Here is a 57,671-nt window from a genome sequence, read left to right as displayed (position 1 = left end):
TAGTCAATGGCAAGCCAATCTCTGCCCTAACCTGTAAGCAAGCAGAAATCGCATCTTGAATATTCTCTAAAGCCTCTTCTTTTGTTGCTCCCTGACTAATGCAACCAGGAATACTAGGACATTCAATAATCCAGACACCATCTTCATCTCGATCAATCGTGACATTGAATTTCATACTAAGTTGTAGTTAAGTAATACCTGTATTTTAGCTTTGAAAATTTCGATCGATTATTAGTCTTAATGGAAGATTACCGCATTAGGTCAACAATTCAAAATCAGGAATTATAACTATCTAAATTAGAATAGCATTTGCAAGGAGGCAAGATGCTTCGCACCAAGAGGCAAAGGAAGAAATAGAGTGAAAACTGCTGTAATAAGCTGTTACGCAGCTAAATTGATTGTACAATTATAATCTGGCTAAATCTTGTGGTGCGGGCATCTTGCCCGCTATAACTATACAAATTAAATGCAGTACAGCTTAGAGAGACGCAGAATTTCCCATCTCTAATTTGGGAAACTATACTAAAGCCGTGATTTCAGGTGTTCTACTAGCTGTTGTGCTTCCATAACACCTTCAATTCTGCCCACGGGTTGACCTTGTTTAAATAGTACCAAGGTTGGTAAAGCTGAAATTTGATACTGACTTGCTAGATTTCCATACTTTTCTGTGTCAATCTTGACAATCCGTAATCTGTCTTTTAATTGGTTGTTGACCTGTTCTAAAATTGGTACCATCATTTGACAAGGGCCACACCATTCAGCATAAAAGTCTACTAAGACGGGTAAATCTGAACCGGATAGCATTTCTTCAAAGCTATTGAATTGTTTTTTGGTTGTCATAACACACGCTAATTTTTAATTCATAGTTTGTTTTTATGTTAGTTCTTAGAATCTGGAATTTGTATATGTTTATATTTTTTATAGATCCCCGGTGTAGTCACGAAAACCCAGCCCTAGCCCCTCCCCGCAAAGGAAGGGAACTGGATTACCAATAATACCAATAATAAGTATTACATCGTCAAAGATTGGGGATTGGTTTCAATCAACTTCGCTAAGTCTTGCAAGAATCCAGCAGCATCAGCACCGTAAATAATGCGATGATCACAGGTAATAGTAACTTGCATTTGTTGACGCACAGCAAATAACCCGTCGGCTGTGGCTACTACTTGGGGACGTGATGCACCAATGGCTAAAATAGAACCTTGTCCAGGAGGTAAAATCGCATCAAAGGTATCTACACCAAACATTCCCAAGTTAGAAAGGGTGAAAGTACCGCTGTTATATTCTGCTGGTTGTAACTGTTTTGTTCTCGCGCGTTCCACTAAAGATCTCCAATTGCGAGACAAAGAATAGATGTCAATTGCATCTGCATTCTGTAAAACCGGTGTAATTAATCCGCCGTCATCCATGGCGACTGCTACGGAAATATTAATATGAGAGTGATTAACAACGCCCTGGTCTGAATAACTGGCATTAAGAATGGGGTGTTTTTGTAATGTTACGGCTACAGCTTTGGCTAGTAGTGCCGTCATTGTCACACCTTTGGATTTAATTTGCTTGTAAAGTTTATCTAATCCATCGGTGCTGATTGTGTAACTAACACGGAATACAGGTACAGATAGACTGGCTACCATGCCGCGAACTACGGCATTTTGCAAGGTAGTGAATGGTACTACTTGACCAGGAACAGAACTAGTAACCACCTGTGTGGGTACAGGTGTGACTACTGGGGCTGGGGCAGTTACAGGGGCAGGGGTGACAACGGGGGGAGTAACAACAAAGGTGGTAGCGGGCTGCACTTTACCGACAACAACCTCTATATCTTCAGCGACAATGCGACCGTAAGGACCACTACCTTTAAGGGTATTTAAATCAACTTTCAGTTCTTTGGCTAGTTTACGGGCGCGAGGTGAAACTACTACCCGACCTGGTTGATGGTTAGAACCATTTTGAGATGTGGTGACAGGAGTGGCAATTGCAGCAGCGGCTACAGGTGTGGGGGCGGGTGCGGAAGATGCAGCAGCACCGCCTGCGTTAGCTAAGGACTTGGCTGTAGGTATTTCTGCTTCTGTTTCGGCAATATAAGCGATCGCTGCGCCCACTGGGGCGGTTTCACCAGCGGCAACGATGATATGGGCTAGATATCCTTCATAAAAGGTTTCTACGTCCATATCAGCCTTATCTGACTCGACAACCACCACCGTTTCGCCTTTTTCCACTTTATCCCCCGGCGATTTGACCCAGGAGACAATTTTGCCCTCGGTCATGGTGGAACTCAGCGCCGGCATAAATACTTCGTTAATGCTCATAATGGTGGTTTCAGAATCAATAAATAATATATGGACTTTAATTTATGGATTCTAACAGTTTTGTGGTCAAGTTGGTGATTTTTTGCCAAAGATAAAAATCCGTTTTTTACATCAAACTTAACCAACTATGTCATAGTCAGCGATTCTGAAATCCTTAATTTTTTATGATAGTTCTTCCTTGTCTTTTCTACTCTAACATATTTAAAATCAATTGTCAACCCCCTCCCATCTTTTGGTCTAGGTTTTCAACTTAGGGAAATTATCCTGCCAATAGGATAATAAAGCCTGCCAAACAGCCTCCAATTCAGCCCCACTACCATCAGATTTAGCCAAGGAAAGTTGCCCCCAGACACAGCGTCTGTCACGGGGAGTCTGTTTACCGTTGAGGAGATTCAACCATTGAGAGGGATTGAGGTAAGGACGATAAAAATAGGCAGTGAATTGAGATATTGTGACTGTACTTTTTCCCATGGAATTAATGCAGGCTGTTAAATAGTGGTTTTCCCCAGAGGAGAACTGTAAATGATGTCCCTTAGGGTTAACCTTTTCCAGAGGCTTTATTAGCTTAGGTAAATCAGGTAGATAACTAAATTGCTCATAGTAGGATTGGATATCCCCTAAACTAGAAGGTATGTAGTATAAATTGACAGTTAAACTCTGTCCAGAGCTTTGGTAATGATAAATTTGTCCTGATAATATTTCTTGCTTGTTATCAGCTTCAATACCTGTAGTCTGTTGCGGGAGATTATTCTGTTTTTGAGATCCAGAAACAGGTTCACTAGTGGTTAATTGCCAACCGGGGAGAGGAATTTGCTGGGGAAAATGATAGACAGTGGCTTTACTCAAGCCAGCACTGGTATGGAGAGAAAAATTAGATAAAATGATGCTCAAACTAATACCTATGATTAGATTTGAATAAGATAATGGTTGGGATTTATGAGATGTAACTTTTGACAGTGATGATGGAATTTGATGATTAGGTGATAGCAAGAGAATAATAAGCCCAAACAATAGGAACGAGAGTAAAGCAAAGATATCACCACCTTGAGAACCATGCCAATAATTAAATGCAGGTTTATCTGTAACTACAAGGGCGATAATAGCCAACCGGATAACGGAACAAACCCCACTAATAACCACTGAGAGGATAAAGGGCAAATAAATATTTTTCAGGAAAGAGGGAAAAAGAATGATTAACAGAAAAGAAGCTTTTAATAGCAAGATTAGAAGTGGTATTGCTGTACATTCTGACAAAACATCAATTGTCCCATTATTAACAGAAACAAGAGCGCCTTGAGTAGTGGAATCAAAGCCCAAGTACCATAAAAGAAAAGAGGTGAATTTAGCAGAAATGACTGTAATCTTAATTAGCATTCCCAATAATTTTACCAAGATTTCAACCAAGGGAAATATGGCAGTAATTACTAAATATCGGCGAAATTGTTTAATTCCCTGAAATCCCGATGCCAATAAAGCGAAACCTACGGAAGTGATTAACGGCAGAAAATACCAGAAAATAGAGATTTCTTGGACTGAAAAATTTGCATTGAGGTAGGGAATGATGATCAAACAACAACCAATAAAATTAGCTGGAAATACACTAACCAAGGTGAGATCATAGCGTTTCTGGTAAAGATGCCATAGGATACTTCCATATAGTGTTAGTTCCAAGAACCATTGATTGAAATTTTGTTCAACTCGCCAATAAAGTGTGAGGTTAATTGCAGAAATCAATCCAAAGATGAATAGGAGTAGGAAAGTATGATTTGATAAGTTAACTTTCCTGAATCTTTCTATTTTACGTTTGATTGTTAACATCATCTGTAACATTTTAAAAAACCTGTCCTATTTTGAACCAAACAATCACAAAGGTAAAACTAAGAATGAGAAGAGCAATAATTGTTCTAGAACTATTTTTCCATCTGCTCCTAAATTGTTGTCTTTTGGCTTCATTTGCCGCTTCGGTAATTCTTGTTTTACCAATGAGTAAGTTTCGTTTAATTGAATCTTTGATCTGAGGATCTGGTAACTTTAATTCCTCTGGGGTCAGGTTGATATTCCTACCAAGAATTTGGATTTGTGCTTTGGTAAGACCAGAATTGAGACCCTTTTCGATTTGAGCTATTTGTTCAAGATTGCCCTTTTGCTGTTCAATTATTTGCTCATTTACTGATTTTAATAAACGTCCTGTATTTACAAAAACCAGGGGAATTGCTAGGAAAAATGCGACTCCCATTAATAGGATTACCCAGCGAATAATTCTTTGAAAAATAATTTCTGGATAGCGGATATCATATTGATTTTCGCTAAAATAGCGAGTAAAAATCAACCCCAAACCAATCAGAAAAATCCAACTGTGTTCAGTGAACGCGCTAATGGAATTAAGTTCACTTTCAAAGTTTTGCAGTTTAAGCTCCGCAGCAACAGAGATAAAGTCTATGAATGACATAATTACAAGACCATAACCGATGATTGGTAATAGACCAGTTACATCACTGCTATTTAAGGATTTCCCACTCAACTTAACTCGACTGAAAAATTTGATAAAATTTCTGACTAAAGAGAAAAAGAAGAAATTAATACTTTTTCTGATATTATTCATTTAGGTTAATGTTCCTTTTCTAGAATAGGTTAGTTACAGGTGTTGATCTGGTGTAAAAAAGGTGATAACCCATGGGATTGCTGAGAAGGTGTTTGAAAAGTCATGATTGATGTATCAAATATTTTTGACACCTCCCTAACCCCCCTTAACGGGCAGTAAAAATGTGATTAAAATTACAGGATACGACTTTTAAAACATCCTCTTACGCAAGTGTTACACCAAAAATGTATTGTAGGGTGCATCAGACTGCAAAAATCTGGCAAATAAACGGATTGTTGATATCTGATGCACTTTACCAATGTGCCAGTTACATAAGTTCTGGTATTGTTTACTCACTGATAATAACTATATAGTTATGTACCGCTGATGAACATTCCAAAATTACCACTTTTTCGTATCTAAAAAAAAGCCATTATTGGTGGTATAATTAAGTTTCTCTGCTTTATACCCACTCAAACTACATCTCACGTTAAATTACTCAGCATTAATCCCCTAATCTATCATCCTCTTGAACAAAAATACCCTACTTCTTAGGGAGGTGGGGTATTTTTAGTATCATGTTTAGATGTCTCCGCGAATTTCTTCGACAATGCCGTCACGAAGGACAACTTCAACCTGCATTTTACTAATTAAGTTATCACCAATTTCAATGCGGAAAAAGCTTTCCAATTGAAATTGATTGACTTCTTCATCTAATTCCAACAATTGTACTTGCTGGAGGTTTTGCAGCATTTGATTTTTCTGTTCTAGAAGTTCACTTTTCTTTTGATTAACTTGGAGTTGAACGTTGTCAATTTGTTGGAGTGTCTGAGGTCCTGGTGGTTGAAGACTCTGTTTTTGAATAGCGGTAATTGCTCTTTGCCCTTCAATATCTAATTGTTGCAGTTGTTGGTCAATTTGATTAATTTGAACTTGTAATTGCTGGTGTACTTCCTCTTTCCAGAGAGGGGTAACTATCGCTTTCACATTAATCGGGCGTTTTAAAAGCAATTGAGGGTTGGAAACATCCATAAAAATTGTCCGTTCACTCTTCAATAGTTTGTAGTATGGAGATGAGTTCAGTTAGGAGACTGATACTATGTTTTCAGGAATGGAAAAAATATTTTTTTTCTGTTTCCTGTTTCTCCAATGGTTTCTGAAATCTGAAAGTTGGTAAAAACAATTTGCGATTTCGGGAATTATTTGGCAAACATTCCGTTAATAGTATCGCCATATCGTTCCATCACAATGTGACGACGAATTTTCAAGGTTTGTGTCATCATGCCATTTTCAATTGAAAACTGTTCCGAAATTAGTTTAAATGGTCCAATACGATCATCGGTTCGATAACCGGGACGGTTTTGAACTTCACGATTTAATTCTTGACGAAACAGATCCTGAACTATTTTACTCTCTAAGTCAATTTTTTGACTATCATTTATTTGATTTTGGATCTGATTTTGAGTTTCTGCCCATTTTGCTAAGGCTTCTGAGTTAGGGACAATTAAGGCACCAATACTTTTTTGATCTTGTCCTACTAACATAATTTGGTCAATATAGGGCGATCGCAAACAAGCGTCCTCTATGGGCTGAGGTTCGATATTTTCGCCGTTGCTTAAAACAATGGTGTCTTTTGCCCTCCCTGTTAATACTAGGTCATTTTGGGGCGTTACCCAGCCTAAATCACCGCTATCAAACCAACCTTGGGGGTCTATGGCTTTATTGGTGGCTTGAGGATTTTGATAATAGCCTTGCATGATTTGTGGTCCTTTGAGAAGGACTAAACCCCGTTCCCCTGCTGGTAGGGGTTGACGAGTTTCTGGGTTGACAATTTTCACTTCTGTACCAGCAATTGGTTGTCCCGAAGAACCACGTAAATTACGCCAAGGACGACGAGCATTAGTTACTGGTGATGTTTCTGTTAACCCATAACCCTGTAATATCTCAACACCAACAATTTCAAAGAAGTTATCTATATGTTTGGGAAGCGCCCCACCTCCACTAATAACGTGCTTGATTTTACCGCCTGTTGCTTCTCGTACTTTGTGATAAACTAATTTTTCCCCTAGTATATGAATCGCTAATAATGCCAATTCGACTATTTTGGCTTGAAAACGCTCTATCATTCCAGCATTAATGTGATTTAAACTCAATCCCTGGGAAATACGCCGTGATTCAATATATTTCTGGCTGATTTCTAGCAAAAACTTCACCAAGCTTTGTTTTTTGGCTGGTTGTTCTCGGAATTGCTTTTGCACGCCTTCATAAATTGATTCCCATAGTCTTGGGACAGCAATCATATAATTAGGTTTAAATTTCTTTAAATCTCCTTTAACAGAACGCAAATTAGTGTAAATTTGGCTACAACCTTGAGAAAGCAAGAAATATTCACCGCTGCGTTCATAACTATGCCATGTGGGCAAAATACTCAGGACTGTATCCCCTTTTTCTGGTTGCACAATCGTTCCCAAGGTTGTAACTTGATGTAGTAAATTTTTATGGGAGAGCATTACACCTTTGGGTTTTCCCGTAGTACCAGAAGTGTAAATTAATGTTGCTAAGGTTTCTGCACTATACTTATTTGCTACTAATGTATGATTGCTACCAATTTCTAGTAACTGGGAAAAGTTGACTACTGGAAATTTTAGTTCTGCGGGTGGTATTTCGTCAGAAAGTATAACTACCAGTTTAATCGCTAATTCGTTCAGGCGTTCCCCTAATTTATTTAAAGTTTTGAGATCCTCAACTACTAAAGATGTACTGCCACTATGGGAAATAATATAAAGTAACTCTTCTCGTTCCGCTTGAGAACTACGAACTGCATTTACAGCCCCAGCAGTCATGATACCTTGGTCCGCAATAAACCAACGCGGACTATTATCCGCAATCAAGGAAACTCGTTCTCCGTAGGGAAGATTTTCGCTATTATTTGTATTTACGCCTAATGCTTGTAAACCCGCTGCAAATTGGTTAATTTGTTCTGTAAGCTGACTATAAGTAATTTTTACTTCTGGTTGAGAATGGGGGTTATACAAGGCGATAATATCACCAAATCGCTTGGCAGCCAAAGGCCAAATTTCCGGTAATAACTCTACATTTGTGTAATCTACTAAACTCTGTAATGCAAGACGTTCTCGTTCAGAAATGTTGGTTAAGAAAGAAGTTGCAGGTTGATTATTTGTCATAAATGCTATTGTTAAATGCAATTAATCATGGTAGTTCAGATTCAGTTTACATATTAATTGATAAAAGTTTCTGTTGGTTTCTATCTACAAAATTCTATGCTAAACTGATTTTATATAGACTAAATACTATGGTTAAGTCTTCGTGCATTGCCTAATGTTGCCATATATTTTAGTATTTTTAACTAAAACGTTCTGATGTCGTTTCGCCTGGGGGTGATTCCCTATAGATGTGATGGATGTATTATTGCTGACAATCATTAACGCTGGGGCTTGTTTAACTTTGCCTAAGCTATTATCTATGGTTTCGGTTCGTAAACCTAAACAGTCTCAACCATTGTCCGTCGCCTCCACTTGTAAACCCGCCAAAGAAATAACTAGTTTCCCTTATTGTACAACCTACACCTTAACGGGTAGTCAGTTCTGTAAGTTCAGACCGCGTTTTTGTTCTCAGTGTTCTCTTAGCTAAAGGGAATATTGGTGAGTAGTAGCAGTCCTTGTGTTATTTGTGAATATCTTTCTTTTTTCTCTGCGCTCTTCATAATTTTAGATCAAAACATAAACTTTCACAAATTATACAGGATTGCTATTCATAAGCAACAAGGGAATGGGGAACTTGCGGGTAAAAAGTATTTGATTTACTTATGTAATATAAAAGATATTTAAAAACTAGAAGTTGCTCAAAGCTAGTGTTTGTAAGGCAAAATAGAGATGTAGTTATCAAAGATAGTTATAAGGGAAGGTTATCTATGACTTTAATTCAGGGTATATTGCTCACGTTAATGAATGCTGCTATTTGTTTGTTTTTGCCTAAACTGCTATCTCTAGTTTTCTCTACAAGAAATAGCGGAGAAACTAAAAGTCAATATCATCTTGAGTAGATTTATGTTTTTCTCGTCGCCACTTCGCCCTAACTAAACGAATTTCGTCAAAACTGTAGCTTGCTCCTAAATTTTCTCGAAGGGGTGTGAGGGAAATATCACCAACAATTTCTAAAATTTGCCAGATTTTTTTCTGACGTTCTAAAGGTACTAATTGACTGATATCTAAAGATTGTTTTTTCTCAATTAAATTGGAGAGATGATTGATAATTGTACCAGTTTTAACATTGCGTTTTTGGGCGATTTCTTCAATACTAAAACCCTGATTATATAACTCTAATGTAGTTAATTCTGTATCAGATGGTGAGTCAGAATAGAATGAAGAATTAACTCGATTAATGGGATTTTGTTGTAAGCCTTGTTCTTGACGATAGGCCTGAATTTCTGCTAAGAATTTTTCGCCATATTGAGATAGTTTATAACTAACAACACCGGAAATTTTACCAAATTCATCTAATGTTTTAGGTTGAATTTGTGCCATTAATTTGAGGGTAGAATCTTGAAAGATCATGTAGGGTGGGATAGCTTGTTCATCTGCGAGTTGTTTACGAAGCGATCGCAATTTTTGAGTTAAAATTTCCACATCTACAGGTTTATTATTTCCATCTTCCCAAGTCATTTTTTGCGCTATGGGAACAGCAATAGAAACTGGTCGTTGTTTTCGCATCACTTCCCAACTTAAAGCATTGAGTTTTAAAATTGAATAACCGTCGCTAGTTTGTTCTAATAAACCTTGATGTAATAGTGATCTTCCTAGCATTCTCCATTCGTCTAATGTTCTATCTTTACCAATTCCATAGGTAGAAAGTTGATCATGTTTATTAACGACAATTTTCTGATTTTTCGCACCTCTTAATACATCAATGATATGTAACATTCCAAATCTTTCCTTACATCTAGCTACACAAGATAAAAATTTCATGGCTTCAATTGTCCAGTCTTGTACAGGTTTAGGATAACGACAATTATCACAATTACCACAATTTCCCGGAAATCTTTCCCCAAAATAACTTAATTGAATTGTGCGTCTACAGTCTGTCCCCTCTGCATAATCTATAACTTGTCTTAATTGCTGTTTAGCTATTAATTGTTCTTGAGGATCGGTTTTTTGATTAATACTCCATTCTATAGTTTTAATATCACCATAATTAAAAAATAATGTACATTTAGAAGGTTCATTATCTCTACCAGCGCGGCCAGATTCTTGATAGTAACTTTCTAAATTTCGAGGTAAATCCGAATGAATCACAAACCGGACATCAGGCTTATTAATACCCATTCCAAAAGCAATTGTCGCTACCATGACCCGCACATCATCCCGAATAAATCGAGTTTGATTTTTCGTTCTTTCTTCATCACTTAAACCAGCATGATAAGGTAAAACTGAAACTTGATCATTTTGTAATTTTAAAGTTAGTTCATCAACTTTTTTGCGAGTTAAACAATAGATAATTCCTGAACCTTCATTTTCTTTAACAATTTCTAATATTTCAGCGTAAGCACGGTTACTTTTAGAACGGACTTCATAATAAAGATTTTGGCGGTTAAAACTGGCAATATGAATACTTGGTTGTTTTAATCCTAATTGTTCAATAATATCGGCTTTAACCCTATCTGTAGCGGTAGCAGTTAGTGCAACCGTCGGTACATCTGGATAACGTTTTCTCAGTAGTCTTAATTGCCGATATTCTGGACGGAAATCATGCCCCCATTCTGACACACAATGGGCTTCATCTATGGCAAAGGTAGAAATTCCCACTTTTTCCTTAACTACGTCTAAAAGCGGCAAAAATCGCTCGCTAATCAAACGTTCAGGAGCAACATAAAGTAATTTTATTTTACCATTCATGATCGCTTCTTCACGAGAGCGAACCTTATAAGCATTCAGGCTACTATTGAGAAATGTGGCAGAAATGTTATTAGTTCTCAGTGCTTCTACTTGATCTTGCATTAAGGCTATTAATGGTGACACTACCACTGTTAAACCTGGTTTTAAAAGTGCAGGTAGTTGAAAGCACAGAGATTTACCCCCACCGGTGGGCATAATTACCATTAAATCACGATTTTGTAGGGCATCTTCAATAATTTGCCTTTGTCCAGGACGAAATTGATCGTAACCAAAATGATGTTTTAGGGCTTGTTCTAAGTGGGGGTACTGAAGCATGGTAGATGGTTGTCGCGTGTCTGAGTTGTGATGAAGATATTAAAATTTTAACGCACCTTGGGGAATGGGGAACGCTAGAATTTATAGATAGGAAAATGTCAGAATCAGGATATCCAGGATAAAAGGATTAACAGGATGAAAATAGGGATTTGATAACCAATTACTGATTACCCATTAGCAGCCTTAACTAGATATGTACCAATATGGGTTATTATAGAACATCAAAAGTACAAAATCAACTAATAACTGCTACCAAGTAAGGTCAATAAACATGACGCAAGAATTAATGGAATTAAGACAAAGTATCTTAGAAGGGCGTTATGATGATGCCTTGGAAATTATTGATGATTTGGAGGATATGAGCAAACAGGGAACTTTGCGAAAAATAGAAGCTTTTTTAGTGAGGTTGGTTATTCATCTGATTAAAAATCAAATTGAACAGCGTTTAACTAATTCTTGGATTGCTTCAATTTCTGATTCTGTGATTCAAATTGCCAAATTGAATATTAAAGATCATCAAAAATCCTATTATATTAAATCTGATCAATGGGGTGAATATTTAGCAGAAGCTCTAGAAATGGCAATTCGTCCCGCTAGTGCGGAGATTTTTGGTGGGACTTTAAAACCGAGTCAAGTTTCTCAAAGATTACAAGAAAAAGAATTAATTGATTTTGCAGAAAATCTTTTGTTGTTAACTTATGAACATCAACCTAAAGAGTTAGCAAAGATGATTGATAATTATTTAGCACAATTACCAGGAGGTGAAGATTGGTTTGAGTAATTTTGGTAAAACTAAGAAGTTTTTCTATCTCTAGAAAATACTATAGAAAATGTAGAAAATGTTTTTGACAGTGCGGAATAAACGAGTAAAAGAGGAAGGTTGATGCCAAGTCTGATAAAATTCTGGATAAAGCATATTTTGAGCGATTTTCCCAATGAGTTGATAATGTTCATCAGTTAGCTGATAAGCACTCATGGCTTTAATTACCATAGGTTGATCACCAACGCCTATTTTCCCTAAGCCATAAGCCGCCCGCCTACGGGTATATTTACCCTTTGATGTCTTGATTAATTCTACCAAAGCGGCAATCGCATCTGCATTACCAACGCCTATTTTCCCTAAGCTATCAGCCGCCAGCATACGGGTATATTCATCCTGTGATGTCTTGATTAATTCTACCAAAGCGGCGATCGCATCTGCATTACCAACGCCTATTTTCCCTAAGCTATCAGCCGCCAGCATACGGGTATATTCATCCTGTGATGTCTTGATTAATTCTACCAAAGCGGCGATCGCATCTGCATTACCAACGCCTATTTTCCCTAAGCTATCAGCCGCCAGCATACGGGTATATTCATCCTGTGATGTCTTGATTAATTCTACCAAAGCGGCGATCGCATCTGCATTACCAACACCTATTTCCCCTAAGCTATTAGCCGCCCTCCTACGGGTAGATTCATCCTGTGATGTGTTGATTAATTCTATCAAAGCTGCGATCTCATCTGCATTACCAACGCCTATGTTCCCTAAGCTATCAGCCGCCAGCCTACGGGTATATTCATCCTGTGATGTGTTGATTAATTCTACCAAAGCTGCGATCGCAACTGCATTACCAACGCCTATGTTCCCTAAGCTTTCAGCCGCCCACCAACGGGTATATTCATCCTGTGATGTCTTGATTAATTCTACCAAAGCGGCGATCGCATCTGCATTACCAACACCTATTTCCCCTAAGCTATCAACCGCCCAACTACGGGTATATTCATCCTCTGATGTCTTGATTAATTTTACCAAAGCAGCGATCGCATCTGCATTACCAGGGTCTATTTTCCCTAAGCTATCAGCCGCCAGCCTACGGGTATCTTTATCCTGTGATGTGTTGATTAATTTTACCAAAGCAGCGATCGCATCTGCATTACCAGGGTCTATTTTCCCTAAGCTATCAGCCGCCAGCCTACGGGTATCTTTATCCTGTGATGTGTTGATTAATTTTACCAAAGCAGCGATCGCATCTGCATTACCAGGGTCTATTTTCCCTAAGCTATCAGCCGCCAGCCTACGGGTATCTTTATCCTGTGATGTGTTGATTAATTTTACCAAAGCTGCGATCGCTTTTTGCCGGTCTGTTTCTTTTAAGGCTACATCTGCTTGATCATGAATATTACTAACACTATTATCGAATTTCCAATTAATAATCTGCTTGACTATTTGATCTGCTTGAGAACAATGTTTAAATTCGGCTATGCCCCCAGCAGCTAAAAAATAGGCTCGATATCCATAAAAACCTTTACCCTGATATTTTACACAGCCATCTTGAAAATTTATCAAGGCTTGAATAAACGACTCTTTTTCACTTTCATCTACATCTTCACGGCCTAGCCATAACAATATGGTTTGTTTCCACTGAGGTTCAAAAATGCGGTATTTTTCTGCCTCTATGGGTTTATTTTTATGGGTTTTCGGTAAGAAGAAATCCCAATCATTAATTGCTGTTGCTGCCAAATATTCTTGAAATGAGGTATGGAAAAAAGCATAAACAGGTTTTTCTTTTATATCTGTGCCAATCCGATTAAGCCAACCTAATTTTAGGGCTAATGTTAGTTTATCATCACCTAAAAACTTTTTAACGAACCCATCCAGCAAGCGGAAACGAGAGGTTGCTTGATCTATTGCTTCCCTTGCTAATTTACCTAAATCAGTAATCAGTTTTTGACGTTGTGTTTCGCTTATTTGCGCGAATTCATCTTGTTTCCATCCGTTAAAATTATCAACTAATTGCTGATAAAATTCTGCTTGTGTATCTGGTAACTTTGCCTCTCTTCCTTGCCAATTTAAACAAAGTAGTGTTAACCGCAGAGGATTTTTAACTAAATCTTGAATCCGTTCTCTACCAGCTTCTTTTAAAGTCTTACATAACATTCCACCCGCTTCTTGTTGAGAAGTAAACCAGTTATTAATAAACTGTTCTACCTGTTCAGGATAAGAAAAATCTAAAGTTCTATAGGTATCAAAATCATAAAGTTTATTGTTACCACCATCCCATAAATTTAACCGACAAGTTAAAACTATTCGCGCTTGATTAATATATCCACCGTCCTGAATTTGTCCAGCAATATCTGTTAAGATATTACCGGAAACAGATTTTGTAGACATTTCATCTAAACCATCTAATAATAACCATACTTTGTCTTGATTAAATTGGGCAATAAAATCATCTTTAATGTCTTTTGTAATTTCTGATATTTTACTTCTCTCAACAGCATTCCGTAACCAAATTTTATCTAAATAATCTCTTAGTTTTCCATTTTCTAACTCTGCTAAAGATACCCAAATAATAATTGATTCTGAACTTTCCCGAGATAAATAATCAGCAATTTTTTGTAGTAATGTAGTTTTACCTGCTCCCGGTTCACCAATAATCGTAATGCGTTTACCTTGACTTTTTTTAGTATCTTTCTTGTGAAAAACTTGGGTTAAAAATTCATTATGTTCATATTTTTGAGTTATTTCTGTCTCTTGATAAAGTGCTGAACCTTGTTCTGGAGGAATATTTTGATTATGATCGTGTTTGGGTTGTTTTTTCCGTTCTACTAAACCCATTTCTATATAAATATCTGGCAATTTAAAAGTTACCCCCTCAGCGCAAGTAAGGGGATTTGTGGTTAATTTTTGCCGTTCTTGCAACTTTTCGCGGCAGATTTTTTTCCAGTCAATGGGGGGTAACTTTGTCCGACCTTCCCCTTCAGACGAGTTTAGTCAATTGTAATGATTATGTTGGTTAGTAATATTAACGTTTTGGGCAACAGTTGATCCTTTTTCTGCGTTTATTATTTCTGCCAATTTTGTATTATTATTAATAACTGAAGGGTGATTTTTAATTTCTTCTGCTTTCTTTTTAATTTCTTCAGCAGTCTTTGAGGTATCAGTATTCACTGAACTTTCCAAATCTAAAACCGCTTGTTTAATTTCCTCGTCCTGCATAGCTTCTGTTAATTCTTTTACAGCTTGATCATAATGTAATTCCTGGACTTTATTTTCGTCCACAGCCGCAGTTAATTGTGGTGCTAACTTCTTCTGACGTAACTTATTGATTAATTGATTTACTCTTCCCCAGATCATATCACCAGTATTTTCACCTATCTTTTCCAGAGATTTCATGCCTATTGTAGCAATAGCAGTTGCAATAGCTGTAGTTATTATCAATTCCATAAATTTAATTTAAAGTAAGTTGGATACTAAAAATCAAGGTTGTTTTGGCTGTGGAAAGGCTGTTTTTAGCTGCTATCCTCAGTTTCTCGCCAATACTAACACAATTCCCCTAAAAAATGTCAGAATATAAATTGTTAACTTTTTTCAACTCAAATCATGAAAGCAATTTGGAATGGTGCTATTCTAGCCGAAAGCGATAATACCGTAGTTGTGGAAGGAAACCATTATTTCCCTGCTGACTCTATCAAGAAGGAATATTTTCAAGACAGCAGCACCCACAGCACTTGTTCTTGGAAAGGAGTTGCTAATTATTATAGTATTCAAGTTGATGGTCAAGTTAATAAAGATGCTGCTTGGTACTATCCTAGCACCAAAGAGAAAGCTAAAAATATCGAAGGTTATATTGCTTTCTGGAAAGGTGTAAAAGTAGAAGTTTAGTACACAAAAATATCCCGGACTTCTCCAAGAAGTCCAATATCTGAATTTTGAAACCAGTCTTTCTAATCCTTTGCAATGACAATATCATTAGATTTAATCACAGCATAGGCTTCCGTCCCTTCAGATAATTCTAACTCCTCTGCGGAAACTCTAGTAATCATTGAAGTTAATTCAACTCGGTGAACAATTTCTAAGGTTATTTCCGTATTTATAGTTCCTGTGGTGACTCGTTTCACAACTCCCTTGAGAACATTACGGGAACTGACTTTTAATGGTTTCTTAGCACTAACAATTTCAAATTCAGAGTTGTTAATTTCTGGTTTTTCCTGGATATTTGATAATGATAATGGTGATGAATATTTCCTAAGTCCCCGGACTAATTCCCGTAAAATTTCTGTTTTCGTACGTTGGGAATTTTGACAAAATTCTTCTAAAATCTGGCGTTCTTCTTCAGATATTTGAAATGTTACCCAACCTTGGCTTTTTCTTGGCATAAAACTACTAACTTATTGACTAATTATAACTAATTTAATTGCCAGGTTTAGACCCCTGACTTCTCAGAGAATTTAGGGATCTGGGGTGAAACTCTTAATATAGTGTGATACTAAGCAAAGCTAGAAATACCAAAATCTGGTGGTATATCTTGTATTCTCCCCGGTCCAATGGCCTGTAATCCTTCTTTGAGGATAATATTACCAGTATACAAGGCTTTACCCACTATCACACCTGTTACACCTTGGGGTTCTAAAGCTGATAAACTTAATAAGTCAGTAACAGAACTTACACCACCAGAAGCAATTACGGGTATGGAAATGGCCGCAGCAAGTTCTCGTAATGCGTCTAAATTTGGTCCTTGTAATGTTCCGTCTCTGTTTATATCAGTATAAATTATCGCTGCTGCCCCTAATTCCTGCATTTGTACTGCTAGTTGGGTGGCTAATACTGATGAGGTTTCTAACCAACCACGAGTAGCAACTAAGCCGTTACGGGCATCTATACCAATAATAATCTTTTCAGGAAATTCTTGACAGAGTTCCTGGACTAGTTGGGGTTGTTCAACCGCGACAGTTCCCAGAATTGCCCAATCTACTCCCAGATTGAATAATTCTACCACACTGGAGCGATCGCGCAATCCGCCCCCAACTTCAATGGGTATGGAAAGATTATTTCTAATGGCTGCAATGGCGGCCAAGTTAACTATTTTACCAGCTTTTGCGCCATCTAAATCAACTAAGTGTAATCTGGTCGCGCCTTGGTCAGCCCACATTTTCGCAACTTCTACGGGATTTTCGCTAAATACTTGGGATTGTGCATAGTCTCCTTTATATAGTCGCACACAGCGACCTGCTAGTAAATCAATTGCGGGTATTACTTCCATAATTTGTCCGTTCTCCGTTGTCCGTTAACTGTCACCTGTTCCCTGTCCCCGTGGCGTAGCACCTGTCACCTGTCACCTAATTCCTGTAACCTGTCACCTGTTCCCTGTTCCCTGTTCCCTGTCCCCGTGGCGTAGCACCTGTCCCCGTGGCGTAGCACCTGTTCCCTGTCCCCGTGGCGTAGCACCTGTTCCCGTGGCGTAGCACCTGTCACCTGTCACCTGTTCCCTAATTCCTGTACTGCTTGGCGGAAGCCTAAGACTAGTAAGATGTTAGCCAGGGTTAAAAAGGCTTCTGCGCTGCCATGTAACCAGTCTACATTGGCTAATTGTTCTCCATACTGCACTTTGGCGTAAATACCAGCGGGAATAGTGACGGCGACAAATACCAATGTGCCGTAAAATCCATATAGGGCTAACCGTGGCATTTGTGGACTGCGGCTGATAAACCACAGGAAACCCAAATAGGGAAAAAGAGAAAGGGCAAAGAGGGTTTCTTTTGATATCATTGTTGTGATTTGATGGTTTGTGTCTTCATGGGGCTTGTAGGTTTGGTAGAACGCCAAATTATATAAGCTGCCGCCCAAAGGGTAAAGTTACCAACTAATGTCATGGTAGCTTGTAAGGTGACTAACCATTCTAGGGTTTGGGAATTGTCGAAATAATGCCAAGTACAAGCACACATTGCGCTAATTAAAGCTGGTAACATAGCAAAGGACAATCCCCACCAACTCCGATTTTTTGTCAGTTCACCATATATCCAAATTAGCCATATTGCGGTTATCCACTCAATGACGCTGGAAATATGAATTATCCAGGTGGGAATTGAAAGTACGTGCATAATTAATCTAAAATCTAGAATCTAAAATGGCGAAAATGCGGGTTTTATTGTCTGGGTATTACGGTAAGGGTAATGGTGGTGATGAAGCTTTGTTAGCCACACTCCTGCAAATGTTACCACTAGATGTTACTCCTGTGGTGCTTTCTGGAAATCCTGAAGAAACCCATCGTCATTACGGTGTGGAATGTTACAATCGTATGGCATTTTTCTCCGTCTTCAAGGCTTTGCGTTCTTGTGATGCTTTTGTTTGGGGTGGTGGTAGTTTAATGCAAGATGCTACTAGCACTATTAGCCCTTTTTATTATGGCGGATTGATGGCTTTAGCTCAAGTTATGGGTTTGAAAACTGTGGCTTGGGGACAGGGTATAGGTCCTTTGTTGCGTTCCCAAACTCGATTTTTAGCCCAGCAGAATTTTGCGGGTTGTACTCAAGTCAGTGTGCGCGACGTTGCTAGTTCTCGGTTATTATCAGATTGGAGTATACCCCATATCCTTGCCCCTGACCCGGTTTGGGCGTTAAAATCAAAGCCAGTACCGGAACTAGCAGAGTTACCAAAACCGAGAATTGCGGTGACTTTAAGAAATCATCCTCAATTAACAGAAAATCGGTTAACAAATTTAACTCAAGCCTTAGTTAATTTGCAAAAAGAAACTCAAGCCTTTATTTTACTATTGCCATTTCAAAAAAGTGAAGATCTAGGAATTGCGGAAAAAATTCATACTCAATTACAAGATGTGAGTAGAGTTATTTGTTCCGAAGATCCACAAATTTTAAAAGGTGTATTTCGCGGTGTAGAAATGTCCATAGGAATGCGTTTACATAGTTTAATTATGGCCGCTAGTGAAGGTTCTCGTTGTTTTGCACTGAGTTATGATCCTAAAGTCAATCATTTAATGGAAGATCTAAAAATACCTGGTTGGGATTTAAAAGATTTACCAGAGGATGTAGAGTTAATTAGTAAAACTTGGATTGATTATTATCATCATGGTGAATCCTTGTCAGATACGAAAATTCAATCTTTAGTAAATGGAGCTTTTTTACATCGGGATTTGTTAAGTAAAGTGTTAAAATGAAATTGATTCTATAATTTAGTTAAGGTTGATATCATCCTCAAGGAGATTGATTATGACAGCTATCACAGTCAACTTAAACCCCATTATCCAACTTACCGAAAACCAATTTTATCAACTCTGTCGAGAAAATCCTGAAGTCAAATTTGAACGCAATACCAAAGGAGAAATATTGATTATGTCACCAACAGGAGGAGAAACAGGAAAACGTAATGTGGAAGTTGCAGCAGATTTTGTGTTTTGGAATCGTCAAACTAAATTAGGAGTTTGTTTCGATTCTTCCACTTGTTTTAAACTTCCCAATGGTGCAAATCGTTCTCCTGATGTTGCTTGGATAAAAAAAGATAGATGGGATACACTGACACTAGAAGAACAGGAAAAATTTCCACCAATTGCTCCAGATTTTGTTTTAGAATTAATGTCACCCAGTGATAGTTTGCCAGAAACACGGGCAAAAATGCAGGAATATATGAATAATGGAGTTAAATTAGGTTGGTTAATTAATCGGAAAATGGGTCAAGTTGAAATTTATCGTCTTGGTAAACCAGTAGAAATATTAGACTTTCCTCAAGAATTATCAGGTGAAAATATTTTACCAGGATTTATTTTAAATATGGAAATTATTTGGGGATAGAAAGGTTTTCCCTAAAACGGCTAAGGTGCGTAAACCTTCAGGTGTTTCATGAAGCCTTGTCAAATCATCAGCATATTTATCTAGTTGTTCCAGTGGGATACCTGTACGGACAATTACAATTTCGCTGCTCATATTATTATTGAATCTTTATAAAAGATGAAAGTGTTCAAAAGCTTCTCTAATTAATGGCAATCTATCTGGAGGACAAGGATAAACTCTTGGTTTTCCTTGAGAACTGCGTTGAGATGCTTTAATTGCAAGTCCTAACTGTTCTTTAGCATGAGCAATCCAACAGGTTTTAACTGTTACCTGATGTTTAGTTTTGATGTAATCCTGGAGTTGCTTGTAAGTAGTCATACTTGAGAATTGATATTACCTAAGATGAAGATATTAAGGAAGATATTAAGATTTTAACGCACCTTGGGGAATTGGCAGAGGGATAGTAGTTATAATTGCAGAAGGGGCTATTTCATCGAAATCAGTCGGGTAGGCTTACTACAGCTTTAAGTATGAGTATAAACACACAATTTAAAGCTAAGGTAAACAACGGCAAAATTGAAATTCCCGTTGAGTATCAAGAACAAATATGCAGCGCCGAAATAGTGCAAATCGTGATTTTGCAACCTGCACCAACACAGAAACACTTTCCACCAACGGGTATTATCGCCCAGTTAACAGCAAATCCCATGCAAATATCAGGGTTCAAGCCACTCACCAGAGAGGAAGCAAATGAGCGCTGGTGAAATGATGCGATGTTTTATTGATTCCAATATTTGGCTATATCGCTTTATATTAAATTCCACTGATTCCAGTGCAATACAAAAGCAGAAAATAGCTACAAGGGTAACAAGTCAAGAAAACTTAATTATTACAGGACTTACGCAAAAAGAACCGAAAGTAGGGGTAATTCATGAATTACCCCTACACAAGAATAAGGTGTTCAGCCACATCTTATGTAAGTCCTATATTAGTACGCAAGTTATTAATGAGGTTTGTGCGAATTTAATTCGTAAAGCAGGTTGTGAACATGACTTAATTATTGAAAATACTTTAAATGAAACGTTTAAATTTGGCTGATAATTATCTTGAGGATATATCCAATTTTGAAAAAGATACTGAAATATATTACCAGTTATTGTCTCACGAGGTAAATAACTTTTAATCGTTGGTTGCACAGCGATTCCCATAACTATAGCCATAAAGAAATAGCAATAACTTATATCTAAACTATTTTTTTCTTTTTCTATTGCATCAAATACTGTGATTAAAGAATCTTCTAAACTTATTCCCTGAATGTTTTTCTCTTCATATAATTCTGCATAGGAATATGACTGAATTATCTCTATGACTAAACGTAAAGAATCAGGAATTTCAGCAGATAAAATCAGAGGAGACTTTTCAACTTCATGCAATATGAATGTCATAGTTAATTGCTACGGATAAGGATGTGTCCAGTAGATAGTTATTATCTATTTTTCCTAGTTCTCGGTTCTATAACATGAGGGTTTACTCCAAAATATTTCGCTGCTGCTGACATATCAAATGTTAATAAATTAATATCCCCTAACTCTTTAATACCTTGAGCTTGAGAAGATTTGATATCTAAAACTTGAATAATTTCCTCTGCGACTGCTTGCGCTAAAAGCGGGGGAACAGAATTACCAATTTGTCGAAAACCATGCCATTTTGTGGGATGAAATCTAAACCAATCAGGATAAGAATGTAAACGCGCAGCTTCCCTAACCGTAATACATCTGGGAATAAAAGGATGTATGGGACGAGGAGAAGTAAATGCACCTTTATTACTAGGTGTTCCCGCTCTTAAAGTATTACATAAACCATGAGGATCAAGTTTATGAAAACGACTAATTGATTCGATTTTACCATGGGGTGTAGAGGCAAATCTTTCCATAGATTCGGGTGAGTGTTTACTTCTTAAACTTGATGTGAGTAAATTATGATCATACTGACGTTGATAAGAATAGTTATTTTTGACAATTTCCAGATTACGCAGTTTTTTAGCATAATTACTAGGGTTACTAAATTCAGTAATTATCCAATCTTGTTGATATAATTCTGGATAGTTTTCTATGACTGGTAAATCTTGTAATGCGTCCCAAACTGTCGGAGATTTTTGATTAGGGAATGTAATTTTTTCTGGATATTTTGGAACTTCTATATTTTGACGTGAACCGACTAAAAATAACCTTTCTCGATTTTGTGGTACTCCATAATTAGCCGCATTTAAAACTTGATAATTTGCATTAACTTGATAACCACTTTCGGAAAATTGATTAATGATTTCTGCAATAAATTCTTTATGTTTCCCGACTGTCATTCCTTTGACATTTTCCAATACAAAAAACTTAGGTTGTAATTCTCTAACCAACCTAATAAAATGGAAAACTAAAGAGTTTCGGGGATCATCAAAAGAACGTTTTCCCATTAATGAAAAACCTTGACAGGGTGGACCACCAAATACTACATCAATTTCTTGATTAGCAATTTGAGAACTATTCCTAATTTCTTCCCCTGTTGTCTCTTCCACGCTTTTACATAATACAGTCCAAAAAGGAAAATTAAATTGATGAATTGCACAATGAATTGGGTCTATTTCCACAGATGCAAGGACATCAAACCCAGCTTGTTCAAAGCCTAATGTCATCCCTCCTGCACCCGCAAATAAATCAACTGCAATTGGTCGTTTTTTGGCCATTTTAACTATTATCTACTTTTTCATTGCTAATATTTCTTTGGCTGTGCGATCGCACACTCCCAATTCTCCCAAAGAATAGCGCATTTCTTGATAATCTGTCAAGGTTTTTTGTCTTTTTTGACAATTCAATAATAATTCCATAGCAGCTTGAGTAATATTCTCTGTTGTGGCTTTTTCCTGTAAAAATTCTGGAACAATTTCGCGCATGACAACTAAATTTACTGGAGAAGCAAAGGGAATTGAACCTTTAAGAATATGACGTGCAATCCAAGCTGTAAGGGGGTGTAGACGATAAACTACAACTTGGGGAACATTTAATAATGCTAATTCTAAATTCACAGTTCCCGATTTAGTAATTGCAAAATCAGCCGCTGCAAAAACTTCTCTTTCTTTACCTAATACTACCGTAGCTTGCAAACTATAATCTTTAATTGCTGCTGTAATTGTATTTCTAAATGTTTCCAAAGATAGAGGAATTAAAAAATGGACATTTGGTAAATTAGATTGAATATTTTTAGCCGCTGCAAAAATAATTGGTAACAGATATTTTAATTCTTGATGACGGGAAGCTGGTAACAAAGCAATGGTAATTTCTTCCTCTTTAATTCCTAATTTTTCCCTGGCAATTTCTCGACTGGGTGCATTTGCCATTCTATCAATTAAAGGATGTCCTACCCAACAGACATTTGCCCCATTTTGTTGATAATACCGCGCTTCTTCTGGGAAAATTGCTAATAGTTTATCTGTAAAACCAACAATGCGGTTGGTATTTTGAAAACTCATTGACCATACCCACTCTTGAGGAGCAATATAATAAGCAACAGGAACATCAGGTAAATTTTCCTTCATGTAAGTCCCAATTCCCAAATTAGGACCCATATAATCAATTAGTACCACCAAATCAGGGGGATTTTCTTTTAAATAAGCGATCGCACTCCGTTGTACTCTTAATGTAGGAATAACATAAGGCAAAGATTCAATCAAACCCATTGAACCAATACCACTGGTATTACCCAAAATTTTCGCCCCAGCTTGCGCCATTTTCTCCCCACCCAAAGCTACAATTTCTAAGGTCAACCCAACAGCCACAGCTTGACGTTGAAGCGCTGCAATTAATAGCGAACCCTGTAGATCTCCAGAAACTTCACCAGTACTAATAAATATCCGCATTTTAGATTTTAGATTTTAGATTTTTACTTACTTTTCTATTTTTTTTATTATTCTTCTTTTCTTCCTTCGTGTCCTTTGCGTCTTTGTGGTTTTTTAAAACTTTATTCTTCTCCCCAAAACAGAGTCACTGGTAAATTTTGAGGACGGGAAAACCCCGCCCCAGATTTGATTTCCTATTCATTATTCATCAATGACTGTTTTTTTGCCTTTTCCGGGAATTAACCCTCGTCTTCCCGGCATTTGGGAAAGTAGCAAAAAACGGCGAAGATGTTTTAATTCTTCCGTATCTCCCAAATTTTCCAACTCTTGTAAAGCATCTTTAAACAGCAAATCAGAATGATAAAGCAGACGGAAAGCCTTTTTAATTAATTGAAAATCGCTAACAGCCATCCCTGAACGTTTTAATCCTACCAAATTGAGCGATCGCACTCTTGCAGGATTTCCCTCCACTAACATATAAGGAGGTACATCCCTATCAATACGTGCCATACCGCCTATCATTGACATTCCCCCAATATGGACAAATTGATGCACACCTAAAACACCGCTCAACCTAGCTCGTGATTCAATATGTACATGACCTGCCAATGCTACAGAGTTAGCAATAATAACAGAATCTGAAATCTCACAATTATGACCTACATGAACATAGGCCATTAATAAATTGCCATTACCGATCACTGTCGCTTCTCCACGTCCAGTAGCGCGGTTAATCGTTACGTACTCCCGGATAGAATTATTGTTACCAATTCTTACCCAAGTCGGTTCTCCCAGGTATTTGAGGTCTTGCGGCTGCATACCGATAACGGCGCCGGAAAAAATCTGATTTCCTGTACCAATTTCACAAAGTCCCTCTAGGACAACGTGAGAGCCAATTACAGTATCTGCACCAACTTTAACATTCTCTCCTATCACAGCATAAGCACCGACTTGCACTGTTGGGTGGAGTTTTGCGTTAGCATGAATGACAGCAGTTGGATGAATAAGTGTTTTCAAAGGTGAATCTCCCAAATTAAGTGCTTTTTTATATCCAGTATTTCAGTGAAGAAACTTGTCGGGTAAAGTAAGTTATGTGTGAGGGCGAAAATTGAAAATTAGGGGTATAGTAGTGTTTAATTTATTCAAACTTTCTCAAAGCTACAACGTATCTAAACATTAGCCATTGAGATTTCTTTAATTGCAATTAATGATTAACTAATCAAAGAAAACATCAATTCCCCTTCAGCAGCTAATTGTCCATTAACTTCCGCTTTTCCTTGCATTTTTCCAAAACGACGCTGCTTTACCCACAACAGTTCCACCGTCATGACTAATTGATCTCCGGGAACAACTTGACGACGAAAACGAACTTTATCAATACCGGCAAATACAAATAGTCCTCCTTGTGAATCTGGCATTTGCGTCATGACCACACCCCCAACCTGTGCCATTGCCTCAATAATTAGCACACCGGGCATCAGCGATCGCCCTGGAAAATGCCCTTGAAATTGGGGTTCATTAAAGCTAACATTTTTAATACCCACGGCTTTTTTTCCAGGAACATAGTCAATAATCCGATCTACCAGTAAAAATGGATAACGATGGGGTAATAGTTCCTGAATTTCCTCAATACTAAAGGTAGTTTTAATAGTCTGTGGATTGCTTGACGGAGAATTAGATTCAGTAATAGTGGACATTAGTGGTACTTTACGTAAGTTATTAGACACCAAAATAAGTAAATTGGTAAATTGGGGAATTTTAGATCAATTCTAAAATCCTGTTTGCTAGTTTAATGTGTAAATTATGACTAGCCTTGTAAGCCAAAAAATGAGCTATAGGGAAATTTCCCAGCAAACTCAAATCTCCTACTAGATCCAAGATTTTATGACGAACTGGTTCATTTGCAAATCGTAATGGTGGATTTAACCAACCTTGGGGACCACAAACTAGAGCATTATCTAAACTCCCACCTTTAATTAATCCCGATTTTTGTAAATGTTCAATTTGATGCTGTAACCCAAAAGTTCGCGCAGGTGCAATTTCTGAAACAAAGTCAGCAGAAGACTTTTCTAAATCTGTACTCATTAAAAAACTGTACCATTGATTACCAATTGCCGGCAAATTAAAATCTATACCATAGCTAAAACGAGTTTCTGGAGCGGGTAAAGCGCAAACAAAAGCATCACCCTCATAAATCCAAATAGGTTCAGTAATAATTAAAGGTGTAGTTATTTTCACTAGTTGTTGGGAAACTAAACCGACTTCCGCAATTTTCTGACACCAAATTTCAGCCGAACCGTCTAAAAGGGGTATTTCCGGTCCATCAATTTCAATTTTGACATTATCAACCCCCATAGCTGCCAAAGCCGCCAATAAATGCTCTACAGTGCGAACACAGACTTGATTCTTACCCAATTGAGTAGAAAGCACAGTCTGACTCACAGCCGCAATTTGCGCGGGGATAATTGGTGAACCAGGTAAATCTACCCGGACAAAAAAGCGACCACTTCCCGCTGGTGCTGCTAATATTCGCACTTGAGTTTTAACACCACTATGCAGCCCCACACCAGTCTGAGTAATTTCCCCAGCTAAAGTATGTTGCTGCATAGTCTCACCATCTGTAATATTGTAACTAATATTGCCCATCTTCCATCTTGAGTAGAAACCCTGATTAATATTGTCCTGATTATTGACCAAACAAATTAAAATCTTTCCCCGATCCCAAAATTAATCCGACTTTCATTATTATCAGTGATCCCGTAATCTATCCGAATAGGTCCTAGTGGTGATTGTATCCGCAAACCTAAACCATAGCCATAACCGTCGCCACTTTTATTTAACAATTGTGCGGCTTTGGTACTAGTTCCCAAGTCACTACCATAATCAAAAAATAGTGCGCCACTGACAACAGAGAAAACAGGAAACCGATACTCAGCCGCAGCTTGGATATAACTGCTACCAGATCCTAATCTACCTTCACCATAACCCCGCACCGAGTTACTACCACCGAGAGTAAAAGCTTCATAGGGAGGTAAATCTCCTAAAATCGTCCCCCCTTGGGCGTTAAATGCTAAAGTTTCTGGTTTTTTACTAAAGCCAATCAATTTAATCGGTAGATACTGACTATAGTTACCCCGGAACCTAGTCATAAAAATACCACCTGAACCTACAGGTACAGATTGATCAAGTCCAAAGCTGAGGTAAGAACCTTTTGTGGGTTGGTTCGGATTATTACGGAGATCCCTTTGCGCTCCTAACTTGAGTAGAAATAAATCGTCTTCTCCTGAAGGGGAAACAGTTAAGGGAATTTTAGCACTAATGTTGCTACCATCAAATAGCGCCCCTTCTGTCCTCAAATTACCATCAGCATCACGACCAGAAACCCGTTGATATTGTAGTCCAGCAGAAGCCACCCATGCTGCATTTTTGTAGGGATTGGTCGTCAATGGACGAGTAAATGTGATACCACCACCCAAACGAGTAATCCGGGGGCTAACCTGGGCATCTGTATTCGTAATATTATTGGGATCGAAAGTCTCTATGTTTTTATCTTTACCTTCAAAAATCAAGGAAATAGAACGACGACGGAAAATATTAGTTGTATAAGAAGTGCGATAAGGATCACCCGCAATCCAAGGATCAGTAAATCGCAAGTCAAATAGTAGTTCCCGTTCCCCTAACTGTACCTCTGTTCCCAATTTTTGGTTTCTTCCCCCCAGGTTTTGCTGCTGATAGCTGATAGTTCCAAACAAACCACTGGCGGAACTAATCCCCGCCCCTGCGGCAATAGAGCCGCTACTGCGTTCTGCTACATTTATTACTACAGTAACTTTACTCGGATCAGTTCCAGGATCAAGGGAAACATTGACATCTTCAAACAACGCTAACCCAAAAACCCTTTGTAAGTCTCTTTGAACAATGTTACGGTTAAATACCTGCCCAGGTTTTAACTCTACTTCCCTAGTAATTATATAATCTTTTGTCCGTCCCCGAATTGGTTCTCCCTTCTCGTTGACCTCTTGTCCTTCTTTATCGCGGAATTTAACTTTCACGTTTTCCACCACCCCTTCTGCTATCTGTAGGGTGACAACTCCATTTTCTGATATCTTAGGTACTCCAATTAAGTTGGCTAATACATAACCTTGGTCTTGATAACGTTTGGTTAATTGTTTGATTCCCTCTTGTAATTCCCGCAAGTTGAGAATTTTTCCATATTGACTACTAAATATTTCTTGTGCAGTTTCCCCAGGAAGTACGGAAGCTACACCCGTTCCAGGATTTGCTTCTAATTCTACTTTACTGAGAATAGGATTAGGGGTGACAATAAAACTCACCCGTACGCCCAGGGGTGTATCTTCTGGAAGCGCTTGCACGTTGGAGAAAAGCCCAATTCTCACAATCGCATTAATATCTTCTTGCAGTTGAGAACGGGTTGCTGTCTGTCCCGCTTGGGTACGAATGACTTTGTAAATTTCCGCTTCTAATTCGGGCGTGATTTTTCCCGTCTCCGTTTTCACAACTACTTCTGACACCAACACCCGCGCTTCCGTTGTTTCTGGATTAGGAGATGATGTCGGTGGTGTTGTCGGGAGATTCTGATTTTCTTGATTAGATTCAGTCTCGGAGGGTTGGGTGGGCTTTGGTTGTGGAACTTGTGCTGTGATTGGAGTTGTTGTAGTGTTTGGCACAATCACAGCAGCATTATTTACTAGTGCTGAATTGGTTGTTAAAACTTTAACAATAGAAGAATCTTGGTGAGATGCTTTTTCTATAATCCTTGGGGCAACCACGGCGGGATTACACTGGGCAACCACGGGGGGATTATTGCCCCTACATTCGTTTTTGTCAATTTTACCAGGATTGTGCTTGTCTAGTTGATTTGTATCTACTGTCAAAATTTCTGTTGTCCCTGCAAGACTATTAACAGCTTGGGCATTTGCCTTGACGGAAGAACCAACAATGGGAACTGTAATGGCTACCATTGCCATTAATCCCCGTGTTAAACTTGTTTTAATCATTTTTCTCTCTACTACCACACACCATTAATCGTCAAAAGTTATTTACCCTGTTTAAGTAGTTTATACTACTTTTAATACTCTTTGTAAAACCTGCTGGTAAGCATTCTCTATATTTCCTAAGTCACGACGAAAACGATCTTTATCCATAATTCGGTTCTCAGGATCGGTTTGGTTCATGTCCCATAAACGACAGGTATCAGGACTAATTTCGTCGGCTAATAGTATTTGCTGTTGGTGGTCTACACCAAATTCAAGTTTAAAGTCTACCAAGGTAATCTGGCATTTTTCCCAAAACTCCTGGAGAAATTTGTTGATTTCTAATGCTAGATGGGTAATTTGATCAACTTGTTCCGGTCTCGCTAATTCTAAAAGCAATAAGCGATCGCGCGTCAGTAAAGGATCACCTAAATCATCATTTTTGTAATAAAATTCCACTAAAGGCTTTGATAAAACTGTACCTGGTATTAACCCAGTTTCCTTGCACAGACTACCAGCCGCAATGTTCCTCACCACTACCTCCACAGGGATGATTTTTACAGCTTTTACTCGCATTAAATGCGGGGCTGGACTATCAATAAAATGAGTTTTAATACCCTGTTTAGCCAATTGTTGAAATAGTTGGCTAGAAATACTACAGTTGATCATCCCCTTATTCTCAATGCTGCCGCGTTTTTGAGCATTAAAAGCTGTAGCATCATCTTTAAAATCAGCCAACAAAATTTCCGGATCTTCTGTAGCGTAGAGAATTTTAGCTTTGCCTTCGTAGAGTTTAGAATTAACAGACATGATAAGATATTAAAAACTGTTTTTGGTAGTGGACGGCTTTGATGAAATCAGCTTCACCATTTTATCTTTAGTTATTAGTCATTGGTGAACAGGACTTTTCGGCATATTTCACCAACTAATTTAAGTTAACTAATTTAAGTTCTTCCGATCTATTCTAGACCGGTAATGTAAAATTATTACTCTTATCTGTTCCCTGTCACTTGATTAATTAAGCTAAACCCACTAAAAAAATATGTATAAATCATTAGGTTACCTCATATTTCATATATTTAAATATACTTAATTTTCCTGATAGATGGCAGTAGTCATGTATCTAATCTGAATCTGTTTTGAATGTGTCTGATCTTCTGCCAAAATTTGATTTGCAAAATATTGTAGAATATATTAATCTATTTTCAGGAATATAGTCATAACTTACAGAAGATTATATAATCTGTTGTTAATAAATAAGGGGATAATCAGACATGACCAATTACTCTAAAGCTCCACCTATAGCCTGTGAAACCCCGCACTATCAGATGAATGCTAAAAAACTCCTCAAGTGCCTGACTGATAAATACATATCCAGGCATAGGATTTAGCAAAAGCCCGCAGGGTAAGCATTCTGTTACATTTTATTTTCCATCTACTTATAAGTAGATATGATGTCGAAAAGGCTGGTAACGGTATATGTTTTATAGAGTATTTGAGTAAATGGAGAAAAAATAGTGAGTATCAGTAAAGACGATTTTCTCTATCCCCGTAGTCGCTACTATGGTCATGTAAAACCAGAAAACTTGGTATTCAACGCTAATTTACAGGAGTTTGCTCAAAAAGTTGGCTATATCTGTAACCTAGAAACAGGTGGGAAAATTCCCACTGAGGAAGCGTATAAACAAATAAAGTTACTTTGGAAGCAGTTGAAGCAATCAAAAAAACAACTGAAAATAGGCGAACAACCTTCCCAAAATAACAGTTTTGAAGAGGGTAGTTAACTAGTTAATTATCATGTTTTAGCCAAAGATACCGCAGGGTGGAAAAGTCCCTGTGGTTTATGTCACAGGTCACGGAAAACGGTAATTAAGAATTGAATTTTTCATTGAAGACTATTTTTTGATAATAATCTTGAAGTTGTTGTGTAGCAGATGACCATCCCCATTTCTCCGCTTCTGCACGGGCATTTTTACGGATAATATTTATTTCCTGTTTTTCTTTTAACAGACCTATAGTAGCATTAATCGCTTCTTGAATATCAGCTTGGGGATCAAAAAGATATCCATTTACACCATCTGTGACAATATCAGGTATACCTCCAGAACGGGCTGCTACAACTGGACAACCGGAAGCCATGGCTTCTAGCAGCACTAATCCTAATGTTTCTGTGCGGGAAGGAAAAATAAAAGCATCAGCGCTGGCAAAGGCAGAGCCTAATTCTTTACCTATGAGATAACCGACAAAATAAGTATTTGTGCCAGCAAAGTGTTTTTCTAAAGCTTGGCGGTGGGGACCATCTCCCACTAATGCTAATCTGGCATCAGGAATAGCTGCTAAAATCGGTTTAATGCGTTCGATTTCCTTTTCCGCAGAAAGACGACCAACATACAATAATAACGGGCTATCTGGATGATTTTGGGAAAGATGCGATCGCATTTTGTCACTAGCCAACTCAGGATGAAATAACTCTGTATCTACCCCCCGTTGCCACAAATCCACTCTTTCAATTCCATGTGCTGAAAGTTCCTTGACCATTGCCGTAGAGGTACAAAGGTTTAATGCTGCTTGATTATGACCAGCCTTCAGCAACTCCCATAGTAGTCCTTCTAACATCCCTAAACCGTAATGTTGCAGATATTGTGGCAAGTGAGTATGATAAGAAGCCACCAAAGGAATTTTGAGAACTTTACTATAAAAAATCCCTGATAGTCCCAAAACAGCGGGATTAACAACATGAATAATATCTGGTTTAAATTCTGCTAAAGCGTGACCAATGGCAGGGCGAGGTAGTGACATTTTTAACTCTGGATAGAGCGGTAAAGGAAAGCCACTAACTCCGTAAACTTTCGCACCTTTATGTTCAGTGATGCCACCGTCGGGGGCAAATACCAAAACTTGATTTCCATGACGTTGTAAATGGTCAACAGTATGACGGAGGCGTGTCACAATGCCGTCAACTTTCGGTAAAAAGGTTTCTGTAAATAGGGCAATTCGCATAAAAAACCAGAAAGCAGGAGTCAGGAGTTAAGAGTCAGGAGTCAGGAGTCAGGAATTTAGGAGAAAGAACCATAGAAATTTCTCTCCCTGTCAACGGTCAACGGTCAACGGTCAACGGTCAACTGTCAACTGTCAACGGTCAACTGTCAACTGTCAACTGTCACCCGTCAACTGTCAACTGTCAACTGTCAACTGTCACCCGTCAACTGTCACCTATGTTCTATGCCAAGAAACCTTGGGAAGAATTTGTTTGTGATCAACTCGGTTCTGATACTTGACAGCAAAGTTTAAAAGCGAATCAAGTAAAGAATCTGAAAGCAGGTGAGGTTGTAAACCCAAATCCAAGAGTTTAGTATTTTTCGCATTGAAATAGTGTTCTTCCTTCTCCACTCTAGGATTATCTATGTGGTTAATATCCACATTTAACCCCATAGCGTTACCGGCTTTTTTCACCATCATTGCCAAATCACCGACACTAAATAGTTCAGTAAATTGGTTAAACACACGAAATTCTCCCGGTTCAGCAGGATTAGCGATCGCTAATTCAATACATCGTACCGTATCCCGAATATCCAAGAATCCGCGAGTTTGTCCACCTTTACCGTAGACGGTGAGGGGATGTCCTACGCTGGCTTGAATACAGAAACGGTTAAGTGCTGTACCAAATACACCATCATAATCCAAGCGGTTAATTAACAGTTCGTCCATCCCCGTTTCATCAGTTAAGACACCGTAAACTATCCCTTGATTTAAGTCTGTAGCCCTTAACCCCCAAATCCGACAAGCAAAATGGATATTATGGCTATCATGGACTTTGCTCAAGTGATACATTGAACCGGGCTGCTTAGGATAGGGCAAAGTATCCTTACGTCCGTTGTGTTCAATCGTGATGTATCCTTCTTCAATGTCAATATTAGGAGTTCCATACTCACCCATAGTTCCCAATTTCACCAAATGGCAATCTGGGAAATCTTCCCGCATGATATACAGCAAGTTCAACGTACCCACCACATTATTGACCTGGGTAAGAACAGCGTGTTCACGGTCAATCATGGAAAATGGGGCTGAACGCTGTTCACCAAAATGCACGATTGCTGTCGGCTGAAATTGATGTAAGGCCTTATGCAGAAACTCGTAATTAGTAATATCGCCAATAAACAGATCAATAGACTTACTAGTCAAATCTTGCCATCGCTGGAGACGCTGCTGAATTGGTGCGATTGGGGTCAGGGTTTCTACACCCAGTTCATTATCCCAGTGTCGTCGCACCAAACTATCTAAAATGCCAACTTCATAACCTCGATTAGAAAGGTAAAGCGCGGTTGCCCAACCACAATACCCATCACCACCAATAACCAGGACTTTCATCTTTACCAGTTTTTACTCGCTGATAGCTAAATCTATCAGGTTTATGTCCCCTCTTCATCATTAAATTCTTACTAAGACAGTAATCAGTTAAAAATCAAAAATAAAAAGTAAAAAATAATTCCTACTGCTTACCTAACTACGGACAACTGACTACTGACAACTGACTACTGACTAATTTTATACTCTTGAGCAATATAGTAAAACAAGCGATAATAATTTTGAAAGTCTTGACTGTCGCTTTGTCCTTGCCAGTAATATTCCAATTCTGCTTGAGTAATGGTCAACTTAATTATAGTCACCTTTTCCTTAACTTCTACCGTCAGGACGCTAAAAACCCCTTGATTTGTCCGAAAATTATATCCTTGTTCTTGATGTTCTTGAGTTTTGGGTGAGAATTTTAATACGGGCTTACTGGCATAAGAGCGAATTTCTAGGTTTTCCTTGTTTGGTAAAACTAACACAACTCCATCACTGTTGTCTGGGTTTCTTAATTCTTGCCAAGTATGGGGGTAGGGAAACTCAAAACCATAACGATCATTTTTATATGTCTTCCATGTCACATCTTTAACCTGGAAATCATTAGCATTACACCCCCAAACCATCAAGCATGAGCCAAGACTTAAAGTAGTAGCATATAGTATCTTTTGGACATAAGTTACACCCATAACAAAATAACTTGTCGAAAAGGACAACAGAAAAGAGACAGGGGAAATAAATTTGCCTATAAACCTATATTACCATGTTAATGTCAGGACTTACGCAAAATATCTCTCAAAACCTCTTTCCTTCGTGATCTTCGCTCCTATCCCTGACGGGACGCTCCGCGAACGTGGTTCATTAGTTCGTAACTTGTGGGTAAGTTCTAGATTTTTTTTGGAAATAATTTTTGATCTAATTAAAGATTTAGCAATCAAACTATAGAGTATTTATTATTACCTTAATTTACTATGTAAATCCTGAACAATGACTATTTATTAAGAAATGTAACAAAATAGCCATTAAAACGGCTTACCATCTTGACAACCAAGAAAAGAACAGATAGAGTGATATACATACCCGGGTAAGACCACTAGAAAGTGATATGCAAACTAAGCAAAAGGTTACGCTATATTTGTCGCCAGAATTGCACAGAAGACTGAAAATTCGTTCTGCTGTTGACTCAGAACCGATGTCAGACATGGCAGAACGAGCGCTTAATTTCTACCTGACGAACTCAGAAGTAGTAGAAGAATTAGAAGCGTCTTCTTATGGGCGAACCCATCGGCTTTATTCCTGTCCTACTTGTGAAACTTCACTGGTGTTACGGAATGGAGAACTAGTGGATTTGGGTAATCCAGCGGGAATAATAGGTGAAGAATGTTTACCTATTGACAACAGAGAAAAAGATCAAACCCATCCTAAGAGTGAGGAAGAATTAGTCCCTTGCTAGATAGGAATTGTTAATGATTAATTCATAGTATGGCTTCAGGCCAGGCTACCGTTATTAGTGCTGTCTCTATAAGGTCTCAAGTAGGTCGATAGTATGAAAGAAGAGCTCAATATTTTAATTCAAGCTCAATACCCTTTAATCTACCTTGTGACCTCCGAGGAAGAACGGGCAGAGCAGGCAATTTTTAAAGTCTCTCAAGAGTTAAAGCCCCAAAGGCGAGTATATGTGTGGACAGTAACTCACGGTATCGTGGAGTACGGTCAACCTCGCAGTACAACCCAACACAATACTGTTTCTCCCGAAGCAGCAATTGATTGGATAATTCGTCAAAAAGAACCCAGTATATTTATTCTTAAAGATTTACATCCCTTTATTGATGCGCCAGCAACAACTAGATCGCTCCGGGACGCGATCGCTAGTTTTAAAGGAACGCAAAAGAACATTATCTTAATGTCCCCTGTGCAACAAGTTCCCATCGAACTAGAAAAAGAAGTTGTTGTTTTAGATTTTCAATTGCCTGACATGGCTGAGTTAAATAAAGTTTTAACCGCCCATCAAGAGCAAAATCGGGGGCGACGGCTGACAACCGAGGCGCGAGAAAGGCTTCTGCGAGCCGCTTTGGGTCTAACCAAAGATGAAGCTGAGAAAGTATACCGCAAAGCACAGGTAACAACGGGGCAATTGACAGAAAATGAAGTTAATATAGTCCTGTCCGAGAAAAAACAACTCATCCGCCGTAACGGTATCTTGGAGTACCTCGAAGAAGATGAAACCATTGATGCTGTGGGTGGTTTGGAAGAGTTGAAAACCTGGCTCACCCAACGCTCCAACGCCTTTACAGAAAGAGCGAGAGAATATGGTTTGCCCCAACCTAAAGGAATGTTAATTCTCGGTGTTCCCGGTTGTGGTAAGTCACTAATTGCTAAAACTACCTCCCGTTTATGGGGTTTACCAATTCTGAGATTAGATATGGGGCGGGTCTACGACGGCTCAATGGTGGGTCGCAGTGAAGCTAACCTGCGGAACGCCCTGAAAACGGCAGAATCAATTTCCCCCACGATTCTGTTTATTGACGAATTGGATAAATCCTTTGCGGGTAGCGGTGGTTCTGGCGATTCCGATGGGGGGACATCAAACAGAATTTTTGGCTCTTTCCTCACCTGGATGCAAGAAAAGAAATCTCCAGTTTTCGTAATGGCCACTGCTAACCGTGTAGAACGCCTACCTGGAGAGTTTTTGAGGAAAGGTCGTTTTGATGAAATTTTCTTTGTGGATCTGCCCACACCGGAAGAACGTCAGGATATCTTCGGTATTCACCTGACCAAACGCCGGGAAGATATTGCTAGATTTGATTTAGGACAACTAGCAAAAATGTCCGATGGCTTTTCGGGGGCAGAAATTGAACAAGCGGTCGTGGCGGCTATGTATGAAGCCTTCGCCCAAGATCGGGAGTTCACCCAATTAGATATTATTGCTGCATTGAAGTCTACTTTGCCGCTGTCACGAACGATGCAAGAACAGGTCACAGCTTTAAGAGACTGGGCCAGACAGCGTGCTAGACCCGCAGCCTCCTCTGTTGCTGAATATCAGCGCATGGAGTTTTAAAAGCTTTCCTCTGCTATATCAGGGGGAAAGGTTAGTCACAAGACTAACAGTTAGAAAAAAGCCGTTCCCAAATCATGCGGCTTCGCTGAAAAAAAAGAACCGTTGTCGTTTTTCTCATCAATCTTCTTATTGGAGGAAACCCAAATGTCTCACTTTAGCACTCTGCGTACCAAGATCACCGATGCCGAAATTCTCAAATCTTCTTTGCGCGACTTGGGTATCAGTGTCAAAACTGAAGCTGATGTTCGCGGTTATAATGGTCAACGTCTCCGCTCCGACATCGTTGCTGTATTGGAAGGCGAGTACGATTTAGGTTGGTCTCGTAACAGTGACGGTTCTTTTGACCTCATTGCTGACCTTTGGGGTGTTGCTAAGAAGCACAACCAGACTGAGTTAATCAACTCTATTAATCAAAAATATGCCGTTAACAAGACTTTGGCTGAAGTAAAACAGCGCGGTCTGCAAAACGCTAACGTTAAGTTGGTATTGCAGTAACAATTTCTCTAGCGCGTTCCCAAAGTGAAACGGGTTAACCTTCTAATCAGCGGTTAGCCCGCTTTTTTTTGTCTGAATCAGGATTATGTTGTAAATAAATAGCATAAAATATAAACTAGGGGTGTGGTAATGAGAAATGCCGAAGAAAATAAAAGAACTGAAGGGAATAGTAGCAAAAGTTGGGTATCTCCTTCAAGCAGGTAGAGGTAAAGGAAGTCATACTTACTGGAAGCATCCTTTATTACCGGAAGAACCATTAACCATACCGGGAAAAGATGGAGATGATGCTCCGTTATATTTAGAAAAAAACATTCAACGGGTGCTGAAAAAACTTGAAGAATTGAACAAGCAAGAAAATCAAGAAGGTGAAGAATGACTTATCATTACAGTATGGTGATTCAATGGTCTCAAGAGGATCAACTTTTTTTAGTTCACTTACCTGAATTTCCCTGGCAGGAGTTTCATACTCATGGTAGAACTTATGAAGAAGCTGCGAGAAATGGTCAGGAAGTGATTGAAACTTTTGTGGAGATGCTGACTCAAGAGAATAAAGCATTACCAGAACCTAGAATGCTTCCTACACAACCGTTGCAAGTTGCCTAGTTTAAGTTTCGGCAATTATAGCAAATCTTTGGCTTTACATCCGCGTAATATCGGTTCTCCATCTTTTATGGGAATACTGCTTGATTTAATAGTAGAGGCAGTTATTTTGGTTTTGAGATATTCAAGATAGTCGAGGGTTTTTTCCAGAATAGGTTCTGGTGCGTTTTCAATTGACGCAATGAGTTTTTCTTTAATGGTGGTCATGGGGGGTACTAGGGAAGTATAGAAATAAAAACTTTCTGGCAGTAAAATGTAGTAATTATTAAAACTTAATTCAAACCTAATTTACTGTTAAAACTGTCAATAATTATATTATATTATCTGATCTAGATTTACTCCAAATATACTCAAATATGGGTAACTAACAGTATAATATGTCTAATATTCGACTCATGAGACTTAGGTAACAAAGACTACTTTATGAAAATTGATACAGAAGCGATCGCTACGGTAGACAAAGTTGAATGTGAGATGATTGAAAATTAACATCCTGTAAACCCTAAAATCCTGGATATCCTGATTCAGACAAATGATTGATTATGAATGCACGTTTTCACGCCATGTAAAAATCTAAATTCTAATAGGCTTTAATTGCTCTTTTTACTTCTTTACCTGTAAATTCTAATTCAGATAAATTTATGACTCGTAAAAAAATATTATCAGAAAATCAATCCTACACATTTCGATCTTACTTTGAAATGCCCTATGAACCTGATGAAATACTAGCAGAATTGGGCTATTCGTTAATAAGAAAACATCTTACTTTACCACGAAGCGATCGCCATTTACAAAGACTAGAAGAATTAAAACAACGAATTGAAGAATCTTTACCTTTAGTAAGTTTGAGTAGTGAAACAGCAAGACGAGAAACCCTAGTAGCACCAACATTATTAGAAGTTGCTCGCTATTGTCAATGTCAAGTGAGAATTGAATACCCATTGTCTGTAAATAACTGGTTAAAGGGTAATTTAGATTATTTTCTCAAACATAATCCTAGTTTATTGGTAGTTGAAGCTAAAAATGATGATTTAACACGAGGTTTTACACAACTTGCTGTAGAATTAATTGCTATTTCTCAAGTAGAAGAAGGAGATGTTTTTTATGGATGTGTTACCATTGGTGATGCTTGGCGTTTTGGAATATTAGAAAAAATCAATCAGCAAATTTTTCAGGACATTTCCTTATATCGCATTCCTGATGATTTAGAAGATCTAATGAGAATTTTGGTAGGAATTTTGGCATAAACTAAATTTTCTAAGTTTACCCAATGAATTTGTTAAGACTCACATTAGCTGTTGTTTATGGTGGTCATTAAATGTTTAAGTCCCATTAGGGGTTGAGTATTAGTTTCATGCAGGAAAGAGAGTTTAAGAGATATTTTGTGTAAGTCCGGTTCTAATTCAAATCTTCTAATTTAATTCTCGGATCAGCAGCTTTTAAAATTAAGTCAGCGATTAAATTACCAATAATTAACAATACTGCACTCATGACCAAACTGGCCATGACTAAATATTGATCTTTGGCTAAAACTGCTTGTAGGGTTAATTTTCCTAAACCTGGCCAATTGAAGAAATATTCTGTAATAAATGCACCACTTAACAAACCCGCTAATTCAAAGCCCAGTAACGTAATTAATGGGTTAATAGCATTTCGCAAAGCATGGACATAAATAACGCGATTTTCTGGAAGTCCTTTAGCGCGAGCAGTTTGAATATAGTCTTGACGTAAAACATCCAATAATTGACCACGCATAATGCGTTGTAAACCAGCAAAACTGGTAACACTCAAAGCAATTAATGGTAAAATCGAATGCCAAGCAATATCAAAAATTTTACCTAACCATGTTAGTTCCGCATGATCAATACTAGTCATATTACCCACAGGAAAAAGCGGGGTAGTCAGTTGAGCAAAAAAGAGCAAAAATAAGACAGTGATAAAACTGGGAATACCTTGACCAGCATAACTGAGTACCTGCAAAACCTGGTCAGTAAGACGATTTTGTTTGACAGCAGCGAGAATACCCAAAGGAATTGCGATCGCCCAGGTTATAATCAGGGAAGCGATCGCTAAAAATAAAGTTGCTGGTACTCGTTCCCATAACAGCGATGATACAGAACGTTGATAAACAAAACTCGTGCCAAAATCGCCTTTAGTCACAATTTGCTTTAACCAAAACCCAAACTGTTCTGGCCAAGACTTATCTAAACCAAATTGTCTTGTAATTTCCTCAATCCTTTCCGGTGAAATTTTCGGATTTTGCCGCAGAGTATCTACATAATTTCCCGGAGATAACTTCATAATAAAAAACGACAAAGCCGACGCTAAAAAAATCGTTAATAGTGCTTGTAAAAGCCGTTTGATTATATAAATAAAAGTCTCACTAGTAACTAGCTTAACCAGCCAGTCTCGACTCGTTTCCAGGGAAATTTTTGTATTAGTCATTGGTCATGAGTCAGTTGTCAACTGTTAATTATGTTTTGTTAATATTTTTGTTAATATTCAACTAGTGAGATAATCGGGACATCAGGTAAGTTTTTCCGACCTTGTAAATCCCGTAGTTCGATAATAAACCCAAAGCCGACAAGTTCGCAGTCAATTTTTTGTACTAATTTTGCCGTTGCACTTGCAGTTCCTCCAGTAGCAATCAAATCATCCACAATCAAAACCTTGCTACCCGGCTGTAAAGCATCCTGATGTACTTCCAGGGTATCTGTACCATACTCTAATTGATATTCAATAGCGTGAACTGCTGCTGGTAACTTGCCTTTTTTGCGAACGGGAACAAAACCAGCACCCAATTTATAGGCCACAGGCGCGCCGAAAATAAATCCCCGCGACTCCATACCGATAATGTAGTCTACCTGAATTTCAATTTCTGAGCATTTTTGTGCTAAAAAGTCAATAGTATAACGCAATCCCTCTGGATCGCTTAATAGAGTAGTGACATCTCGAAATAAAATCCCCGGCTTAGGAAAATCTGGTATATCACGAATTAGCGATTTTAAATCCATATTTGAGAACACTCTTTTGTGAGAGAAAAATTTTCCTGAAGATCAAGAAATATCTTACCCTATAATGTCATACCCTGGATACTAGTAAAGCCGTGAAGTCAAAAGTCAAGAGTCAAGAGTCAAGAGTCAAGAGTCAAGAGTCAAGAGTCAAGAGTCAAGAGTCAAGAGTCAAGAGTCAAGAGTCAAGAGTCAATAACTTGATTGGAAACCCATAAGGTATTTTATAGAATGAATGTCGCAGCTAATCTTAAACCTGTAAACATAAATAGCCCCCAAAATTCCCAGGGAATACATGAGATTTTGGATACTTTACCAGATCCAGCCATCCATGGACAGGTATGTCCACGGAAAACTAGAACAGAAATAGATCTAATGTTACTAGCAATTGAAGCCTTAGAACTGGGCGGTTCGGAAGCGATTTTGTCTTTAGCTGAAGAATTAGACCTGAAAGGAATTATCAAAAATCGGGTAAACTTATGGCGGATGAGAGCTTCTAACCCCATGCGGAAAGCGCATAGTCGCCGCCCTTTAGATATTTTAGAGGCTAAAGCCTTAGTAGTGATTGCTTGCTACATTGCTAGGCGGTTAACAGTTACCATCCGTCAACTACTAACTATATACCAACAATTAGACCAAAAGCAGATTCCCCTAGAACAAAATTTAAGATTAGCTAATTACCTAGAAAGGTTTAGAGCGCATTTTAAAAGTCGGATGAATTACCGTCGTTCCGGTGTAATAGCATTAAATTCTGATGATAAATTAGATGAACTAGCTATAAACCTATTAGGAAAATTACTATTTTGCACAGGTACAGCGGGAATGCAGCGGTACTGGATTTCTCTTTTTGATGGTGAAGTAGAGTAAAGAAAAGTCAATAACCCTACCCTAAAAAGGTAGTTAACTAGTTAATTATTTGCTAACTTTCGCCAACTAACGCTATGATTCTCTCATGGCATACATACCACTCGGAAAATGTTTAATTTAACGACATTGAGTCATTAAATTAAACGCGCTATCCCTCCCCTGGTTGCTTCGCACCAACCAGGAGTATCTCGCAGAAAACAAGATGAATATCCAACGTAAATATAGTTTGCCTAATTGTACCCTGCTCCTAGAAGGGTTAAGCGACATAACACGGACGGCTAACTTTCAAGAACTGCGTCCAGAACTATCTATACTGGTAAATGCAGAATGCTATTTATCCAGTCACACTCAACCCATAGTTGGGGGCAGGGAATTTTTTGAAAGTTTAGTTACAGCCGTCAGTAATTACGTCCAAGAGGTTTTAGCCCAAGAAGTTTTAAGTAAAATACCAGGATACCATAGTCAAAAATTTGACAATCAAAATCAGGAATCAGAGTTAGTAGAATTACAAAAAATAGACGGTAACAGTCACAGATTAATTGTGCATTCGGAAATCACACAAGACAACCTTGGAGGGAACACTAACGAAGGAAAACCCATTGAAATTATCCTGAACACAGTCCAATTATTTGATTTAGTTGAAGCTGTAGATCAGTTTTTTGCTGATAGCCAAACTTTACCAGAATTATGCTTAGAATTGCACCCAGTTACCCACAGCTATGGTGGTTCAAGTCAAATTTTCCGCAAACAAGCAATTCCAGCGACAGTAGGCATATCCAGTCTAGCCTTGGCCGCATTAGCCTGTTTCTTGATTCCTATCCCTCAAGTCCGTCCACCGGAAGTCAAACCAGAGGAACAGTCCAGCGCTACAATACCCACAACTGCACCTCAAGCATCAACCTCTGCCCCCCTTAATCCCCCCTTGCCAAAGGGGGAGGCAGCAACCCCCATAGCCACAGAAACGACTGCTCCTATTGTAGCTAAAGATTTAGAAGCACTTTTAAAGACTGTACCAGAGATCACAGATTCATCCCAATTACGGGCATTAAATCGCCAAGTTTATAATCAAATTAATCCAGCTTGGACAAATCGCTCAGAATTACCAGAGGATTTAGTTTATCGTTTAGGTGTCGCTGCTGATGGTAGTATTATTGGTTACAAATCTGTTAATCGGGCGGCCAGTGATGCAATAGAAAAAACACCACTGCCTAAACTGCTGTATAATCCTGCCAATGCAAAAGCCAATGAATCCATTGCTCAATTCAAAGTCGTCTTTACTCAAACAGGTATTTTACAAATTAGTCCTTGGGGAGGATACGCTAAAACACCCGAAGTAGTTGGCGAGAAAATTACTGAAACCAGTCAAATCAAAGATCTAAATCAAAAGTTGTATAGTACAATTCGTCAAAATTGGAGTAATCGTCCCACCTTCACCAGTGAATTAAAATATCGAGTCGCTGTGAATAAAGAAGGTGTTATCGCTGACTATGAACCACTTAATCAAGTTGCTTTTGACCATTTTCGAGAAACACCTCTTCCCCAGCTATTTCAATCGGTTTATGGATCGAATGTAGCCGCACCGAACAACAAAGAACCTCTTGCTCATTTTAAAGTAGTATTTACACCTAAAGGTGAATTAGAAGTAACTCCTTTCTCAGGATACAGATAAGTAGTCGTGCAAAATAAATTTCATATTCAGGAGAGGTGACAGGTTAGAGGTGACAGGTTAGAGGTGACAGGTTAGAGGTGACAGGTTAGAGGTGAGAGGTGACAGGTGACAGGTGACAGGTGAGAGGTGAGAGGTGACAGGTGACAGGTTAGAGGTGACAGGTTAGAAGTGACAGGTGCTACGCCACGGGGACAGACGAGAGATACAGAGATTTCTTTCTATCGTTTTCGCAAATGTGCAATTAATTTTGCCCAGGTACTTAATTGTCGGTTGGGTTGTCTGTGGGGAAACAATCATCCCCCTGTTACCTAAACTCTACTTAGTAATTTTACCCATATAATTACCCCAAAGTTGTGCGGCTTGGGCGCTGCTACCAGATGTCGGGGAATTATTATCGTTTCCTAGCCAAATACCGGTAACAAGTTGACGACTGGGAATAAAGCCAATAAACCAGAGATCAACATTATCATTTGTTGTCCCGGTTTTACCTGCTTCCCCTAAACCAATAGCCGCGCTACGTCCTGTCCCATTACTAATTACCCCCTGCATTAAAGTAGTCATTTGATTGGCAACTGCTGGTTTTAGCACTTGTTTATTACCATCTGGATTTTGATCAAAAGAGTAAATAACACGACAGGTTTCTCTATCTTTGAGATTCTGACAGTCACTACTGTCCAAAATTCTACTAATAGCATGAGGAGGATTCCAGACCCCACGATTACCAATTGCCCCAAAAGCACCGGTCATTTCTAAAACATTAACTACACTTTGACCTAAGACCAAACCGGGTACTTGTTCAAGATTAGACCTCACACCCAAACGCTGGGCCATGTCCACCACTTTATTCAAGCCAATTTCCTTCGCTACCCGTAAAGCTATAGGATTTTCTGAAAGTGCCAAACCAGTAGCTATGTCTAAACTACCACCAGCGCCAGCCCGGCAGGGTTTATAGGTAAAGCCTTGCCAACGTAAGGGATTACAGGAATAACTTGTATAAGGAGAAATACCTTTTTCTAGGGCCGCAGCGTAGGCAAAAATTTTAAAAGTAGAACCGGGTTGTCGTTGGGCTTGTACAGCGCGATTAAACTGGCTTTTTCTGTAATCAGTCCCCCCCACCATAGCCACAATACTGCCAGTTTTCGAGTTCAGAGTTACCAACCCCCCTTGAGAAAAACCCAAATTTGAGCCGGCTTGAGAAATGGACTTTTTTAACTCGATTTCAGCCTGAGCTTGAATACCCGGATCTAATTGGGTTTCAATGATATAGTTACCTTCTCTGGCCGCAGCCGGACCGAGTTTTGATATCAGTTCTTGAAAGACATAATCATAAAAATATGGTGCAATGGTTTTAGCTTGTGTTTCGCAGACTTTAGGACTGATTTGCACCGTCGAACGGCGGGCCCGGTTAGCTTCTGCTTGGGTAATTTTACCCATTTCCAGCATTCGTTTCACGACTCGATTTCGATAATCAGCAGCTCCGAGTTTGCGCGGACCTGTTCCACAAAAATCAAAGGCATTGGGAGCGGGCAAAATTCCTACTAAAGTCGCTGCTTCTGCTAGAGTTAATTCCTTGGCTGATTTACTGAAATAATATTTAGCAGCATCCTCAAAACCTGAGGTATCTGCACCTAAAAATACCCGGTTTAAGTAAGTTAGTAAAATATCATCTTTGCTGTAAAACGTTTCTAATTTGAGGGAGACAACAACTTCTTTTAATTTGCGTTCTAAGGAATCTTGACTACCGACATATTCACGGAATAAACTGCGAGCTACTTGTTGGGTAACTGTACTCGCTCCTTGTTGAAAATCACCGCTACGACTGTTAATGAATACGGCTCGCAACACACCCAAAGGATCTACACCAAAGTGCCAATAATAACGACTATCCTCGGAAGCGACCACAGCAGCAGCCAAATAGGGTCCAAAGTCGGATAACTTTTTTAAATCTACGTGAGCGATATTCCGAGGTTCACGGAGTGGGGTTGAGCCATCACGAGCATAGACAACCACGGGAGCCCGTGTGGCTGTAGGTAAGGGTCTAACGGAAAATTTTAGCCATTCCGCACCTATAGCTAAAGCTGTCAACGCAGTGACACCAACAACACCATAAGCTGTCCACGTAGCAGCTTGCTGATGCCAAGGGGGTGGATCAATGTATTCCAGACGTACAGAAGCGGCTAGTTCGGGGGGACCCAAGGTAATTACATCACCATGGCGCATTTCCAGGGCATTTATCCGTCTTTTGCCAAGATATATGCCATTGGTGGAGTTTTCATCCTTGATGGTGAAAATGGGAGAGTTTTGGGTAGAATCCCGCGACAGTGAGAGATGAATTTGGCTGACAACTTGGTTACGGACGACGATATCACAGGATTTAGAACTACGTCCCAGAAGATAGCGATCGCCTAATAACGGATATTCTAAGGTTTGATTGACTCCGGCATCATAGACCAATAGTTTCGGTACTTTGGCATTGGGTTTGAGTGCCAACTTGGAAAAATCAACTCTAGCTTGAATGGTATTTACTGCTTGAGTCAGTTGACCAAGTAGAGTTTTTGGCTTTTGAGGAGATTGGGGTGAACTCATAAACAATTTTAGTGGCTTGGTGTTTTTTGCCATGAGGCAATTAACAGGCAGACAATTCCTACACTAATAAAAGAATCAGCCATATTAAATACGGCAAAATTAATTAACCGAAAATCGAGGAAGTCAACGACGTACCCCAATCTAAATCTATCAATACCATTGCCTATTGCTCCTCCTAAAATCAAACCATAACCCACTTGATCCCAAAAACTTAACAATGGTCCGCACAATGCAATGGTGATCAATATTAAACTTACACCTAAAGATAGCCAGCGTAACCACTCTACTTTGCCACTTAACAAACTAAAAGCTGCTCCTGTATTGGTAACATAAGTGAAATGAAATATATTCCGCAGTAATGGCAGTGTTTGTCCTAATTTAAAGGTTTGCACTACCCAGTATTTTGTTAGTTGATCTAATGAGAATGCCATAGAAGCAGCAATCCAGAAGTAGCGGTTTTTTATACCCATGATAAATTTTTCGGTTGTCTGTTGTCCGTTGTCCGTTGTTTTTCTTGATTGATGACTAATGACCAATAACCACTGACTAATAAAACATTATATGTCGTAGCACATAGGCTACTATGGTGACAGCACAAACAACTACTAGTTGTCCTGGTAGTGCAAAGCAAGAGTATTTAAGAATAGCCTGCATCAGAGATAGATTTTCTGTTGCTTTCCAGGGCAAAATATAACTGATAGTTAAATAAGCAATACCGCATAAGTGAACAGTTAATAAGCCACAAATACAACTAAAAGCTAGAGTTTCCAGTCGGGGTCTAGCTTTAAAAGCTAAATAACCACAAATCCAAGCTCCAGGAATAAAACCCAATAAATACCCAAACTGAGATAGTTTAACATAACCGATACCGCCTCCTTCTGCAAATACAGGTAATAAGGTTAATCCCATGACTAAATAGGCAATTTGTGAGAGCGCCCCAGAATTTTGACCTCCTAAACAACCTACCAGCAGCACTGCACCAATTTGATAGCTGACACTTAATGAAAGGGTTTGAATTCCGTGCTGACTCCAGTTCCAAGGAGAGGTAAGACCATAAGCTTCTAGGAAAGTACCACCCATTGTCAGGAGCAAGCCTATCATAGACCATAGTAGTTGATTCGATGCAGCAAACATTTATTCGGTGATAGGGTTGATTGACATGAGGGGAATAAATAGATTTTTTCGTTTCTTAACCGCTGGTTTACCTTTTATTGGTATGTTGGTAACGTTTATCTCAAACTTAACAAAAATTAACACTAATGCTATTACGTTCTGATGCAATCAAAAATCATCGCTTTACAGCTTCAATATCCATATTAGCACTAGCGTTCAGTCTATCTGCTTGCGGCCAAAACTCGTCAGAAAATAATAAAACCTCTAGTTCTGATAAACTAGACTTAGGGGGTAATGTGGAGTTAACGGGTGCTGGTGCTTCTTTTCCTTCACCACTGTATCAAACTTGGTTTGCGGAATTAAATAAAAAATATCCCAATTTAAAAGTTAACTATCAGTCGGTTGGTAGTGGCGCTGGTGTTGAACAGTTTACCAAAGGAACAGTAGATTTTGGTGCCAGTGATGTGGCCATGAAGGATGAAGAAATTCAGGAGATACCCGCAGATAAAGGTGTAATATTATTACCTGTTACTGCCGGGAGTATTGTCCTCGCTTATAATTTACCAGATGTTCCTCAACTCAAACTACCACGAACAGTTTATACTGATATTTTACTAGGTAAAATCAAATCTTGGGATGATCCGGCGATCGCTAAAGCCAATCCTGGTGCTAAATTACCAAAAGAGGCAATTAAAGTCATTTATCGTGCTGACGGTAGCGGTACTACAGGTGTTTTTACCAAACATCTTAGCGCCATTAGTCCAGAATGGAAAACTCAAGTAGGTGACGGGAAAAGTGTAAAATGGCCTGTAGGCATTGGCGCGAAAGGAAATGAAGGTGTTACCGCTCAAATTCTCCAAACTCCTGCTTCCATTGGTTATATTGAATATAGCTACGCTAAACAAAGTAATCTCAAATTTGCATCTTTAGAAAATAAAGCCAAACAGTTTGTTTCCCCTTCTGAAGAGTCAGCATCAAAAACCTTAGCATCTGTGACTTTACCAGAGAATCTTCGCGTTTTTATTTCTGACCCAGAAGGTGCAGATTCTTACCCAATTGTTACTTACACTTGGATTCTGGCATATAAAAAATATACTGATGCTAACAAAGCTAAAGCCGTAGAAGCAACTATTGAGTATGCTTTAACAGATGGACAAAAGTTAGCGGCTGAGTTAGGGTATGTTCCTTTACCAGTAAATGTAATTGCCAAAGTGGCGGCAGCAGCTGATAAAATTAGTTCTGACTATAAAATTTCTGTTGGTGCTAATTCTCAACCTGGCAAGTAAGCAAAAATTTAATTTTAGCATACTTGATTTTCGGCATTATTCCTCATTTAAGTCTTACAATCCTGATTTTTTAACTAAACCGTGTTGGTTTTTAGGAGACTTAATTTTTTGGTATTATTCCCGATTTAACTCTTACAATCCGTATTCATGGCTACAAATTTTTTAGAAACTGCCTTGGCAGCAAAAAAGCGCTCTGAAATGGACAGAAATCTAGATCGGAGCTTTATTTGGTTAACTCGGATTTTTGCTCTGGCAATTGCTGCTACTTTATTATGGATTGCTTTACAAGTTGCCATTGCTGCTTGGCCTGCTATCCAAAAATTCGGGATTAATTTCCTAATGGGCAGTAGTTGGAATCCTGTTAATAATGAGTATGGGGTACTACCTGCTATTTACGGAACTCTGATGAGTTCTTTGATTGGACTAATTTTAGCAGTTCCTATTGGTGTGGGAACGGCGATTTTATTGAGTGAGGATTTTCTTCCTTCTCAAGTAAGATTGGTACTAGTATTTTTAGTAGAACTGCTGGCCGCTATTCCTAGTGTTGTTTATGGAGTCTGGGGAATTTTTGTTTTAATCCCAATTTTAACTAATTTGGGTAAATGGCTGCATAATTATCTCGGTTGGCTACCAATTTTTAGTTCCTCCCCCACAGGTCCTGGAATGCTACCCGCCGGGGTAATCTTAGCAATTATGACTTTACCAATCATTACTGCTATTTCTCGTGATGCTTTAATTTCTGTACCTTCTAGTTTACGTCAAGCGGCGCTAGGAATTGGTGCAACCCGTTGGGAAACCATTTTTCAGGTTATTATCCCTGCGGCTTTTTCTGGTATTGTCAGTGCGGTAATGTTGGCTCTGGGTAGAGCTATGGGTGAAACCATGGCTGTAACAATGTTAATCGGCAATGCCAATAATATCAATATCTCTTTTTTAGCACCATCTAATACCATTTCTTCTCTACTAGCAAATCAGTTTGCTGAAGCTAGTGGCTTACAAGTTTCTGCTTTAATGTATGCAGCTTTAGTTCTATTTATATTGACGCTAATAGTCAATATTCTAGCAGAGTTTATTGTAACGCGCGTACAAAGACTATAAATTTAATATTCAATATTCGGCTCTCCGACTTCTTAAAGAAGTTGGGTATATATCTGGAATCTGTCTTGTACAATACAGTAATAGGTTAGATTATGACTTCTTCTTTTCCGCAAAGAAGCCTGACTCGTTCCCCTTTGTCTTCTCGGACATTATTTAATACGGTGATGACTGTATTAGCTTTTATATGTGGAATATTGGCACTTATTCCTTTGTTAGCAGTGCTTTATTATGTGATAATTAGAGGATTTAGTAGCTTAAATTTAAGTGTTTTCACTCAACTACCACCAGCCCCTTTTGCCAAAAATGGCGGGTTTGGTAATGCTATTTTGGGAACACTTTTAATGGTAGGTATTGGGGCTATAATTAGTGTTCCTTTTGGTGTATTGGCGGCAATTTATTTAACTGAGTTTAGTTCCCCAAAATTTGCTAAGTGGATACGTTTTACTACTAATGTCCTCAGTGGTGTTCCCTCGATTATTGCTGGGGTGTTTGCCTATGGAATTGTTGTTTTAACCTTGGTTAAGCTGAATTTAGGCTCTTACTCAGCTTTGGGAGGTGGATTTGCCTTAGCAATTTTGATGCTACCTATTATCGTTAGAACTACTGATGAAGCTTTGCAGTTAGTACCTCAAGATCTACGCCAAGCGTCCGTAGGACTAGGTGCAACTAATTTCCAAACTGTGTCACAGGTGGTATTACCTACTGCTTTACCTGCTATTGTAACTGGTTGTACATTGTCTATAGCTCGCGCTGCTGGAGAAACAGCACCATTGATATTTACGGCTCTTTTCTCTTCTTTTTGGCCAGATAGCATTCTCAAACCTACAGCTTCTCTAGCAGTTCTAGTGTACAACTTTGCTACTTCTCCTTACCAAAGTTGGCAATCTTTAGCTTGGGCGGCTTCTTTAATACTAGTATTAATGGTGTTAATTACTAGTATTATTGCTCGTTGGGTGACTAGAAACAAGATCTAAACTCATCTCGAACCACTCCTTAATCAAGTATTTATGGTAACAAAAATTAGCACAATGAATAGAGCTAAAACGGTTTTAAGCACAGAAAACCTAAATATTTATTATGGCAACTTCTTGGCTGTACAAAATGTTTGGCTAGATATTCCTAAAAATCGGGTAACGGCTTTTATTGGACCTTCCGGTTGTGGTAAAAGTACATTATTGCGATGTTATAATCGTCTGAATGATTTAATTGAATCATTTCGAGCTGAAGGTAAGATTTATTTCTATGATCAAAACCTCTATGCACCAAATATTGACCCTGTAGAGGTACGGAGACGCATTGGTATGGTGTTTCAAAGACCAAATCCATTTCCAAAGTCAATTTACGAAAATATTGCCTTTGGTGCGAGAATTAATGGCTATAGGGGTGATATGAATGAGTTGGTGGAACGGAGTTTGCGACAAGCGGCTTTATGGGATGAAGTTAAGGACAAATTGCGACAAAATGGTTTATCTTTATCTGGTGGACAACAACAACGTTTATGTATTGCCAGAGCGATCGCAGTGCAACCAGAAGTTATACTTATGGATGAACCATGTTCTGCACTTGACCCTATTTCTACTGCACGGGTTGAAGAACTGATTCACGAACTCAAGGAACAATATACCATCGTTATTGTTACCCACAATATGCAGCAAGCAGCACGAGTTTCCGATAAGACAGCATTTTTTAACGTTAAAGCTTCTGAAAAAGGTGGTCGCACAGGTTATTTAGTGGAATATGAAGCTACAGAATTAATTTTCAATCATCCACAACAAGAAGATACGAAAGCCTACATTAGTGGTAGATTTGGTTAGTGCTAGATTTGGCGTTACTGAGTGAAAGTATAAATTATGTTTTCTTCTGTTGTTTCCTTCAATCTCCAATTCAGCAATGTTCTAGATTTGATTAGTGGGTGAGGAGGGAATCGAACCCGCAACCAATTGATTAAGAGTCAACTGCTCTACCGTTGAGCTACTCACCCGCTGATAAAACCATGATATCAGACTTTTGAGTTTCGCGCTAGTGTTGCAGCTAAAAAACTGGCAGCAACTGAAAACAGCGGAAATTGGATGATCAAAGCGGTTTGATCTATTTGGAATTTAAAATTCAGGATTTTTGATCTATTCTTGAATTACTACTGGTGTTCCTAGATTAGCCCAATTAAATAACCGTTTAGCCTGATTAAATGCCAGATTAACACAACCATGGCTTACCGGTGTACCAAACTTATTGTGCCAATATGCTCCATGAATAGCATAGCCATTTTGATAATACATAGTATAGGGAACATTGGCAATATCATATCCCCTACCACGCATCCGAGTTTTTTTAAACTTGCTTTGAATCTTAAATATACCAGTACGAGTAGGTGTAGATTGTTTTCCCGAAGAAATAGTTGCTTTATATACAGGTTTATCCCCTTCCCACGCAATCAGACGTTGTTGGGAAAGATTAATTTGAATCCAACGCTGATGAGATTTTTTCAGTTTTTGAACAATTGTAGGAACTTTCTGTGGTGGAGATTTTGCCCACATTTCGTCAGCAGTATAATCAAATATAGTAGTATAAGCTACTGTACCCACCAATAATATTTTTAATAGATGTATCCTGTGAAAATAAATCAAACCTTTCATAGTGAATACCCTGATAGACAATTGGCTAAAATTCGTTCAAGAACTTTGATTCTAATTCAGTCTATTTGTTTTTATTTTACCACTAATTTAACTTCTGGATAACTTCTGGATGAGTGCTTTTGCTTGTTCGGTAATCTCATGCCAATTTTCCTCTAATATCCATTTTTTTGGGAATAATTCCCCACTTAAGCCTACAGCTATGGCCCCAACCTTTAAAAAATCTTCAGCATTTTCTAAGGTTACACCTCCGGTAGGAATTAAGGGAATATGTCCCAGGGGTCCTTGTAAACTTTTGATGTAATTACTTCCCCCCACTGCTTGGACGGGAAACACTTTCACACAAGTAGCGCCATAATTCCAAGCGGTAATAATTTCCGTCGGTGTCAATGCACCGGGAATTATCGGTATATTTGCCGCTACTGCGGTTTTAATCATCACGGGATCAGTATGGGGACTAAAGAGAAATTGACACCCACAAGCGATCGCCTCTTGTAATTGCTGGACGTTAAATAAAGTACCAGTACCAATCAGACAGCCCGGTAATTCAGTGCGGAGTTGGGAAATTAACTCAGGTGCGCGATCGCTATTCCAGGTAATTTCAATTAGTCTCATACCCCCAGATGCTACCGCTAAAGCCATTTTTTTACCCCAGTCCATTTTTGGGGCGCGAACTACAGCGATCGCTCGGTGTATCTTTAATTGTGATAACCAAATTTGATTAAGCATTTTCACTATATATATAGTAGTAAATAGAGATGTTCTTCTTTCTGTAATTTACACTTCATGAATTTCAGGAGCAGTAAGTAAAAAGTCTCATTAATGGTAAAATAACTAAAGTAGCATTAATAAATAAGTTTAATTGACAATGAATCGCATTTTTTGGATTACTGCTTTAATTGCCTTTATTAACTCCTTGAGTTTTACAATTTTAATCCCCATTATTTATCTTTATGGTAAACAATTTGGTTTAAATGATTTCCAAACTAGTTTATTGTTTTCTACCTACTCTATCGCTCAATTTTTTGCCACTCCTGTAATTGGTAAACTCTCTGATAGATTTGGACGTAAACCATTATTAATAATTAGTTTAGCAGGAACAGTAATTGCTAACACCATAGCCGGTACTGCCACAACAGCAATCTTACTATTTTTCGCCAGATTTTTAGATGGGATTACCGGGGGAAATGTTGCCGTTGCCCAAGCAGTGATTTCTGATGTCACCATGCAAAAAAATCGCGCTCAAGCCTTTGGAATTTATGGGGCAGCCATGGGATTAGGCTTTATTATCGGTCCAGTTATGAGTTTATTAGCACAACAAATTTCTTTAGGAACAGCATTTTTAGTCTCTGGTGCAGTTGCTATGATAGCCATGTTAATGACCATATTCTTGTTACCAGAAACCTTAGAAAACAAATCTCCAAAGTTTAGTAATATTTTGGATTTAGGATTGGAAAATTTAATTAAAGGGTTTGCTATGCCAGGAGTGGGCATTTTACTATTAATTAACTTTTTGACTGGGACAACATTTACCATGTTTACCTATGCCTTTCAACCCTATTTTATTCAAGTTCTACATCAAAATAATCAATCTTTAACCCTCCTATTTCTAGTATTTGGCACTTTAGCAGTAATTATGCAAACTTGGGGAATATCGGTTCTCCGTCCTAAATTTAATGTGGTTAAGATATTATTTTTAGGTTTATTCGTTCGCAGTTTATCATTTGTCTTAATGCCTCTTTGGCCTAGTATCACCTATTTTGTCATAATTAGCATATTATTTGCTTTGTTTAATGCCCTCGTCCAACCTATGATTAGTACATTAATTTCTCTTAATGCTAAACCACAAGATCAGGGAACTGTTTTAGGATTAAACGCATCTTATTTAAGTATTTCTAATGGTATTGGTCCAGTGATAGCCGGTATGATGGTTAAACAATCCCAACCAGTGACCTATGGCTATCCTTTATACATAGCAGGTATTTTGACCTTTGTGGTTTTAGCCTTAGCAATAGCTACACGCAAAAGATACAGCACTGCTATTTAATGGGTGAAATATAACTGTTTAACTCAGATTAAAGCACGATTTAATGAAAACAAATGTTAAATAAACTTAAATAATTGTCAACCAAAATTTATTCATATCCTTGAAAACAATTGTCAAGTCAAGGTTTTTACTTATATTCTGGAAAATGTTACTGCTTACAGCATCTTGTCAAGAATACTACCTTTGTGTAATATGAATTATTGGTTGTAAAAATACTTTTTACAACGAGTTTCCTCACTCGTCAACTCAACATTACCACAATAACTACAACTACACCGGGTAAAAATATGCTGTTTTTTTTGAAGTTGATTGATTATTTATTAGTCGCAGTTGCGATCGCATCATTTGCTATTATTTATTTTGATTCTAGCAATCAAGAATATGTAATCGCTGCCTCCGTTGCTTTAACTCTTGCTATTGGTTTGTTTATCTTCAATAGACAATCAGTAAATAGCGCCAAAAAGAAAGCAGAAAAAAATCAAATGTCAAAAAAAGCTAAACTTTATACATCTTTGTTAAGCAAAGATACTCAATTAGACCATAACACAGTTTTGCCAGCACGAGCTAAAGCTTTAGAATATAGTCAAGAATTGATTGACGATTATAAAAGTTCTAGGGATCTTAACAGAACTTTATACTACGTTTTGCAAATTTCTACTGTAATTCTCTCAGGTGTGACACCAATTTTAGTTCTAGTTGATAAATTAGAAGCAGGACAGCCGTGGTTAAAATGGCTACCTGTTATCTGTCCAGCAGTTGCTTCCATTGTGGCTAGTGTCGTCACATCATTTCCCTTTGAAAAAAATTGGATGGCGGCTAACACAGCGGTGGAATTGTTAGAATCTGAACAGGAAAAGTTTATTTTAGGAATCACTCCAGCCTATCGTTGTTATGATATTCCAGAAGAGGATAAACAACAACAAAAAATTAGTCAGGCTGTAGAACTATTTATTAATCAAGTGAATAGCATTCACTTGCCGCAAGTACAACAAAAAACTGATTCAGACCCCGCAAATACAGAAAAACAAGACGCACCAAAACCAGAAGAAGCAACTACAGAAAAAAAGTAGCCCCATAGTCGGGACTAATTGGGTGCAGAATCTGCACCCAAATGTCAGATATTCCTGACATTGCGGTTTATAGTCAAAAAATAGGTAGAATGGTGATACATACTCTCCAAAAGAGAGCCAACCTACCAGTGATCTGATTAACTGCAACTTTGTATGAATTTAAATAGCCAGTCTGCCAATTCTTGTGATACATCTTCCCAGCGCTTGGCAGACATTGTGGGAACAATGATCGCTCTGATAACTCTGATTTTACCAGTATTTATCATTGCCCACTACTCTTCACCCAATGTTGAAAACAATCAGCCCTCTTTAACCTATAACTTATCTAACACTGGAGATTAAATACAAATAGCAGACATCTGTCAAGTAATAATACTTGTTTTTTAGCACAGAAAAAACTTAACAAGAATTAACGTTTCACGGAATTTACAACAGTTAACCAGGAATTTTGAGGAAAAGATCCACAATGCCTTAAAATTTGACACTGGGAGCAAAAATATCTGCTGCCCCTGTTCACTGTTAATATAGGAGTTTTATTGTGGATTTATCTCTTATTCCTGCCCAACCCAAACCAGGTGTACTTAACGTCTTAATTGAAATTGCTGGTGGGAGTAAAAATAAATATGAATACGATAAGGATTTACAAGCATTTGCCTTAGATCGCGTTCTCTATTCTTCGGTAAAGTATCCTTATGACTATGGTTTTATCCCTAACACCTTGGCAGACGATGGCGATCCTTTAGATGGTATGGTGATCATGGATGAGCCAACTTTCCCCGGTTGCATCATTGCTGCTAGACCAATTGGTTTTTTAGAAATGATTGATGGTGGTGATCGTGATGAAAAAATTCTTTGTGTTCCCGTCAAAGATCCACGCTATGCTCATGTAAAGTCCCTCAAAGATGTATCCCCCCACAAATTAGAGGAAATTGCGGAATTTTTCCGTAGTTACAAGAATTTGGAAAAAAAGGTAACACAAATTCTCGGTTGGCAAGATGTGGAAAAAGTAGCCCCCTTAGTAGAAAAGTTTATTCAGGCTGCTCAAGGAGTAATCTAGTATTTCCCATGCAAGTGAGGTACAAGAAGTCATAATTAAACGCAAGTACCTCATGAGACAAGGATTCGCTATATAATGGGTAATGGTAATATCAATTACTAATTACCCCCTAAATCAATAATTGTGGAATCATTCTGGTTGCAAAAAAAAATTTTTAATCCCAATGCAGCGTACTTTCTTGTTAGCAAAAATTCATAACTGTACCCTCACAGGAGCAAATATTAATTATGTGGGTAGTATCAGCATTGACGAAATTCTCTTAGAAAAAGCTGGTATCTTTCCCTATGAGCAAGTACAAGTAGTGAATATTGCTAATGGTGAGCGTTTTACTACTTATGCTATACCTGCGGTAGCTAATTCAGGAGCTATAGAATTAAATGGAGCAGCAGCACGTTTAGGTGTAGTAGGCGATCGCTTGATTATTATGACTTATGGCCAGTTTACCATAGAAGAGTTAGAATGTTACTCTCCTACTGTTGTGATTGTGGATGCAAAAAACCAGTTATTAGAAGTGCGAAATTATGCTGCTGGGGAAGCGAGGGAAGAGGTGTAGGTCCTGTTGTTATTTGAGGTAATGTGTAAACCATTCCCTTGCTAAATGTGCTACAGCCGCCAATTTACCTGGTTCTGCAAATAAATGTGTAGCCCCAGGAACAATCTCCAACCGTTTGATTGAGTGTAACTGTGCCATTGCATCCTCATTAATCGCTATTACAGGCAGATCATCACCACCAACAATCAACAATGTTGGCGCTTTGACTTGAGGTAATGCTGAACCACCTAGGTCAGGTCGTCCACCACGAGAAACAATAGCCTTCACAACTTCTCCCCGTTTTGCAGCAGCCACAAGAGCCGCACCCGCACCCGTACTAGCACCAAAGTAACCTATCTTGAGTTGTTGGGTATCTGGGTTCTGTAGCAGCCAGTCCGTAGCTCCAACTAAGCGAGATGCTAACAAACCAATATCAAAGCGTAAATGTCTTGTCCGCAGGTCAATTTCTTCCTCTTCCAGAGTCAGCAAATCAAGTAATAAAGTTGCCAGTCCTGCTTGTTGTAATACCTCAGCAACATAACGATTACGGGGACTGTAACGACTGCTACCACTACCATGGGCAAATAAAACTATCCCGACAGCACCATGGGGGATCACCAAATTACCCTCTAGGTTCACATCACCTGTGATCACTGATACTAGTTGTTCCTGTGGGTCCTGTATGAATGTTCTATCCATAACCAATAAATCAAGAATTACTTGTGCTATTAACCCGATAATTCCTTTTTAATAATTCCCATAATTTTATACATCCATCTTTAATCAGTTGACAGGTGATAGGTGACAGGTGATAGGTGATAGGTGACAGGTGATAGGTGACAGTTGACAGGTGACAGGGAACAGGGAACAGGGAACAGGGAACAGGGAACAAAACGCAAAAAATTTGCTTTTCAAGTATTGACAAAGGATTTTAAAAATGTTATCCTCATATTGATAAGGAAGAAATATCGTAAATTATTTATAGTAGGGTGTGTTAGCGACAGCGTAACGCACCATTAGTATAGACTTTGGGTATAGCATAGCGATAGCGAAGCGCTGCTGCAAGCAGTTCGGCATATAATAGCGTAACGCACCATTTTAAATCATTGACATCATCAGAAAATCCCCCTCCTCATCCTGTACATCCTTTCATCCTGGATATCCTGATTCTGACAAAATTGACAAAGGATTTTAAATATGTTATTATTATCTTGATAAGGAAGAACTATCTTAAGGAGTGCGGAGTACAGAGTTAGAAAGTGGGGAGTATGAAGAAGAGGATGAAGAAGATAACCCCGCACCCCGCACCCTCATCAGAAAATCCCCATCTTCATCCTGTAAATCCTTTCATCCTGGATATCCTGATTCTGACAAATGTAAAAGCATAAATGTTACCAGAGTATATAGTAACCCACCATCTTTAATCATCATCAAAAAATCCCCATCTTCATCCTGTACATCCTTTCATCCTGGATATCCTGATTCTGACAAATGTAAAAGCATGAATGTTACCAGAGTATATAGTAACCCACCATCTTTAATCATCATCAAAAAATCCCCATCTTCATCCTGTACATCCTTTCATCCTGGATATCCTGATTCTGACAAATGTAAAAGCATAAATGTTACCAGAGTATATAGTAACGCACCATATTAAATCATCA

At 38.5% G+C, this 57,671-nt stretch carries 61 protein-coding genes and 1 tRNA gene (1 of these 62 running past the window's edge); 24 read left to right on the top strand and 38 right to left on the bottom strand.

Going from position 1 to position 57,671, the window contains the following annotated elements:
• The 8 genes from H6F39_RS04520 to recQ all read right to left on the bottom strand — a co-directional run.
• Positions 1-175 carry the 5' portion of a type II toxin-antitoxin system HicB family antitoxin gene (locus H6F39_RS04520; RefSeq protein ID WP_137906973.1) on the bottom strand. 32 nt of this gene lie to the left of the window's left edge, so the window shows 175 of its 207 coding nt (coding positions 1-175); it begins with the start codon at positions 173-175; its stop codon lies off the left edge, out of view.
• A 347-nt stretch (positions 176-522) separates the two neighbouring features.
• Complete coding sequence (gene trxA / locus H6F39_RS04515; RefSeq protein WP_137906974.1) at positions 523-840, bottom strand: thioredoxin; 318 nt, start codon at positions 838-840, stop codon at positions 523-525.
• 170 nt (positions 841-1,010) lie between these two features.
• Entirely contained in the window at positions 1,011-2,309 is a 1,299-nt protein-coding gene (locus H6F39_RS04510) for a dihydrolipoamide acetyltransferase family protein (protein ID WP_190396308.1), read from the bottom strand.
• 237 nt (positions 2,310-2,546) lie between these two features.
• Positions 2,547-4,130 carry a cyanoexosortase A system-associated protein gene (locus H6F39_RS04505; protein WP_162501172.1) on the bottom strand — a complete coding sequence of 528 codons (1,584 nt, stop codon included), beginning with the start codon at positions 4,128-4,130 and terminating at the stop codon, positions 2,547-2,549.
• A 10-nt stretch (positions 4,131-4,140) separates the two neighbouring features.
• Positions 4,141-4,911 carry an HpsJ family protein gene (locus tag H6F39_RS04500; protein ID WP_190396307.1) on the bottom strand — a complete coding sequence of 257 codons (771 nt, stop codon included), beginning with the start codon at positions 4,909-4,911 and terminating at the stop codon, positions 4,141-4,143.
• 561 nt (positions 4,912-5,472) lie between these two features.
• On the bottom strand, positions 5,473-5,922 hold the full coding sequence (locus tag H6F39_RS04495; RefSeq protein ID WP_137906978.1) for a YlqD family protein: 450 nt from the start codon (positions 5,920-5,922) through the stop codon (positions 5,473-5,475).
• Positions 5,923-6,089: 167 nt separating this feature from the next.
• On the bottom strand, positions 6,090-8,075 hold the full coding sequence (locus H6F39_RS04490) for a long-chain fatty acid--CoA ligase (RefSeq protein ID WP_190371797.1): 1,986 nt from the start codon (positions 8,073-8,075) through the stop codon (positions 6,090-6,092).
• A gap of 852 nt (positions 8,076-8,927) precedes the next feature.
• The gene (recQ, locus tag H6F39_RS04485; protein WP_137906980.1) at positions 8,928-11,117 is read right to left on the bottom strand and encodes a DNA helicase RecQ; all 2,190 of its coding nucleotides are present in this window, start codon (positions 11,115-11,117) and stop codon (positions 8,928-8,930) included.
• A 271-nt stretch (positions 11,118-11,388) separates the two neighbouring features.
• Here recQ and H6F39_RS04480 point away from each other — a divergent pair, with 271 nt between their 5' ends.
• Complete coding sequence (locus H6F39_RS04480; RefSeq protein WP_190371798.1) at positions 11,389-11,898, top strand: DUF29 family protein; 510 nt, start codon at positions 11,389-11,391, stop codon at positions 11,896-11,898.
• A gap of 30 nt (positions 11,899-11,928) precedes the next feature.
• Here the strand turns inward: H6F39_RS04480 and H6F39_RS04475 are convergent, their stop codons facing one another.
• Together H6F39_RS04475 and H6F39_RS04470 are read right to left on the bottom strand one after the other, a co-directional pair.
• Positions 11,929-14,802 carry a HEAT repeat domain-containing protein gene (locus tag H6F39_RS04475; protein ID WP_242028609.1) on the bottom strand — a complete coding sequence of 958 codons (2,874 nt, stop codon included), beginning with the start codon at positions 14,800-14,802 and terminating at the stop codon, positions 11,929-11,931.
• 72 nt (positions 14,803-14,874) lie between these two features.
• Entirely contained in the window at positions 14,875-15,327 is a 453-nt protein-coding gene (locus H6F39_RS04470) for a hypothetical protein (RefSeq protein WP_190371799.1), read from the bottom strand.
• A gap of 153 nt (positions 15,328-15,480) precedes the next feature.
• Between H6F39_RS04470 and H6F39_RS04465 the strand changes: the two genes are divergently transcribed.
• The gene (locus H6F39_RS04465) at positions 15,481-15,765 is read left to right on the top strand and encodes a DUF427 domain-containing protein (protein ID WP_137906983.1); all 285 of its coding nucleotides are present in this window, start codon (positions 15,481-15,483) and stop codon (positions 15,763-15,765) included.
• 62 nt (positions 15,766-15,827) lie between these two features.
• Here the strand turns inward: H6F39_RS04465 and H6F39_RS04460 are convergent, their stop codons facing one another.
• From H6F39_RS04460 to H6F39_RS04445, 5 genes are all read right to left on the bottom strand, one after another.
• The gene (locus H6F39_RS04460; RefSeq protein ID WP_137906984.1) at positions 15,828-16,259 is read right to left on the bottom strand and encodes a molybdopterin-binding protein; all 432 of its coding nucleotides are present in this window, start codon (positions 16,257-16,259) and stop codon (positions 15,828-15,830) included.
• A gap of 110 nt (positions 16,260-16,369) precedes the next feature.
• Entirely contained in the window at positions 16,370-17,143 is a 774-nt protein-coding gene (gene hisA, locus H6F39_RS04455; protein ID WP_137906985.1) for a 1-(5-phosphoribosyl)-5-[(5-phosphoribosylamino)methylideneamino]imidazole-4-carboxamide isomerase, read from the bottom strand.
• A gap of 93 nt (positions 17,144-17,236) precedes the next feature.
• Entirely contained in the window at positions 17,237-17,362 is a 126-nt protein-coding gene (locus tag H6F39_RS20940) for a hypothetical protein (RefSeq protein WP_255501516.1), read from the bottom strand.
• Positions 17,359-17,649 (bottom strand): DUF3593 domain-containing protein, encoded by a 291-nt coding sequence (locus H6F39_RS04450; protein ID WP_137906986.1) that lies wholly within the window; start codon positions 17,647-17,649, stop codon positions 17,359-17,361. The genes H6F39_RS20940 and H6F39_RS04450 overlap by 4 nt, the downstream gene beginning before the upstream one ends.
• Entirely contained in the window at positions 17,646-17,981 is a 336-nt protein-coding gene (locus H6F39_RS04445) for a DUF2499 domain-containing protein (RefSeq protein ID WP_137906987.1), read from the bottom strand. Before H6F39_RS04445 ends, H6F39_RS04450 begins: the two co-directional genes overlap by 4 nt.
• Positions 17,982-18,007: 26 nt before the next feature.
• On the opposite strand from H6F39_RS04445, the gene csaB reads away from it, so the two are divergent.
• Positions 18,008-19,054 carry a polysaccharide pyruvyl transferase CsaB gene (csaB, locus tag H6F39_RS04440; protein ID WP_190396306.1) on the top strand — a complete coding sequence of 349 codons (1,047 nt, stop codon included), beginning with the start codon at positions 18,008-18,010 and terminating at the stop codon, positions 19,052-19,054.
• 52 nt (positions 19,055-19,106) lie between these two features.
• Positions 19,107-19,685: a Uma2 family endonuclease gene (locus H6F39_RS04435; protein WP_137906989.1), complete on the top strand. Its 579-nt coding sequence runs from the start codon at positions 19,107-19,109 to the stop codon at positions 19,683-19,685.
• Here the strand turns inward: H6F39_RS04435 and H6F39_RS04430 are convergent.
• Both H6F39_RS04430 and H6F39_RS04425 read right to left on the bottom strand, forming a co-directional pair.
• Positions 19,659-19,817: a hypothetical protein gene (locus H6F39_RS04430; RefSeq protein WP_190396305.1), complete on the bottom strand. Its 159-nt coding sequence runs from the start codon at positions 19,815-19,817 to the stop codon at positions 19,659-19,661. The genes H6F39_RS04435 and H6F39_RS04430 overlap by 27 nt on opposite strands.
• A gap of 15 nt (positions 19,818-19,832) precedes the next feature.
• Positions 19,833-20,042, bottom strand: a complete 210-nt coding sequence (locus H6F39_RS04425; protein ID WP_137906990.1) for a hypothetical protein — start codon at positions 20,040-20,042, stop codon at positions 19,833-19,835.
• Positions 20,043-20,194: 152 nt separating this feature from the next.
• On the opposite strand from H6F39_RS04425, the gene H6F39_RS04420 reads away from it, so the two are divergent.
• Positions 20,195-20,428: a hypothetical protein gene (locus tag H6F39_RS04420; RefSeq protein WP_190396304.1), complete on the top strand. Its 234-nt coding sequence runs from the start codon at positions 20,195-20,197 to the stop codon at positions 20,426-20,428.
• Between the two features lie 219 nt (positions 20,429-20,647).
• Here the strand turns inward: H6F39_RS04420 and H6F39_RS04415 are convergent, their stop codons facing one another.
• From H6F39_RS04415 to purC, 8 genes are all read right to left on the bottom strand, one after another.
• Complete coding sequence (locus tag H6F39_RS04415) at positions 20,648-21,109, bottom strand: hypothetical protein (RefSeq protein ID WP_242028608.1); 462 nt, start codon at positions 21,107-21,109, stop codon at positions 20,648-20,650.
• A gap of 41 nt (positions 21,110-21,150) precedes the next feature.
• Complete coding sequence (locus tag H6F39_RS04410) at positions 21,151-22,401, bottom strand: DNA cytosine methyltransferase (protein WP_190396303.1); 1,251 nt, start codon at positions 22,399-22,401, stop codon at positions 21,151-21,153.
• A 12-nt stretch (positions 22,402-22,413) separates the two neighbouring features.
• Positions 22,414-23,571: a lipid-A-disaccharide synthase gene (gene lpxB, locus H6F39_RS04405; protein ID WP_190371803.1), complete on the bottom strand. Its 1,158-nt coding sequence runs from the start codon at positions 23,569-23,571 to the stop codon at positions 22,414-22,416.
• Positions 23,572-23,751: 180 nt separating this feature from the next.
• Positions 23,752-24,567 carry an acyl-ACP--UDP-N-acetylglucosamine O-acyltransferase gene (gene lpxA, locus H6F39_RS04400; protein WP_190396302.1) on the bottom strand — a complete coding sequence of 272 codons (816 nt, stop codon included), beginning with the start codon at positions 24,565-24,567 and terminating at the stop codon, positions 23,752-23,754.
• 194 nt (positions 24,568-24,761) lie between these two features.
• Positions 24,762-25,247 carry a 3-hydroxyacyl-ACP dehydratase FabZ gene (gene fabZ / locus H6F39_RS04395; RefSeq protein WP_137906995.1) on the bottom strand — a complete coding sequence of 162 codons (486 nt, stop codon included), beginning with the start codon at positions 25,245-25,247 and terminating at the stop codon, positions 24,762-24,764.
• 61 nt (positions 25,248-25,308) lie between these two features.
• Positions 25,309-26,157: a UDP-3-O-acyl-N-acetylglucosamine deacetylase gene (lpxC, locus tag H6F39_RS04390; RefSeq protein WP_137906996.1), complete on the bottom strand. Its 849-nt coding sequence runs from the start codon at positions 26,155-26,157 to the stop codon at positions 25,309-25,311.
• 95 nt (positions 26,158-26,252) lie between these two features.
• Positions 26,253-28,568 carry a BamA/TamA family outer membrane protein gene (locus H6F39_RS04385; RefSeq protein ID WP_137906997.1) on the bottom strand — a complete coding sequence of 772 codons (2,316 nt, stop codon included), beginning with the start codon at positions 28,566-28,568 and terminating at the stop codon, positions 26,253-26,255.
• A 60-nt stretch (positions 28,569-28,628) separates the two neighbouring features.
• Positions 28,629-29,354: a phosphoribosylaminoimidazolesuccinocarboxamide synthase gene (gene purC / locus H6F39_RS04380; protein ID WP_137906998.1), complete on the bottom strand. Its 726-nt coding sequence runs from the start codon at positions 29,352-29,354 to the stop codon at positions 28,629-28,631.
• A gap of 713 nt (positions 29,355-30,067) precedes the next feature.
• On the opposite strand from purC, the gene H6F39_RS04375 reads away from it, so the two are divergent.
• Entirely contained in the window at positions 30,068-30,328 is a 261-nt protein-coding gene (locus tag H6F39_RS04375) for a hypothetical protein (protein ID WP_137907037.1), read from the top strand.
• Positions 30,329-30,413: 85 nt separating this feature from the next.
• On the opposite strand, the gene H6F39_RS04370 is transcribed toward H6F39_RS04375, so the two are convergent.
• The 3 genes from H6F39_RS04370 to H6F39_RS04360 all read right to left on the bottom strand — a co-directional run bounded on the left by H6F39_RS04370 (position 30,414) and on the right by H6F39_RS04360 (position 33,577).
• Complete coding sequence (locus H6F39_RS04370; protein ID WP_190396301.1) at positions 30,414-31,544, bottom strand: glycosyltransferase family 1 protein; 1,131 nt, start codon at positions 31,542-31,544, stop codon at positions 30,414-30,416.
• Between the two features lie 213 nt (positions 31,545-31,757).
• Positions 31,758-32,912, bottom strand: a complete 1,155-nt coding sequence (locus H6F39_RS04365; RefSeq protein ID WP_137907000.1) for an NAD-dependent epimerase/dehydratase family protein — start codon at positions 32,910-32,912, stop codon at positions 31,758-31,760.
• 164 nt (positions 32,913-33,076) lie between these two features.
• Positions 33,077-33,577, bottom strand: coding sequence for a hypothetical protein (locus tag H6F39_RS04360; RefSeq protein ID WP_242025939.1), 501 nt, complete (start codon positions 33,575-33,577; stop codon positions 33,077-33,079).
• A gap of 416 nt (positions 33,578-33,993) precedes the next feature.
• On the opposite strand from H6F39_RS04360, the gene H6F39_RS04355 reads away from it, so the two are divergent.
• From H6F39_RS04355 to H6F39_RS04335, 5 genes are all read left to right on the top strand, one after another.
• On the top strand, positions 33,994-34,341 hold the full coding sequence (locus H6F39_RS04355) for a hypothetical protein (protein WP_137907001.1): 348 nt from the start codon (positions 33,994-33,996) through the stop codon (positions 34,339-34,341).
• 93 nt (positions 34,342-34,434) lie between these two features.
• Positions 34,435-35,946, top strand: a complete 1,512-nt coding sequence (locus H6F39_RS04350; protein ID WP_137907002.1) for an AAA family ATPase — start codon at positions 34,435-34,437, stop codon at positions 35,944-35,946.
• Between the two features lie 144 nt (positions 35,947-36,090).
• Positions 36,091-36,441 (top strand): DUF1257 domain-containing protein, encoded by a 351-nt coding sequence (locus tag H6F39_RS04345; RefSeq protein ID WP_015081375.1) that lies wholly within the window; start codon positions 36,091-36,093, stop codon positions 36,439-36,441.
• Positions 36,442-36,577: 136 nt separating this feature from the next.
• Positions 36,578-36,817, top strand: a complete 240-nt coding sequence (locus H6F39_RS04340; protein ID WP_137907003.1) for a type II toxin-antitoxin system HicA family toxin — start codon at positions 36,578-36,580, stop codon at positions 36,815-36,817.
• Entirely contained in the window at positions 36,814-37,044 is a 231-nt protein-coding gene (locus H6F39_RS04335; protein ID WP_028091050.1) for a type II toxin-antitoxin system HicB family antitoxin, read from the top strand. The genes H6F39_RS04340 and H6F39_RS04335 overlap by 4 nt, the downstream gene beginning before the upstream one ends.
• A gap of 15 nt (positions 37,045-37,059) precedes the next feature.
• On the opposite strand, the gene H6F39_RS04330 is transcribed toward H6F39_RS04335, so the two are convergent.
• Positions 37,060-37,248 (bottom strand): hypothetical protein, encoded by a 189-nt coding sequence (locus H6F39_RS04330; RefSeq protein ID WP_228036633.1) that lies wholly within the window; start codon positions 37,246-37,248, stop codon positions 37,060-37,062.
• Between the two features lie 434 nt (positions 37,249-37,682).
• Here H6F39_RS04330 and H6F39_RS04325 point away from each other — a divergent pair, with 434 nt between their 5' ends.
• The gene (locus H6F39_RS04325; RefSeq protein ID WP_137907004.1) at positions 37,683-38,288 is read left to right on the top strand and encodes a hypothetical protein; all 606 of its coding nucleotides are present in this window, start codon (positions 37,683-37,685) and stop codon (positions 38,286-38,288) included.
• Positions 38,289-38,439: 151 nt separating this feature from the next.
• Here the strand turns inward: H6F39_RS04325 and H6F39_RS04320 are convergent, their stop codons facing one another.
• Positions 38,440-39,486, bottom strand: a complete 1,047-nt coding sequence (locus H6F39_RS04320; protein ID WP_190396300.1) for an ABC transporter permease — start codon at positions 39,484-39,486, stop codon at positions 38,440-38,442.
• Between the two features lie 50 nt (positions 39,487-39,536).
• Positions 39,537-40,055, bottom strand: coding sequence for an adenine phosphoribosyltransferase (locus tag H6F39_RS04315; protein ID WP_137907006.1), 519 nt, complete (start codon positions 40,053-40,055; stop codon positions 39,537-39,539).
• A gap of 228 nt (positions 40,056-40,283) precedes the next feature.
• Between H6F39_RS04315 and H6F39_RS04310 the strand changes: the two genes are divergently transcribed.
• A complete protein-coding gene (locus tag H6F39_RS04310; protein ID WP_137907007.1) occupies positions 40,284-40,919 on the top strand; it encodes a DUF3038 domain-containing protein in 636 nt (211 codons plus the stop codon).
• Positions 40,920-41,121: 202 nt separating this feature from the next.
• On the top strand, positions 41,122-42,588 hold the full coding sequence (locus tag H6F39_RS04305) for a DUF4335 domain-containing protein (protein ID WP_137907008.1): 1,467 nt from the start codon (positions 41,122-41,124) through the stop codon (positions 42,586-42,588).
• 315 nt (positions 42,589-42,903) lie between these two features.
• Here H6F39_RS04305 and H6F39_RS04300 read toward each other — a convergent pair whose 3' ends face one another.
• The 3 genes from H6F39_RS04300 to H6F39_RS04290 all read right to left on the bottom strand — a co-directional run bounded on the left by H6F39_RS04300 (position 42,904) and on the right by H6F39_RS04290 (position 46,308).
• On the bottom strand, positions 42,904-45,174 hold the full coding sequence (locus H6F39_RS04300) for a transglycosylase domain-containing protein (RefSeq protein WP_137907009.1): 2,271 nt from the start codon (positions 45,172-45,174) through the stop codon (positions 42,904-42,906).
• An 8-nt stretch (positions 45,175-45,182) separates the two neighbouring features.
• Positions 45,183-45,644, bottom strand: a complete 462-nt coding sequence (lspA, locus tag H6F39_RS04295) for a signal peptidase II (protein ID WP_137907010.1) — start codon at positions 45,642-45,644, stop codon at positions 45,183-45,185.
• Positions 45,645-45,720: 76 nt separating this feature from the next.
• The gene (locus H6F39_RS04290; protein WP_190396299.1) at positions 45,721-46,308 is read right to left on the bottom strand and encodes a biotin transporter BioY; all 588 of its coding nucleotides are present in this window, start codon (positions 46,306-46,308) and stop codon (positions 45,721-45,723) included.
• A 125-nt stretch (positions 46,309-46,433) separates the two neighbouring features.
• Between H6F39_RS04290 and pstS the strand changes: the two genes are divergently transcribed.
• The 4 genes from pstS (at position 46,434) to pstB (ending at position 50,485) form a co-directional block, all read left to right on the top strand.
• The gene (gene pstS / locus H6F39_RS04285) at positions 46,434-47,573 is read left to right on the top strand and encodes a phosphate ABC transporter substrate-binding protein PstS (protein ID WP_190371807.1); all 1,140 of its coding nucleotides are present in this window, start codon (positions 46,434-46,436) and stop codon (positions 47,571-47,573) included.
• 147 nt (positions 47,574-47,720) lie between these two features.
• Entirely contained in the window at positions 47,721-48,671 is a 951-nt protein-coding gene (pstC, locus tag H6F39_RS04280) for a phosphate ABC transporter permease subunit PstC (protein ID WP_190396298.1), read from the top strand.
• Positions 48,672-48,763: 92 nt separating this feature from the next.
• Entirely contained in the window at positions 48,764-49,645 is an 882-nt protein-coding gene (pstA, locus tag H6F39_RS04275) for a phosphate ABC transporter permease PstA (protein ID WP_137907014.1), read from the top strand.
• 33 nt (positions 49,646-49,678) lie between these two features.
• Complete coding sequence (pstB, locus tag H6F39_RS04270) at positions 49,679-50,485, top strand: phosphate ABC transporter ATP-binding protein PstB (RefSeq protein ID WP_137907015.1); 807 nt, start codon at positions 49,679-49,681, stop codon at positions 50,483-50,485.
• Between the two features lie 95 nt (positions 50,486-50,580).
• Here pstB and H6F39_RS04265 read toward each other — a convergent pair.
• From H6F39_RS04265 to H6F39_RS04255, 3 genes are all read right to left on the bottom strand, one after another.
• Positions 50,581-50,652, bottom strand: a tRNA-Lys gene (locus tag H6F39_RS04265).
• Positions 50,653-50,791: 139 nt separating this feature from the next.
• The gene (locus tag H6F39_RS04260) at positions 50,792-51,304 is read right to left on the bottom strand and encodes a L,D-transpeptidase (RefSeq protein WP_137907016.1); all 513 of its coding nucleotides are present in this window, start codon (positions 51,302-51,304) and stop codon (positions 50,792-50,794) included.
• 87 nt (positions 51,305-51,391) lie between these two features.
• Positions 51,392-52,030, bottom strand: a complete 639-nt coding sequence (locus H6F39_RS04255; protein WP_137907017.1) for a bifunctional 4-hydroxy-2-oxoglutarate aldolase/2-dehydro-3-deoxy-phosphogluconate aldolase — start codon at positions 52,028-52,030, stop codon at positions 51,392-51,394.
• Between the two features lie 139 nt (positions 52,031-52,169).
• Between H6F39_RS04255 and H6F39_RS04250 the strand changes: the two genes are divergently transcribed.
• From H6F39_RS04250 to panD, 5 genes are all read left to right on the top strand, one after another.
• Positions 52,170-53,348 (top strand): MFS transporter, encoded by a 1,179-nt coding sequence (locus tag H6F39_RS04250; protein ID WP_190396297.1) that lies wholly within the window; start codon positions 52,170-52,172, stop codon positions 53,346-53,348.
• Between the two features lie 287 nt (positions 53,349-53,635).
• Positions 53,636-54,418, top strand: a complete 783-nt coding sequence (locus tag H6F39_RS04245) for a DUF4231 domain-containing protein (protein WP_137907019.1) — start codon at positions 53,636-53,638, stop codon at positions 54,416-54,418.
• A gap of 153 nt (positions 54,419-54,571) precedes the next feature.
• The gene (locus H6F39_RS04240) at positions 54,572-54,760 is read left to right on the top strand and encodes a hypothetical protein (RefSeq protein WP_137907020.1); all 189 of its coding nucleotides are present in this window, start codon (positions 54,572-54,574) and stop codon (positions 54,758-54,760) included.
• Positions 54,761-54,956: 196 nt separating this feature from the next.
• Positions 54,957-55,475, top strand: a complete 519-nt coding sequence (locus H6F39_RS04235; RefSeq protein ID WP_137907021.1) for an inorganic diphosphatase — start codon at positions 54,957-54,959, stop codon at positions 55,473-55,475.
• 163 nt (positions 55,476-55,638) lie between these two features.
• Complete coding sequence (gene panD, locus H6F39_RS04230; RefSeq protein ID WP_190396296.1) at positions 55,639-56,028, top strand: aspartate 1-decarboxylase; 390 nt, start codon at positions 55,639-55,641, stop codon at positions 56,026-56,028.
• A gap of 9 nt (positions 56,029-56,037) precedes the next feature.
• Here panD and H6F39_RS04225 read toward each other — a convergent pair whose 3' ends face one another.
• Positions 56,038-56,706 carry a dienelactone hydrolase family protein gene (locus H6F39_RS04225; RefSeq protein WP_190396295.1) on the bottom strand — a complete coding sequence of 223 codons (669 nt, stop codon included), beginning with the start codon at positions 56,704-56,706 and terminating at the stop codon, positions 56,038-56,040.
• Positions 56,707-57,244: 538 nt separating this feature from the next.
• Here H6F39_RS04225 and H6F39_RS04220 point away from each other — a divergent pair.
• Complete coding sequence (locus H6F39_RS04220) at positions 57,245-57,664, top strand: hypothetical protein (protein WP_190396294.1); 420 nt, start codon at positions 57,245-57,247, stop codon at positions 57,662-57,664.
• Positions 57,665-57,671: the final 7 nt, after the last annotated feature.

The sequence above is a fragment of the Dolichospermum sp. FACHB-1250 genome, from assembly GCF_014696335.1.
GTDB classification, from domain to species: Bacteria; Cyanobacteriota; Cyanobacteriia; order Cyanobacteriales; family Nostocaceae; genus Dolichospermum; species Dolichospermum planctonicum.
Note: the sequence above shows the minus strand (reverse complement) of the source record. Positions and strands in the feature narration are given on the sequence as shown.

Coding starts and splice junctions, on each gene's coding strand:
- H6F39_RS04335 (WP_028091050.1), top strand. CDS start 36,814: ATGACTTATCATTACAGTATGGTGATTCAATGGTCTCAAGAGGATCAA.
- H6F39_RS04290 (WP_190396299.1), bottom strand. CDS start 46,308: ATGTTTGCTGCATCGAATCAACTACTATGGTCTATGATAGGCTTGCTC.
- pstB (WP_137907015.1), top strand. CDS start 49,679: ATGGTAACAAAAATTAGCACAATGAATAGAGCTAAAACGGTTTTAAGC.
- hisA (WP_137906985.1), bottom strand. CDS start 17,143: ATGGAAGTAATACCCGCAATTGATTTACTAGCAGGTCGCTGTGTGCGA.
- H6F39_RS04365 (WP_137907000.1), bottom strand. CDS start 32,912: ATGAAAGTCCTGGTTATTGGTGGTGATGGGTATTGTGGTTGGGCAACC.
- H6F39_RS04325 (WP_137907004.1), top strand. CDS start 37,683: ATGACTCGTAAAAAAATATTATCAGAAAATCAATCCTACACATTTCGA.
- recQ (WP_137906980.1), bottom strand. CDS start 11,117: ATGCTTCAGTACCCCCACTTAGAACAAGCCCTAAAACATCATTTTGGT.
- H6F39_RS04415 (WP_242028608.1), bottom strand. CDS start 21,109: ATGACATTCATATTGCATGAAGTTGAAAAGTCTCCTCTGATTTTATCT.
- pstA (WP_137907014.1), top strand. CDS start 48,764: ATGACTTCTTCTTTTCCGCAAAGAAGCCTGACTCGTTCCCCTTTGTCT.
- H6F39_RS04500 (WP_190396307.1), bottom strand. CDS start 4,911: ATGAATAATATCAGAAAAAGTATTAATTTCTTCTTTTTCTCTTTAGTC.
- pstC (WP_190396298.1), top strand. CDS start 47,721: ATGGCTACAAATTTTTTAGAAACTGCCTTGGCAGCAAAAAAGCGCTCT.
- H6F39_RS04305 (WP_137907008.1), top strand. CDS start 41,122: ATGAATATCCAACGTAAATATAGTTTGCCTAATTGTACCCTGCTCCTA.
- H6F39_RS04370 (WP_190396301.1), bottom strand. CDS start 31,544: ATGCGAATTGCCCTATTTACAGAAACCTTTTTACCGAAAGTTGACGGC.
- H6F39_RS04340 (WP_137907003.1), top strand. CDS start 36,578: ATGCCGAAGAAAATAAAAGAACTGAAGGGAATAGTAGCAAAAGTTGGG.
- trxA (WP_137906974.1), bottom strand. CDS start 840: ATGACAACCAAAAAACAATTCAATAGCTTTGAAGAAATGCTATCCGGT.
- H6F39_RS04495 (WP_137906978.1), bottom strand. CDS start 5,922: ATGGATGTTTCCAACCCTCAATTGCTTTTAAAACGCCCGATTAATGTG.
- H6F39_RS04450 (WP_137906986.1), bottom strand. CDS start 17,649: ATGATATCAAAAGAAACCCTCTTTGCCCTTTCTCTTTTTCCCTATTTG.
- H6F39_RS04300 (WP_137907009.1), bottom strand. CDS start 45,174: ATGAGTTCACCCCAATCTCCTCAAAAGCCAAAAACTCTACTTGGTCAA.
- H6F39_RS04320 (WP_190396300.1), bottom strand. CDS start 39,486: ATGACTAATACAAAAATTTCCCTGGAAACGAGTCGAGACTGGCTGGTT.
- H6F39_RS04315 (WP_137907006.1), bottom strand. CDS start 40,055: ATGGATTTAAAATCGCTAATTCGTGATATACCAGATTTTCCTAAGCCG.
- H6F39_RS04435 (WP_137906989.1), top strand. CDS start 19,107: ATGACAGCTATCACAGTCAACTTAAACCCCATTATCCAACTTACCGAA.
- H6F39_RS04430 (WP_190396305.1), bottom strand. CDS start 19,817: ATGAGCAGCGAAATTGTAATTGTCCGTACAGGTATCCCACTGGAACAA.
- H6F39_RS04460 (WP_137906984.1), bottom strand. CDS start 16,259: ATGCCAAGAAAAAGCCAAGGTTGGGTAACATTTCAAATATCTGAAGAA.
- H6F39_RS04490 (WP_190371797.1), bottom strand. CDS start 8,075: ATGACAAATAATCAACCTGCAACTTCTTTCTTAACCAACATTTCTGAA.
- H6F39_RS04470 (WP_190371799.1), bottom strand. CDS start 15,327: ATGGAATTGATAATAACTACAGCTATTGCAACTGCTATTGCTACAATA.
- H6F39_RS04505 (WP_162501172.1), bottom strand. CDS start 4,130: ATGATGTTAACAATCAAACGTAAAATAGAAAGATTCAGGAAAGTTAAC.
- H6F39_RS04360 (WP_242025939.1), bottom strand. CDS start 33,577: ATGGGTGTAACTTATGTCCAAAAGATACTATATGCTACTACTTTAAGT.
- pstS (WP_190371807.1), top strand. CDS start 46,434: ATGCTATTACGTTCTGATGCAATCAAAAATCATCGCTTTACAGCTTCA.
- lspA (WP_137907010.1), bottom strand. CDS start 45,644: ATGGGTATAAAAAACCGCTACTTCTGGATTGCTGCTTCTATGGCATTC.
- fabZ (WP_137906995.1), bottom strand. CDS start 25,247: ATGTCCACTATTACTGAATCTAATTCTCCGTCAAGCAATCCACAGACT.
- H6F39_RS04240 (WP_137907020.1), top strand. CDS start 54,572: ATGAATTTAAATAGCCAGTCTGCCAATTCTTGTGATACATCTTCCCAG.
- purC (WP_137906998.1), bottom strand. CDS start 29,354: ATGTCTGTTAATTCTAAACTCTACGAAGGCAAAGCTAAAATTCTCTAC.
- lpxC (WP_137906996.1), bottom strand. CDS start 26,157: ATGCAGCAACATACTTTAGCTGGGGAAATTACTCAGACTGGTGTGGGG.
- lpxB (WP_190371803.1), bottom strand. CDS start 23,571: ATGCGGATATTTATTAGTACTGGTGAAGTTTCTGGAGATCTACAGGGT.
- H6F39_RS04420 (WP_190396304.1), top strand. CDS start 20,195: ATGAGTATAAACACACAATTTAAAGCTAAGGTAAACAACGGCAAAATT.
- H6F39_RS04350 (WP_137907002.1), top strand. CDS start 34,435: ATGAAAGAAGAGCTCAATATTTTAATTCAAGCTCAATACCCTTTAATC.
- H6F39_RS04255 (WP_137907017.1), bottom strand. CDS start 52,030: ATGCTTAATCAAATTTGGTTATCACAATTAAAGATACACCGAGCGATC.
- csaB (WP_190396306.1), top strand. CDS start 18,008: ATGGCGAAAATGCGGGTTTTATTGTCTGGGTATTACGGTAAGGGTAAT.
- H6F39_RS04225 (WP_190396295.1), bottom strand. CDS start 56,706: ATGGATAGAACATTCATACAGGACCCACAGGAACAACTAGTATCAGTG.
- H6F39_RS04480 (WP_190371798.1), top strand. CDS start 11,389: ATGACGCAAGAATTAATGGAATTAAGACAAAGTATCTTAGAAGGGCGT.
- H6F39_RS04345 (WP_015081375.1), top strand. CDS start 36,091: ATGTCTCACTTTAGCACTCTGCGTACCAAGATCACCGATGCCGAAATT.
- H6F39_RS04310 (WP_137907007.1), top strand. CDS start 40,284: ATGAATGTCGCAGCTAATCTTAAACCTGTAAACATAAATAGCCCCCAA.
- H6F39_RS04425 (WP_137906990.1), bottom strand. CDS start 20,042: ATGACTACTTACAAGCAACTCCAGGATTACATCAAAACTAAACATCAG.
- H6F39_RS04245 (WP_137907019.1), top strand. CDS start 53,636: ATGCTGTTTTTTTTGAAGTTGATTGATTATTTATTAGTCGCAGTTGCG.
- H6F39_RS04445 (WP_137906987.1), bottom strand. CDS start 17,981: ATGCACGTACTTTCAATTCCCACCTGGATAATTCATATTTCCAGCGTC.
- H6F39_RS04330 (WP_228036633.1), bottom strand. CDS start 37,248: ATGACCACCATTAAAGAAAAACTCATTGCGTCAATTGAAAACGCACCA.
- H6F39_RS04260 (WP_137907016.1), bottom strand. CDS start 51,304: ATGAAAGGTTTGATTTATTTTCACAGGATACATCTATTAAAAATATTA.
- panD (WP_190396296.1), top strand. CDS start 55,639: ATGCAGCGTACTTTCTTGTTAGCAAAAATTCATAACTGTACCCTCACA.
- H6F39_RS04410 (WP_190396303.1), bottom strand. CDS start 22,401: ATGGCCAAAAAACGACCAATTGCAGTTGATTTATTTGCGGGTGCAGGA.
- H6F39_RS04510 (WP_190396308.1), bottom strand. CDS start 2,309: ATGAGCATTAACGAAGTATTTATGCCGGCGCTGAGTTCCACCATGACC.
- H6F39_RS04250 (WP_190396297.1), top strand. CDS start 52,170: ATGAATCGCATTTTTTGGATTACTGCTTTAATTGCCTTTATTAACTCC.
- H6F39_RS04385 (WP_137906997.1), bottom strand. CDS start 28,568: ATGATTAAAACAAGTTTAACACGGGGATTAATGGCAATGGTAGCCATT.
- H6F39_RS04355 (WP_137907001.1), top strand. CDS start 33,994: ATGCAAACTAAGCAAAAGGTTACGCTATATTTGTCGCCAGAATTGCAC.